Source organism: Streptomyces sp. LZ34, from assembly GCF_053890475.1.
Window position 1 is genome coordinate 8,211,885 of the sequence record NZ_CM132680.1, and the last position, 55,893, is coordinate 8,267,777.

Annotated in this window: 49 protein-coding genes and 1 pseudogene (1 of these 50 cut by a window edge); 31 read left to right on the top strand and 19 right to left on the bottom strand. The window is 72.1% G+C overall.

Annotated elements, in window-relative coordinates; all coding sequences use genetic code 11:
* The first annotated feature begins 112 nt into the window (after nt 1–112).
* Together ACWY4P_RS34620 and speB are read left to right on the top strand one after the other, a co-directional pair.
* A complete protein-coding gene (locus ACWY4P_RS34620; protein WP_456204482.1) occupies nt 113–430 on the top strand; it encodes an SCO5918 family protein in 318 nt (105 codons plus the stop codon).
* 211 nt (nt 431–641) lie between these two features.
* On the top strand, nt 642–1,625 hold the full coding sequence (gene speB, locus ACWY4P_RS34625; protein ID WP_456204483.1) for an agmatinase: 984 nt from the start codon (nt 642–644) through the stop codon (nt 1,623–1,625).
* 377 nt (nt 1,626–2,002) lie between these two features.
* On the opposite strand, the gene ACWY4P_RS34630 is transcribed toward speB, so the two are convergent.
* Nucleotides 2,003–2,470, bottom strand: coding sequence for an ATP-binding protein (locus ACWY4P_RS34630; RefSeq protein WP_456204484.1), 468 nt, complete (start codon nt 2,468–2,470; stop codon nt 2,003–2,005).
* Nucleotides 2,471–2,611: 141 nt separating this feature from the next.
* On the opposite strand from ACWY4P_RS34630, the gene ACWY4P_RS34635 reads away from it, so the two are divergent.
* The 3 genes from ACWY4P_RS34635 (at nt 2,612) to ACWY4P_RS34645 (ending at nt 4,753) form a co-directional block, all read left to right on the top strand.
* Nucleotides 2,612–3,466, top strand: coding sequence for a helix-turn-helix domain-containing protein (locus ACWY4P_RS34635; RefSeq protein WP_456213159.1), 855 nt, complete (start codon nt 2,612–2,614; stop codon nt 3,464–3,466).
* Nucleotides 3,467–3,477: 11 nt separating this feature from the next.
* Complete coding sequence (locus ACWY4P_RS34640) at nt 3,478–3,678, top strand: DUF397 domain-containing protein (protein WP_456204485.1); 201 nt, start codon at nt 3,478–3,480, stop codon at nt 3,676–3,678.
* A gap of 91 nt (nt 3,679–3,769) precedes the next feature.
* Nucleotides 3,770–4,753: an aldo/keto reductase gene (locus ACWY4P_RS34645; protein WP_456204486.1), complete on the top strand. Its 984-nt coding sequence runs from the start codon at nt 3,770–3,772 to the stop codon at nt 4,751–4,753.
* Nucleotides 4,754–4,762: 9 nt separating this feature from the next.
* Here the strand turns inward: ACWY4P_RS34645 and ACWY4P_RS34650 are convergent, their stop codons facing one another.
* Complete coding sequence (locus ACWY4P_RS34650) at nt 4,763–5,935, bottom strand: serine hydrolase domain-containing protein (protein ID WP_456204487.1); 1,173 nt, start codon at nt 5,933–5,935, stop codon at nt 4,763–4,765.
* 130 nt (nt 5,936–6,065) lie between these two features.
* Nucleotides 6,066–6,602, bottom strand: a complete 537-nt coding sequence (locus ACWY4P_RS34655) for a hypothetical protein (RefSeq protein ID WP_456204488.1) — start codon at nt 6,600–6,602, stop codon at nt 6,066–6,068.
* A gap of 281 nt (nt 6,603–6,883) precedes the next feature.
* On the opposite strand from ACWY4P_RS34655, the gene ACWY4P_RS34660 reads away from it, so the two are divergent.
* On the top strand, nt 6,884–7,732 hold the full coding sequence (locus tag ACWY4P_RS34660; protein WP_456204489.1) for a calcium-binding protein: 849 nt from the start codon (nt 6,884–6,886) through the stop codon (nt 7,730–7,732).
* A 367-nt stretch (nt 7,733–8,099) separates the two neighbouring features.
* On the opposite strand, the gene ACWY4P_RS34665 is transcribed toward ACWY4P_RS34660, so the two are convergent.
* Nucleotides 8,100–9,404, bottom strand: a complete 1,305-nt coding sequence (locus ACWY4P_RS34665; protein ID WP_456204490.1) for a M20 metallopeptidase family protein — start codon at nt 9,402–9,404, stop codon at nt 8,100–8,102.
* Between the two features lie 224 nt (nt 9,405–9,628).
* Complete coding sequence (locus ACWY4P_RS34670) at nt 9,629–10,633, bottom strand: EamA family transporter (protein ID WP_456204491.1); 1,005 nt, start codon at nt 10,631–10,633, stop codon at nt 9,629–9,631.
* A gap of 354 nt (nt 10,634–10,987) precedes the next feature.
* Between ACWY4P_RS34670 and ACWY4P_RS34675 the strand changes: the two genes are divergently transcribed.
* On the top strand, nt 10,988–13,699 hold the full coding sequence (locus ACWY4P_RS34675; protein WP_456204492.1) for a discoidin domain-containing protein: 2,712 nt from the start codon (nt 10,988–10,990) through the stop codon (nt 13,697–13,699).
* A gap of 108 nt (nt 13,700–13,807) precedes the next feature.
* Here ACWY4P_RS34675 and map read toward each other — a convergent pair whose 3' ends face one another.
* The gene (gene map / locus ACWY4P_RS34680; RefSeq protein ID WP_456204493.1) at nt 13,808–14,575 is read right to left on the bottom strand and encodes a type I methionyl aminopeptidase; all 768 of its coding nucleotides are present in this window, start codon (nt 14,573–14,575) and stop codon (nt 13,808–13,810) included.
* Between the two features lie 62 nt (nt 14,576–14,637).
* On the opposite strand from map, the gene ACWY4P_RS34685 reads away from it, so the two are divergent.
* The 3 genes from ACWY4P_RS34685 to ACWY4P_RS34695 all read left to right on the top strand — a co-directional run bounded on the left by ACWY4P_RS34685 (nt 14,638) and on the right by ACWY4P_RS34695 (nt 20,695).
* Nucleotides 14,638–14,928 carry a helix-turn-helix domain-containing protein gene (locus ACWY4P_RS34685; protein WP_456204494.1) on the top strand — a complete coding sequence of 97 codons (291 nt, stop codon included), beginning with the start codon at nt 14,638–14,640 and terminating at the stop codon, nt 14,926–14,928.
* Nucleotides 14,929–15,031: 103 nt separating this feature from the next.
* Nucleotides 15,032–16,141, top strand: coding sequence for an esterase-like activity of phytase family protein (locus ACWY4P_RS34690; protein WP_456204495.1), 1,110 nt, complete (start codon nt 15,032–15,034; stop codon nt 16,139–16,141).
* Nucleotides 16,142–16,288: 147 nt separating this feature from the next.
* The gene (locus ACWY4P_RS34695) at nt 16,289–20,695 is read left to right on the top strand and encodes an ABC transporter transmembrane domain-containing protein (RefSeq protein ID WP_456204496.1); all 4,407 of its coding nucleotides are present in this window, start codon (nt 16,289–16,291) and stop codon (nt 20,693–20,695) included.
* A gap of 63 nt (nt 20,696–20,758) precedes the next feature.
* Here the strand turns inward: ACWY4P_RS34695 and ACWY4P_RS34700 are convergent, their stop codons facing one another.
* The gene (locus ACWY4P_RS34700) at nt 20,759–21,202 is read right to left on the bottom strand and encodes a hypothetical protein (RefSeq protein ID WP_456204497.1); all 444 of its coding nucleotides are present in this window, start codon (nt 21,200–21,202) and stop codon (nt 20,759–20,761) included.
* Between the two features lie 146 nt (nt 21,203–21,348).
* Between ACWY4P_RS34700 and ACWY4P_RS34705 the strand changes: the two genes are divergently transcribed.
* The 4 genes from ACWY4P_RS34705 (at nt 21,349) to ACWY4P_RS34720 (ending at nt 27,699) form a co-directional block, all read left to right on the top strand.
* Nucleotides 21,349–22,779 carry a S28 family serine protease gene (locus tag ACWY4P_RS34705; protein WP_456204498.1) on the top strand — a complete coding sequence of 477 codons (1,431 nt, stop codon included), beginning with the start codon at nt 21,349–21,351 and terminating at the stop codon, nt 22,777–22,779.
* A gap of 144 nt (nt 22,780–22,923) precedes the next feature.
* On the top strand, nt 22,924–23,085 hold the full coding sequence (gene lanA, locus ACWY4P_RS34710) for an SCO0268 family class II lanthipeptide (protein WP_456204499.1): 162 nt from the start codon (nt 22,924–22,926) through the stop codon (nt 23,083–23,085).
* A gap of 79 nt (nt 23,086–23,164) precedes the next feature.
* Nucleotides 23,165–26,347, top strand: coding sequence for a lantibiotic dehydratase (locus ACWY4P_RS34715; RefSeq protein WP_456204500.1), 3,183 nt, complete (start codon nt 23,165–23,167; stop codon nt 26,345–26,347).
* On the top strand, nt 26,344–27,699 hold the full coding sequence (locus tag ACWY4P_RS34720) for a lanthionine synthetase C family protein (protein ID WP_456204501.1): 1,356 nt from the start codon (nt 26,344–26,346) through the stop codon (nt 27,697–27,699). Before ACWY4P_RS34715 ends, ACWY4P_RS34720 begins: the two co-directional genes overlap by 4 nt.
* A gap of 6 nt (nt 27,700–27,705) precedes the next feature.
* Here the strand turns inward: ACWY4P_RS34720 and ACWY4P_RS34725 are convergent, their stop codons facing one another.
* From ACWY4P_RS34725 to ACWY4P_RS34735, 3 genes are all read right to left on the bottom strand, one after another.
* A complete protein-coding gene (locus tag ACWY4P_RS34725; RefSeq protein WP_456204502.1) occupies nt 27,706–29,658 on the bottom strand; it encodes a glycoside hydrolase family 3 protein in 1,953 nt (650 codons plus the stop codon).
* 156 nt (nt 29,659–29,814) lie between these two features.
* A complete protein-coding gene (locus ACWY4P_RS34730) occupies nt 29,815–30,432 on the bottom strand; it encodes a hypothetical protein (protein WP_456204503.1) in 618 nt (205 codons plus the stop codon).
* Nucleotides 30,433–30,538: 106 nt separating this feature from the next.
* Complete coding sequence (locus ACWY4P_RS34735; protein ID WP_456204504.1) at nt 30,539–31,444, bottom strand: LysR family transcriptional regulator; 906 nt, start codon at nt 31,442–31,444, stop codon at nt 30,539–30,541.
* A gap of 106 nt (nt 31,445–31,550) precedes the next feature.
* On the opposite strand from ACWY4P_RS34735, the gene ACWY4P_RS34740 reads away from it, so the two are divergent.
* Nucleotides 31,551–32,549 (top strand): EamA family transporter, encoded by a 999-nt coding sequence (locus ACWY4P_RS34740; protein ID WP_456204505.1) that lies wholly within the window; start codon nt 31,551–31,553, stop codon nt 32,547–32,549.
* Here the strand turns inward: ACWY4P_RS34740 and ACWY4P_RS34745 are convergent.
* Both ACWY4P_RS34745 and ACWY4P_RS34750 read right to left on the bottom strand, forming a co-directional pair.
* Nucleotides 32,539–33,213: pseudogene (locus ACWY4P_RS34745) on the bottom strand (sugar phosphate isomerase/epimerase family protein); the annotation flags it as partial. The gene ACWY4P_RS34740 and the pseudogene ACWY4P_RS34745 sit on opposite strands and share 11 nt — an antisense overlap.
* Nucleotides 33,214–33,238: 25 nt before the next feature.
* Complete coding sequence (locus tag ACWY4P_RS34750) at nt 33,239–34,294, bottom strand: methyltransferase (protein WP_456204506.1); 1,056 nt, start codon at nt 34,292–34,294, stop codon at nt 33,239–33,241.
* Between the two features lie 328 nt (nt 34,295–34,622).
* Between ACWY4P_RS34750 and ACWY4P_RS34755 the strand changes: the two genes are divergently transcribed.
* The gene (locus ACWY4P_RS34755; RefSeq protein ID WP_456204507.1) at nt 34,623–35,333 is read left to right on the top strand and encodes a lytic polysaccharide monooxygenase auxiliary activity family 9 protein; all 711 of its coding nucleotides are present in this window, start codon (nt 34,623–34,625) and stop codon (nt 35,331–35,333) included.
* Here the strand turns inward: ACWY4P_RS34755 and ACWY4P_RS34760 are convergent.
* Nucleotides 35,314–36,246, bottom strand: a complete 933-nt coding sequence (locus ACWY4P_RS34760; protein WP_456204508.1) for a bifunctional helix-turn-helix transcriptional regulator/GNAT family N-acetyltransferase — start codon at nt 36,244–36,246, stop codon at nt 35,314–35,316. The two genes, ACWY4P_RS34755 and ACWY4P_RS34760, sit on opposite strands and share 20 nt — an antisense overlap.
* 463 nt (nt 36,247–36,709) lie before the next feature.
* Complete coding sequence (locus ACWY4P_RS34765; protein ID WP_456204509.1) at nt 36,710–37,768, bottom strand: LacI family DNA-binding transcriptional regulator; 1,059 nt, start codon at nt 37,766–37,768, stop codon at nt 36,710–36,712.
* 265 nt (nt 37,769–38,033) lie between these two features.
* On the opposite strand from ACWY4P_RS34765, the gene ACWY4P_RS34770 reads away from it, so the two are divergent.
* From ACWY4P_RS34770 to ACWY4P_RS34820, 11 genes are all read left to right on the top strand, one after another.
* Nucleotides 38,034–39,188, top strand: a complete 1,155-nt coding sequence (locus ACWY4P_RS34770; protein ID WP_456204510.1) for a Gfo/Idh/MocA family protein — start codon at nt 38,034–38,036, stop codon at nt 39,186–39,188.
* 2 nt (nt 39,189–39,190) lie between these two features.
* The gene (locus tag ACWY4P_RS34775) at nt 39,191–40,168 is read left to right on the top strand and encodes a DUF6807 domain-containing protein (protein ID WP_456204511.1); all 978 of its coding nucleotides are present in this window, start codon (nt 39,191–39,193) and stop codon (nt 40,166–40,168) included.
* A gap of 7 nt (nt 40,169–40,175) precedes the next feature.
* Nucleotides 40,176–40,925, top strand: a complete 750-nt coding sequence (locus ACWY4P_RS34780) for a cupin (RefSeq protein ID WP_456204512.1) — start codon at nt 40,176–40,178, stop codon at nt 40,923–40,925.
* An 88-nt stretch (nt 40,926–41,013) separates the two neighbouring features.
* Entirely contained in the window at nt 41,014–42,312 is a 1,299-nt protein-coding gene (locus tag ACWY4P_RS34785) for an ABC transporter substrate-binding protein (RefSeq protein ID WP_456204513.1), read from the top strand.
* Complete coding sequence (locus ACWY4P_RS34790) at nt 42,309–43,274, top strand: carbohydrate ABC transporter permease (protein ID WP_456204514.1); 966 nt, start codon at nt 42,309–42,311, stop codon at nt 43,272–43,274. The genes ACWY4P_RS34785 and ACWY4P_RS34790 overlap by 4 nt, the downstream gene beginning before the upstream one ends.
* Nucleotides 43,271–44,158 carry a carbohydrate ABC transporter permease gene (locus tag ACWY4P_RS34795; RefSeq protein WP_456204515.1) on the top strand — a complete coding sequence of 296 codons (888 nt, stop codon included), beginning with the start codon at nt 43,271–43,273 and terminating at the stop codon, nt 44,156–44,158. The genes ACWY4P_RS34790 and ACWY4P_RS34795 overlap by 4 nt, the downstream gene beginning before the upstream one ends.
* A gap of 6 nt (nt 44,159–44,164) precedes the next feature.
* Nucleotides 44,165–44,800, top strand: a complete 636-nt coding sequence (locus tag ACWY4P_RS34800) for a hypothetical protein (protein WP_456204516.1) — start codon at nt 44,165–44,167, stop codon at nt 44,798–44,800.
* The gene (locus tag ACWY4P_RS34805) at nt 44,797–46,596 is read left to right on the top strand and encodes a hypothetical protein (protein WP_456204517.1); all 1,800 of its coding nucleotides are present in this window, start codon (nt 44,797–44,799) and stop codon (nt 46,594–46,596) included. Before ACWY4P_RS34800 ends, ACWY4P_RS34805 begins: the two co-directional genes overlap by 4 nt.
* A gap of 126 nt (nt 46,597–46,722) precedes the next feature.
* Nucleotides 46,723–47,874: a Gfo/Idh/MocA family protein gene (locus tag ACWY4P_RS34810; RefSeq protein WP_456204518.1), complete on the top strand. Its 1,152-nt coding sequence runs from the start codon at nt 46,723–46,725 to the stop codon at nt 47,872–47,874.
* Nucleotides 47,871–49,043, top strand: coding sequence for a dihydrodipicolinate synthase family protein (locus ACWY4P_RS34815; protein WP_456204519.1), 1,173 nt, complete (start codon nt 47,871–47,873; stop codon nt 49,041–49,043). Before ACWY4P_RS34810 ends, ACWY4P_RS34815 begins: the two co-directional genes overlap by 4 nt.
* On the top strand, nt 49,040–49,882 hold the full coding sequence (locus ACWY4P_RS34820; protein ID WP_456204520.1) for a sugar phosphate isomerase/epimerase family protein: 843 nt from the start codon (nt 49,040–49,042) through the stop codon (nt 49,880–49,882). The genes ACWY4P_RS34815 and ACWY4P_RS34820 overlap by 4 nt, the downstream gene beginning before the upstream one ends.
* An 85-nt stretch (nt 49,883–49,967) precedes the next feature.
* Here ACWY4P_RS34820 and ACWY4P_RS34825 read toward each other — a convergent pair whose 3' ends face one another.
* Both ACWY4P_RS34825 and ACWY4P_RS34830 read right to left on the bottom strand, forming a co-directional pair.
* Nucleotides 49,968–50,360, bottom strand: coding sequence for a hypothetical protein (locus ACWY4P_RS34825; protein ID WP_456204521.1), 393 nt, complete (start codon nt 50,358–50,360; stop codon nt 49,968–49,970).
* 441 nt (nt 50,361–50,801) lie between these two features.
* A complete protein-coding gene (locus ACWY4P_RS34830; RefSeq protein ID WP_456204522.1) occupies nt 50,802–51,272 on the bottom strand; it encodes a hypothetical protein in 471 nt (156 codons plus the stop codon).
* A gap of 141 nt (nt 51,273–51,413) precedes the next feature.
* Here ACWY4P_RS34830 and ACWY4P_RS34835 point away from each other — a divergent pair, with 141 nt between their 5' ends.
* Nucleotides 51,414–51,584 (top strand): DUF6336 family protein, encoded by a 171-nt coding sequence (locus ACWY4P_RS34835; RefSeq protein WP_456204523.1) that lies wholly within the window; start codon nt 51,414–51,416, stop codon nt 51,582–51,584.
* A 7-nt stretch (nt 51,585–51,591) separates the two neighbouring features.
* On the opposite strand, the gene ACWY4P_RS34840 is transcribed toward ACWY4P_RS34835, so the two are convergent.
* Nucleotides 51,592–51,726, bottom strand: a complete 135-nt coding sequence (locus tag ACWY4P_RS34840; RefSeq protein WP_456204524.1) for a hypothetical protein — start codon at nt 51,724–51,726, stop codon at nt 51,592–51,594.
* Entirely contained in the window at nt 51,723–53,114 is a 1,392-nt protein-coding gene (locus tag ACWY4P_RS34845; protein WP_456204525.1) for a helix-turn-helix domain-containing protein, read from the bottom strand. The genes ACWY4P_RS34840 and ACWY4P_RS34845 overlap by 4 nt, the downstream gene beginning before the upstream one ends.
* Before the next feature lie 197 nt (nt 53,115–53,311).
* Between ACWY4P_RS34845 and ACWY4P_RS34850 the strand changes: the two genes are divergently transcribed.
* Nucleotides 53,312–53,557 carry a hypothetical protein gene (locus ACWY4P_RS34850; RefSeq protein WP_456204526.1) on the top strand — a complete coding sequence of 82 codons (246 nt, stop codon included), beginning with the start codon at nt 53,312–53,314 and terminating at the stop codon, nt 53,555–53,557.
* 32 nt (nt 53,558–53,589) lie between these two features.
* Nucleotides 53,590–54,678, top strand: coding sequence for an NAD-dependent epimerase/dehydratase family protein (locus ACWY4P_RS34855; RefSeq protein ID WP_456204527.1), 1,089 nt, complete (start codon nt 53,590–53,592; stop codon nt 54,676–54,678).
* Here ACWY4P_RS34855 and ACWY4P_RS34860 read toward each other — a convergent pair whose 3' ends face one another.
* A complete protein-coding gene (locus ACWY4P_RS34860) occupies nt 54,679–55,554 on the bottom strand; it encodes a glycosyltransferase family 2 protein (RefSeq protein WP_456204528.1) in 876 nt (291 codons plus the stop codon).
* An 84-nt stretch (nt 55,555–55,638) separates the two neighbouring features.
* Here ACWY4P_RS34860 and ACWY4P_RS34865 point away from each other — a divergent pair, with 84 nt between their 5' ends.
* A protein-coding gene (locus ACWY4P_RS34865; protein WP_456204529.1) for a transferase crosses the window boundary here: on the top strand, nt 55,639–55,893 show its 5' portion. It continues 471 nt past the right edge of the window; the window shows 255 of its 726 coding nt (coding positions 1–255); its start codon is at nt 55,639–55,641; its stop codon lies beyond the right edge, outside the window.

Below are 55,893 nucleotides of genomic sequence, written 5' to 3' on the forward strand. Positions count from 1 at the left end.
GCTGCGCCCGGCTGGGGGGAACCACGCCCGGTGAATCTGCGCTTCCCGCCGGGCACCCGGTGTGGGACCCTGCCTCTACCGGCTCCCTCCCTCCTTCTCCCCGTGAGGTCCTATGCGCTGCGTCATCGCCAACTACGCCTTCGATCTGACCGCGAGCGAGGTGAAGGAAGCGATGAGCGGCGTCAAGCCCGAACCGATCACCGGTCCCTCGGTCCGGATCGGCCGCCGCAGCTACCCCGCCATGCAGGTCGGAGCGGTGATCACCCGCCAGGACCGCCGCGACTTCACCTCGGGCGAGGTGGTCCGCGCCATGAAGCGCCTCGGCTTCACCTGCGAGCCGGCGCCCGCCGCCGCGCCCACGCCCCCGTCCACCGCCCTCGACCCCGTCGCGGCCGCGGCGGCGGCCCTCGGAAGCCCCACGGACAGCTGAGCGGGGTGGGGATGTGTCCCGGGTCACGTCCGGGACACATCCCGGTTGTGTCTTGACCCCTGTGTTTCGACCCCTGTGTCTTGACCGCGTCCGGGGCCGTCCGGCGAGGGTCCGGGCCCGGCGCCGACCTGGACGTGGTGTCCAAAACGCCGCACGCGGCCCTCGGGAACGTCCATGTGCCCGACCGGCCGCGCTGCCTACGCTCGGAGCCATGACCACAGCAGACCGCCGCCCCCTCGGTCCCGTCGACTCCTCCCGCATCCCCCGCTACGCGGGCCCCGCGACCTTCGCCCGGCTGCCGCGCGTCGACGAGGTCGGCGGCGCGGCGGACATCGCCGTGGTCGGCGTGCCCTTCGACAGCGGGGTCTCCTACCGCCCCGGCGCCCGTTTCGGCGGCAACGCCATCCGCGAGGCGTCCCGGCTGCTGCGCCCCTACAACCCGGCCCAGGACGCCTCCCCCTTCGCTCTCGCCCAGGTCGCCGACGCCGGTGACATCGCCGCGAACCCCTTCGACATCAACGAGGCCGTCGAGACCATCCAGGCCGCCGCCGACGACCTGCTCGCCACCGGCGCCCGCCTGATGACCCTCGGCGGCGACCACACCATCGCCCTCCCCCTGCTGCGCGCCGTCGCCCGCGAGCACGGCCCGGTCGCCCTGCTCCACTTCGACGCCCACCTCGACACCTGGGACACCTACTTCGGCGCCGAGTACACCCACGGCACGCCCTTCCGCCGGGCCGTCGAGGAAGGCATCCTCGACACCTCCGCCCTCTCGCACGTCGGCACGCGCGGCCCGCTGTACGGGAAGCGGGACCTGGACGACGACGCCAAGATGGGCTTCGGGATCGTCACCTCCGCCGACGTCATGCGGCGCGGCGTGGACGAGGTCGCCCAGCAGCTGCGCGAGCGCATCGGCGACCGCCCCCTGTACATCTCCATCGACATCGACGTCCTCGACCCCGCCCACGCCCCCGGCACCGGCACCCCCGAGGCGGGCGGCCTCACCTCCCGCGAACTCCTGGAGATCCTGCGCGGCCTGGCCTCCTGCCACCTGGTCTCCGCCGACGTCGTCGAGGTCGCCCCGGCGTACGACCACGCGGAGATCACCTCCGTGGCCGCCTCCCACACGGCGTACGAGCTCACCACGATCATGGCCCGCCAGATCGCGACGGGGCGTGCCTCCGACGGCGCTTGATCCGATCGCTGTGCCGAGCATGCCGACGGCCGGGCCGTCGGCTGCCGCGTGGGTGTGTGCCTCGGTGATGGCAGGCAATAGCGTCGGCCGTATGGTGATCGAAGACTTGCTCGACGGTTCGGGGCGCAACTGGCTGCAGACGACGCTGCCCCGCGTCCCGTCGCACCCCGTCCAGCCACCTACGCCACCTGCGCCACCTGCGCCGCCTCAGCCGCCCAGGTGACGGCGAGGTCGGTGCGGCGACGGTATCCGCTACGTCACGGCCGCCGCGTCGCGCGCGGTGAGGGCAGCCGGTCTGAGCTGTGCACTACCCTGAACATGCGATCGACCCCGGCAGTTCGGATGCCGGGGTCGATCACTTGGCGGAGCTGGTCACCCTACAGAGCTTTCAGTGCCGGAGCATCGGACACCGAGAACCACACGCTTTTGCCGGTGGGCTGGAGCCCACCGTGCCAGACCGTCCCCCAGGCGTCCGCGTACGCCTGCACCAGCAGCAGGCCACGCCCGTGTTCGGCGTCGGCCTCCGCCTCGGGGGAGCGGGGTTCGGCCGGCCAGGGGGCGCCGCCCGGGTCGTCGTCCCGTACGGATACGTGGAGTTGGCGGCCCCGGATCGTCGCTTCGAGCGAGAGCAGAGGCACCTTGGTGTGCAGGTGGACGTTCGCGACGACTTCGGTGACCAGGAGGCGGGCGGTCTCGACGAGGGCGGGGTGGCCGGTGGCGACGAGCAGGCCCGCGACCATGTCGCGGGCTACTTTGGCGGTCTCGGGGACGTTGGGGGCGCGGAGTCGGTAGCGGTGGGCCGTTTCGATTGCCTCGCTGAGGAGTTGGGGTGGCAGGTCGGTCATGGTGGTCCCTTCCGGCGCCGCGCGCGTGTTGGTTGGGTAGCGGTACGATCACAGACGGTATGGATAAACGCTGTACCGGTACAAGGTTTTTCTCCGTGTCTCACTCATGTGGGTGGCGGAGAAGGAAGGACTGTGACGGCAATGCCGCCAAGGGACACCCCGACCGTTCGACAGGTGCGCCTCGGGTCCGAGCTGCGGAGAATGCGCGAGCGGGCCGGGAGGACCGCTCGCGAGGCTGCTGCGCTGCTCGGGGTCGATCAGGCCAGGGTGAGCAACATCGAAGCGGGCCGGATTGGGATCAGCGGCGAGCGCATCCGTCGGCTCGCCACCTTCTACGCGTGCGCTGACGCCGTGCTGGTCGACGCGCTGTGCGCCATTGCCGAAGAGCGGCGCGGTCAGTTCTGGTGGGACGAGTACCGAGGAATCCTTGCACCGGGCTTTCTGGATGTCGCCGAGATGGAACACCATGCGGTGTACGTCCGGTCCATGCAGGCCATGCTGATCCCGGGCCTGTTGCAGACAGAGGGCTACGCGCGTGTTCTCTTCCAAGGCGTCGTCCATGCGCTGCCAACCGAGGAGATCGACGCGAGGGTTGAGTACCGAATGCGGCGGCAGATGATCCTTGAGCGTGATGAGCCCGTGCGGCTGACGGCGACGATCCATGAGGCGGCGTTGCGCATGCGGTTCGGCGGTCGCAAGGTGGCTCGCGCGCAGCTTGAGCACCTGATGACAGTGTCCGGCTCGGAAGCGGTCACCGTGCGCGTCGTCCCCTTCACGAATGAAGACTTCGTCGAGACCACTAACCCGATTTTGTACGCCGGTACGGCAGTTCCCCGACTGGACACAGTCCAGGTGGACAACGTCGTCGGGGGTCGCTTCCTGGATGCTGAGGCCGAGCTTCACAGGTATGGAAAGCTGCTCGACAGGGCTGAAAGCCTGGCGCTCGATGCGGAAGAATCGCGGCAGCTCATCCATCACATCGCGCGGGAACTGTGAGGGGCGTGGTCATGAGTGCATCGATCCAGTGGCGGAAGTCATCATTCTCGGGCGGCGACGGGCCGGAGTGTGTCGAGCTCGCCCGAAGCGCCGACATCATCCTCATACGGGAGAGCGACGACCCCCAGGTCGTACTGACCACGGCCCGCCCCGGCCTCGCCGCGTTCATAGCCGGGGTGAAGGCAGGCGACTTCGACCACCTCACCCCCTGAACCATCCCGCTCCGAAAAACAGTTGGCGCCCCGCCACACCCACGGCAAACTTGCCGCCCGTCGGCGCCGTGACACGAGGAGGACCCGCGGGATGAGGACCAATCGGCTCGGCCGCAGCACTGTAGAGGTCACGGAGCTGGGGTTCGGCGGCGGGCCGCTGGGTGGGCTGTTCGAGGCGCTGGACGACGAGACCGCCGCCGGCGCGCTGGCCGCGGGCTGGGATCTCGGCATCCGGTACTTCGACACCTCGCCGCACTACGGCATCGGCCACTCCGAGCGCCGGATCGGCGACCTCCTCCGCGACAAGCCGCGCGACGAGTTCACGCTGTCGACGAAGGTCGGCAGGGTGCTCGTCCCGCAGGACCCGGCGGGCCGCATGGACGAGGCGTTCCAGGTGCCCGCGACGCATCGCCGGGTGTGGGACTTCTCCCGCGACGGCATCCGGCGCAGCGTCGAGGACTCCGTCACCCGCATGGGCGTCGACCGCATCGACATGCTCTTCCTCCATGACGCGGAGAAGCACTTCGAGGACGCGCTGCGCACCGGCTACCCCGCCCTCGCCGAGCTGCGCTCCGAGGGCGTCGTAGGCGCCATCGGAGCGGGGATGTACCACACCGGCATGCTCACCAAGCTGGTCCAAGAGGCAGACGTGGACGCGGTGATGCTGTCCGGCCACTACACACTCCTCCAGCACGGCGCCCTCGACGACCTGCTGCCCGCCTGCGCCGAGCGCAGCGTCTCCGTACTCGCGGCGTCCATCTTCAACTCCGGCCTGCTCGCCACACCGCGCCCCGCCGAGGGGGCGCACTTCGAGTACGCGCCCGCCTCGCGGGAGCTGGTGCGGCGGACGCACCGCATCGCGGATGTCTGCGAGGCGCACGGCGTGACGCTTCCGCAGGTGGCCATGGCGTTTCCGCTGCGGCACCCGGTCGTCGCGGGCATCGTGGTCGGCATGCGCACCGTCGAGGAGGTGCGGAGCAACGTCGAGTCGTTCGGGGCCGAGATCCCGGACGGGGTGTGGGCAGATCTGCGCGGCGAGGGGCTGCTCGACGAGCGGGTGCCGGTGGCCGCGTAAGGCCTGGGTTCAGCCGGCGTCCTTGAAGGCGGCGTTGATGACGGCCATGACGTAAGGCCGTTCGGAGGCGGAGCCCGTGGGGTTGAGGGAGTAGACCACACGGCGTGTCAGATCGCGGGCCGTGAACACGCCGTTGGTCCACCCGGGCAGGGAGCCGGTTTTGCCCCACACGGTGACGCCGTTGTCGAGTGTGACCCGCATCAGGCCGGCGGCGCTGAAGCAACTCGTTTTGTTGATGCAGTTCGTGTTGGTCGGCGCGCTGGGCACGTCGGGCACGGTGAACGCCAGTTTCTGCTGGGCGGGCGGGAGGAGCCGGCCGCAGAACAGGGCGGTCATGAACCGGTCCAGATCGGCGGCGGTGGAGATCATTCCGCCCTCGGCCCAGGCCCAGGGGCTCTGCTCGGTCACCTCGTCCGCACCGACGTATACGCGAGCGTGCGGTGTGGCGATGGACAGGTCGTCCGCTGAGGGGAGGCTGGTGTCGCGCAGCCCCAGCGGCAGGATGATGCGGCGGGTGAGTTCGTCTTCGAAGGTGTGGCCGGTCACCTTTTCGACCAGTAGGCCGAGGACGAATGTGTTGACGCCGTTGTACTGCTGGACACTGCCGGGCTCGGTCGGCCGCCCCGTCCCTTGGCTCGCGGCGGCCGCGAACGTATTGCGCACCACGTCCCGCGGTGACACGCTCTTCTGCCACCAACCGGGACCGTCGGCGGGCCCGGGTATGCCGGCCGGGGCCGGCAGGCCGCTGGTGTGGTCCAGGAGTTCGCGCACGGTGACCGTGCCGTATGCGGCCGGGATGAGGTCGGGCAGGTAGCGCCGGACGGGCGCGTCGACGGCGATCCGGTGCTCGGCGGCCAGCTGGAGCACGACCGTGCTGGTGAAGATCTTCGTCACGCTGCCGATGCGGAAGTGAGCGTCGCGGGACACCTCCCCCGTGGTTCCGGCCCACGGCATCGCCGGGCTGTCCCCCGCCACCCTGACCAGTGCGCCGGCGACAACGGGGTCAGGGAGGTGAGCGAGCAGATCTTGCATCGGCGCGGGGTCGAACGAGGCGGTGACCGCCGCCCGTTGCGGCACCGCGGCAGACGCCATCGCGGCGGGAACGCACGTACCTGCGGTGATCGCGGCGAGAGCGACGCCAGTCATGGTCAGGCGGCGGAGGGCGGAAGGGCGGTGGTGCATCAGGCTGCTCCCCAGGGTGGTCGGCACAGAGCCGGGCACGGTGACCGCGGGCAACTCTGCCCGGCCTGACCTCAGGAGCCATCGGGGATCACCCTGAGCGGTCCCCCGGGGCCACCCTGAAAGCCCCCTGCTACCTGCCGGACACACCCTGGTGTGCCGCGTCGCGCCCGAGGTCGAGCACGCCGAGGGCGAATTCCTGGTTCGGCGGTTCCGCGCTCGCGAGGAGGACGAAGCGGGCGTCCGGGAGGGCGGCCAGGGCACCGCCGAGGTAGTGCTCCTCGTCGAACCGCTCTGTGACGATGTCCATCGGGCCGCCGAAGCCGAGCAGAAGCAGCGCGAGGAGGCGGCGCCGTGGCGAGACGATGTCGGCGAGCGGCGGCCCGTCGTCGTTCACCGGCCCGGCGTCGTCCAGCCGGTCGAGCAGCTCCTCCGCGGAGTCGCCGGTGGCCGCCACGACGTCGTCGACGAGCAGGTCCAGCGCGTCGTACACGGACCCGGCGCCGCCGCGGGCCGCGAACTCCTCCGCGCCTCGGGCCCGGAGGCGCGAGACGTCCAGTTCGAGGCCTTCGCCGTATGCGACCGCCAGGTAGCGGCCGCCGCACAAATCGGGCCGCCGCCGGTCCCCGTCCGCCTCCGCGAGGCAGCGCAGCGCTTCGTCGAGATCCATGCCGCGCAGTCTGCCGTATGCCTCGGACGGGCGTCTGGGACGAGGAGCCGGGTCCGGCCCCTGGTGTCCGTGCGAGGGTGAGTAGTTCGGCCACGGGGATCGCCCATGGGGTTGCCTTCCGGTGCCCTGCAAAAGAACGCCAGGAAGCCCCGGGATGACATGTTCGCCCCATGCAACTGAAGGCGTCTTTTGGGCACAACCCCCGCCCCCGGCGCCGTGTCTACGCGGGTGTTCGGAGACACCAACCGATTCACCCCCGTTCCGTGAAGGATCACTTCTGCATGCGTAAGCACGGAATCATCGCCGCCACCTCCACGCTCGCCCTCGCCCTGGGCGGAGCCTTGTTCGCGGCACCCGCCGCCCAGGCGGCCACACCGGTGGCCTCCGCCGTCCACGAGGACGGCGAGCTCTGGTACAAGGGCGCCCCCGGACAGACGAACAACCTCACGATCTCCGAAGAGGTCGAACAGCGGGGCGAGTTCGAGTGGTACTACGTGATCACCTTCCGCGACCGGGGTGACATCACCATCGATCCGAGCGCGGCGACCACCGACGAGTGCACGTACCCCTCGGAGGCCGACCACACCGTCGTCCGGTGCGCGACCATGGCCCCCCTGGGCTCCGACGACTCGGACAACTTCGACGTCAACCTCGGTGACGGCGACGACACCGCGACCGTCGACGGCGACAGCCACGCCTACTCCTCGATCTACGGCGGTCCCGGCGACGACGTCATCAAGGGCTCCGGGCGGGATGTGCTCTACGGCGACGACGGCGACGACCGCCTCGACGGGGGCGGCGGTGTCTGGAGCGTCGGCCCCTACGGCGGCCCAGGGAACGACACCATCACCAACTGCGCGACCGACTGTTACGGCGGGCCCGGTGACGACTCCATGACCGGAGGCACCGACCCCACCGACAACAACATGTACGGCGAGGACGGCAACGATGTGATCCACGGCCTGTCCGACGCCGACTCCGTCTACGGCGGCCGGGGCGACGACATCCTCTACGGCGAGGAGGGCAACGACACGATCTACGGCAACAGCGGAAACGACACGATCTACGGCGGCCAGGGCACGGACACGCTCTCGGGCGGCCCGGGCACCAACAAGGTCTACCAGGACTGAGCGGCCCGCTCGACGCCCTGGCTTTGTAGTGGATTTGGGACACCGACACGCCGTCGCCACGGCGTGTCGCGGTCTCAAATCCACTACAAACCAGCGTTGGGGGAGTGGCCCTGCAGGCCACGCCCCGGACTGGGAACCGGTCAATGAGCCCAAACGCAAGGCGCGCGCCGTCAACCCGGCCGACACGCTGCGCGGTGTGGTGATCCGCTACGGCGTCGGCTACCGGCTGACCGATGCCCTGCCCCAGGTGTTCTGTCCGGGGAGGTTGCGGACGGTGACAGGGTTCACGGCTGACCGATCTTGAAATGGGTGAGGGCCTTCTGGCCTGGTGGCCACCCCGCCGAGTCGAACGCCTCGAAGGCGACGGTCAAAGCCCCCGCGCCCTGTGGGTCCGCTCCGCGACCCAGCCCGCCATCGCTCGTACGCCCACGCCGATCGCGCGCTCGTCCGGGAGAAAGTCGGGGTAGTGCGGGTAGCAGGCGGTGATGGGTGCGCCGGGGGCGCGGACGCCGAGGAAGGTGTAGGTGCCCGGGACGCGGTCCAGGTAGAGGGCGAAGTCCTCGCCGTTGAAGGGGAAGGCGGCGTGGAGCTCGGTGACCGCGTTTCCGCCCAGTGTGCGGCGGAGGTGGCGGGCCAGCGTGCGGGCGTCCGGTTCGGGGCAGACCATGGCGGGGAACGGCTCGGCGGGGAAGCTCACCCCGGCCCCCGCGTACGACCTGGCCAGTCGGCGGATGTCCTCGCGGACCTCCACATACCGCTCCTGCGGCCAGCAGCGGTAGGACACGGCCACCTTGTTCTCCTGCGCTCTGGCCCGGACGGCCACGAACCGGGCCAGCGGCCCGCCGGGCGTCTGGACGTCGGCGACCATCCGCTCCAGGTCCGCGGGTGTCTGCGGTGGTGTCACCGTGGCGAGCGCGCCGATCTCGGCGGCCAGGCACCGTGCCGCGTCGGGCGCGGCAGGCCCTGAGAGGGTCACCTCCGCGCGGTCTTGGCCCGGCAGCCCGTAGCCCGGCGTCACGGCGAACCGCCCCACCGGGAACGGCCCGCAGTGCAGCGCGTGGATCTCCTCGACGCGGGTGTGCTCCAGCACGCCCGCGTCGATCAGCGCGCGGGCCCCGGCCAGGGCCTCCTCGGCGGGCTGGAAGAGGAACACCACCGTTCCGCTGAGGTGTCGCCGCAGCCGGGCCAGGACCTGTGCGACGCCGAGGGCCACCGTGGTGTGGATGTCGTGGCCGCAGAGGTGGGCCGCCGCCGGGCCGCCCCCGACGATGTCCCCGGGCGGCACCGCGTCCATGTCCGCCCGGTACGCGACGGTGCGGCCGGGCCGCGAGCCGCGCAGGACGCCGACGACGCCGTGGCCGCCCACGCCGGTGGTGACGGCCAGCCCGGCGGCCCGCAGCTCTCGGGCCACCACGCCCGCGGTCCGCTGCTCCTGCCCCGGCGCCTCGGGGTGTTGGTGGATGTCCCGCCGCAGCTCGATCAGCCCGGGCTCCAGGCGCGCCACCTCGGCGTCCACCGCCCCCTGCGCCACCGCCCCCTGCGCCACCGCCCCCTGCGCCACCGGCCGTCCCCGCCCGCCGGCGACGGCCGTCCCCGCGGTTCCCCATCCGATTCCCGCGGCGGCAGCCGTCGCGCCGGCGAGCAGCGTACGGCGTGCGAGGGCATGTCTCATGGGACGGTTCACTGTCTCCCCTACCTGATCCTTCATGCGGTCTTCCGGGGCGATCCCCGACGGACACACCATCGCCGCACTCGGCCGTCACCGCCCATCCGGCTGGCCACCACGTGGGGGTGGGGGTTAACCCCACCACGCGACGCCTGCGGTGGCTTTGCGCCGACGCCACGCCGACGCCACGGCGTGTCGCCGGACCAAAGCCACCGCAAACGCCGGCCGGGTCAGCGGGGACCGCGGCGGCCCGCCCGAGGGGGTACGGCCAGCAGCGCCAGGCCCAGGGCCAGGACCGCCAGGCCGCCCCAGGACACCATCGGCAGCCGCTCGCCCACGACCGTGACGCCCAGCACCGCCGCCACGGCGGGCTCGGCCAGGGTGAGGGTGGTGGCGACCGAGGCCGGGGTGTGGCGCAGGCCTCGGCCGAAGAGGCGGTAGGCGAGGAAGGTGGGGAACACCGCGAGGTGGAGGGCCACCGCGGCGCCGCGCACGGTGGCGAGCCAAGCGGTGCCGGTGGCGAGCAGGACGGGCAGCACCAGCAGCCCCGCCACGCCGAACATCGCGCCCATGACCGCGGCGGAGGGGTGTCCCCGGCCGATGAGGCGTCCGCCGATGAGCGAGTACACGGCGTACGACAGCCCCGCGAGCGCGGCCAGCGCGATCCCCACGGCGTCCATGGGGGCGGGGTCCCCGGTGAGCTGGGGGCCGAGGACCAGGACGGCGCAGCCGGTCACCGCGGCCAGGGTGGCGACGGTCCAGCGTATGGTCGGCCGGGCCTGCCCCGTGGCCCAGGCCAGCAGCCCGGTGAAGACCGGCGCGCTGCCCAGCGTGATCACGGTGGCCACGGCCACGCCCGTACGCGCCACGGCCGGGTAGAAGGTGAGCGGATACCCGGCCACCGCGAGCGCGCCGAGGGCGAGAAGCCGCCGCTCGGTGCCGGTGGACGCGGTGAACAGCGACCACGCGCCGCGCGTGGTGAGGAACAGCAGCAGGCCGCCCAGGGCCAGGCTCGCGGCGCCGATCGCGGCCGCGGGAGTGCCGGAGGGGGCCATGGAGCCGGCGGTTCCGGTGGTGCCCCAGAGCACCGCCGCCGCGAGGATGGGCAGCGGGCCGTCGGTGAGGCGGGTCCCGGGCGAAGGGGAGCCACCGGGGGCGGCGACGGAGGCGTCGGGGGCGTCGGGGGAAGCGGAGGCGTCGGAGGCGTCGGGGGAAGAAGAAGCGTGGTGTGCCACAGGTCGTGAACTTCCGTTGTCGAAAACCGTCTGGAATCGGATTCGCGAACGGGCGCACGACAGCGGCCCACGGCGGCCCGCGAGATCAGCAGGCGGCGGCCGGGAGCGGCGAGATCAAGCCTTCAGCGTGTGCGCCCGATCAGGCGCACGGCGGCGGCAGTACGACATGCCAGTGAGTGTTCACCGGGCGATCGTAACCGACAGGGCCGCCCCGGCCCTCGCCCCGGCCCTCGTGGCAGCGCGGGCCACTGGACGTGTGTTCTGTGGTTGAACTTCTGAAGTGCCCCTTTGATCCGTCTTGTTCGCCTCCTTATGGTCGCTGCGACCGTCACCGGCGAATCACGACGGAGAACCATGACGTACTCCCCCCGGCTGCCCCGCCCTGCCCGGCTGATCGCCCCGCTGCTCGCGGGCGCGCTGATCGCCGCGGTCCCCCCGACGCCCGCCGCACCCGCCGCACCCGCCGCCCCCAAGCACAGCGCACCCTGTCCGCAAGGCGACGGCTGGGCGCTGTCCGCCACCCGGATCGATCCGGACAGCGGCTTCGACGCCTTCGTCGGCAACGGCTACCTCGGCCAGCGCGTGGCCCCCCACGGCACCGGCTACGCCGCCACCGGCGCCAAGACCGGCTGGCCGCTGTTCACGCCCCGCTACGACGGCTCCTTCGTCGCGGGCCTGTACGCGCGGGGCGCCGGGACGACCGAGGGCAGGCAGGTCGCCGCCGCCATCCCGACCTGGACGGCCCTGGACGTGACGACCGGCGGACCCGGCGCGGAGACGTACTCCTCCGCCACCCCCACCGGCCGGATCTCCCACTACCGCCAGACGCTCCGCCTCCGCTGCGGCCTCGTCCGCACCTCCCTCACCTGGACCGCGTCCGACGGCCGCGCCACCGACCTCGTCTACGACGTGCTGGCCGACCGCGCCAACGCCCACGTCGGCGCCGTACGGCTGCGCATGACCCCGCACTGGAGCGGCGAGGCGACCGTGACCGACCGGATCGACGGGCGCGGCGCCCGCCGGATGCGCCAGACCGGCGGCAGCGGCTACAGCTACCGCGACCGCACGATGGACGTCGCGTTCCGTACGGACGGCACGGACACCGACGGCGCGGTCGCCTCCACGCTGCGGCCCGGCGCGGGCGTGCGCGACGTGCGGCCGCACCGGGCGGGCACCGTACGAGATCTGTCGGTCCGTCAGTACATCAGCTTCCCCGTCGAGCGCGGCCGCTCGTACGAACTCGCCAAGTACGTCGGCGTGGACACCGCGCTCACTTCCCGCATCCCCCGCGCCGCGGCCCGCGCCGCCGCGCACCGAGCGGCGGAACGGGGCTGGGCCGCGCTGTTCGCCGGCCATGCCGCCGCGTGGGAGAGGCTGTGGCGGGCGGACATCGAGGTGGCCGGGCACGGACAGGGCGGGCTACGGCAATGGGTGCGCTCGGCGCAGTACGGGCTGCTGTCCGCGACCCGTGCGGGCGCCCGTGACAGCATCTCCCCGACCGGCCTGAGCAGCGACAACTACGCCGGGCTGATCTTCTGGGACGCCGACACCTGGATGTATCCGAGCCTGCTCGCCACCCACCCCGAGCTCGCCAGGACCGTCGTCGAGTACCGCTACCGGACCCGCGCCGCCGCCCGCGCGAACGCGCGCGGGCTCGGCTATCCCGGCCTCTTCTACGGCTGGACCAGCGCGAGCGAGGGCGATCTGTGGTCCGAGTGCCACAGCTGGGACCCGCCGCACTGCCGCACCCAGAACCACCTCCAGAGCGATATCGCGCTCGCGGCCTGGCAGTACTACCTGGCCACGGGGGACACCGGCTGGCTGCGCGGGCGTGGCTGGCCGCTGCTCAAGGGGATCGCCGAGTTCTGGGCGGGCCGCGTCGCGCGCAACCGCGACGGCAGCTACTCCATCAAGGACGTCGCGGGCCCCGACGAGTACAGCAACGGCGTCGACGACGCCGTCTTCACCAACGCCGGCGCGGCCACCGCCCTGCGCGCCGCGACCCGCGCCGCGCACCTCCTCGGCGAGCCCGCGCCCGCCGAATGGGCCCGGATCGCGGGCGGGCTGCGCATCCCGTACGACGCGAAGCGGCAGGTCTTCCGGCAGTACGAGGGCTACGACGGCTCGCTGATCAAGCAGGCGGACACGGTGCTGCTCATGTATCCGCTGGAGTGGCCCATGTCCGCCCGCGCGGCCGCGGCCACCCTCGACTACTACGCCGCCCGCACCGACCCCGACGGCCCGGCCATGACCGACTCCGTGCACGCCATCGACGCGGCGGGCATCGGCGAGCCCGGCTGCGCGGCGTACACGTATCTGCTGCGCGCCATCAAGCCGTTCGTGCGCGGCCCCTTCGCGCAGTTCTCGGAGGCCCGCGGGCAGAAGGCGGGAGCGGCGGACCCGCTGGCCGGCTCCCCGGCGCAGGACTTCCTCACCGGCAAGGGCGGGTTCCTCCAGGTCTTCGCGTACGGCCTGGCCGGCGTGCGGATGCGCGAGGACCGGGTGCGGCTGGATCCGACGCTGCCGCCGCAGCTCGCCGCCGGGGTGACGCTGCGGGGGCTGCGCTGGCAGGGCCGTACGTACGACGTGGCGATCGGCGCGCACGAGACGGTGGTGCGGCTGACGGGCGGCGCGCCCTTCACCGTCGAGACGCCGGAGGGGGACCGGCTGGTGAGCGCGGGAGCCCCCGCCGTCCTCAAGACCCGCCGCTCGGACCTGGCGCCGACCGACAACCTGGCCCGGTGCCGCGCGGCGACCGCGAGCTCCGAGGAGCCGGGGATGTACGCGGGGGCGGCGCTGGACGGCAGCGCGGCGACGGCATGGGTGCCCGACGGCGCGGCGGGCACGCTCACCGCCGACCTCGGGCGGGCCGTACGGATCGCGAGGGTCACGCCCGAGTGGACGGCGACGCGCCCGGCCTCGTACGGGGTGGAGCGCTCGCTGGACGGGCGGCGCTGGCACGCGGGGGAGTCGGGGCTCGCGCGCTATGTGCGGGTGACCGTGCGGTCGGCGGACGAGGAGAAGCGGGCGGGTGTCGCGGAGCTGAGCGTGATCTCGGCCGGGTAGCGCCGGGTGTACTGGCTCTGTATTGGCTCTGTATTGGCTCCGCGCCGCAGGAGGCGGATGGTCCGCGCCCGCACCGACAGTCGCTGGTGGCGCCCGGCGCCGTACGGGTCACAGCGCCGTCAGCACGCGCGGCCCGTCCTCCGTGATGGCCACCGTGTGCTCGCTGTGGGCCGCGCGGCTGCCGTCCGGGGTGCGCAGCGTCCAGCCGTCGGCGTCGGTCGTGTACACGTCGCGGCCGCCCGCCATGAACATCGGCTCGATGGCCAGCACCAGGCCGTGCCGGAGCGGGAAGCCGCGGCCGGGGCGGCCCTCGTTGGGCACCGGCGGGTCCTCGTGCATACGGCGGCCGATGCCATGGCCGCCGAAGTCCGCGGGGATGCCGTAGCCCGCGGCGCGCCCGACCGCCCCGACGGCGTGCGAGATGTCCCCGATGCGGGCCCCGACGACGGCCGCCTCGATGCCCGCCGCCAGGGCCTGCCGGGTGGCCTCGATGAGGCGCTGGTCGGCGGGGCGCGGGGTGCCGACGGTGAAGCTGACGGCGGCGTCGCCGGCCCAGCCGTCGACGACCGCGCCGCAGTCGATGCTGACCAGGTCGCCGTCGCGCAGCCGGTAGCCGTCGGGGATGCCGTGGACGATCGCGTCGTTCACGGAGGCGCAGATGACGGCGGGGAAGGGGGTGGGCGCGAAGTGCGGGCGGTAGCCGAGGAAGGGCGATCCGGCCCCCGCCTCGGCAAGCACGGCGCGCGCCGCCTCGTCCAGCTCGCGCAGCGACACGCCGACCGCGGCGGCGCCCTGCACGGCGGCGAGCGCGGCGGCGACCACGCGCCCCGCCTCGCGCATGGCGTCCAGCGACGCGTCGGTCTTGATCTCTACCATGGCGGCCTCCCGGCGACGTGGTCCATCGACCCAATTCTTATACCGGTATTAGTATCACGGGCATGGTGCGCACCCCTCTCACCCCGCTGGAACGCGAACGCGGCCGGTACCTCGGCCTCCTCCTCCGCCAGGCCCGCGGCGAACGCAGCATGGCCGATGTCGCCGCCGAGGCCGGGATCTCCGCCGAGACCCTCCGCAAGATCGAGACCGGCCGGGCCCCGACCCCCGCCTTCTTCACCGTCGCCGCACTGGCCGGCGCCCTCGGGATCACGCTCGACGAGGTGGCCCAGCGGTGCGCCGCCGTCATGGTCGTACGGGAGGTCGCACCGGAGGCGGCCGGCGCGGCGGCGTAGCGCGGCGCTCAACTCGCGCTCCAGGTGGGCGAATTAGCGTCCCCGATCGCGTCGGCCAACCCGCCGCGCTGTTCGGGCCGCTTTCCGCCGAGGAGGAACGCCCATGCGCCGCCGTCTCCGCATCCCACTCGCCACCGCCACCGCCGCCCTCGCGCTCTGCGGCTCCCTGGGCGTCACGGGTGGCAGTGCCACCGCCCGTGACCAGAACGACGACCACAAATGCTCGGACTACGTGGACATCGACGGCTTCTCCGACTCCGTCGACGGGACCCTCTTCCAGAAGAGGTATGTCGGAAACCTCTCCGCCCTCGCCGTCGACCACGCCCACGATGACGCCATCGCCGCGCTCTCCGACCGGTCCTCGCTGTTCCGCCTGGACGTCAAGCAGGGCGCGGACGGGAAACCCGAGGCGAAGCCGCTCCAGGTGATCGACCTCGCCGACGAGAAGCACCAGGAGCTCGACTCCGAGGCGCTGGTGATCGACGGCGACAAGACCCGCCTCATCACTTCCGAGCTCGATGCGTCCATCCGGCGCTACGACGAGTCCGGCAAGCTCCTCGGCCGGCTGCCTGTGCCCAAAGCGCTGCTGGTCAAGCCCGCCGGGCGGGCCGACATCAACCGGAACTTCGAGGGGCTGACCCTCCAGCCCGACGGCAAGACCCTCATCGCCTCCGTGGAAGGGCTGCTGGACGGTGACGGTACGGACGCCGACGGCCGTCCGCTGCTGCGGCTCCAGACCTGGACGCGGGACGAGGGTCAGGGGTCGGAGAACTTCAAGATCGCCAAGCAGTACGGCTACCCGGCCGACAAGGACACCAAATACATCTCCGAGATCGCCGCGGCCGGCGACGGCCGCCTCCTCGTCCTCGAACGCGGCCACTCCTCCGGCGGCAACACCGTCCGCGTCTACCTCGCCGATCTGAGCCAGGCGAGCGACGTCACAGGCGTCGAGAAGCTGGTCGGCCCGCCGACCGGCGTACAGCTCGTGAAGAAGACCCAGCTCGTTGACATCGCCAAGTGCCCCTCCCTCGGTGCGATCTCCCACGAGACCCAGCCCAACCCGTTGCTCGACAACATCGAGGGCATGGCCGTCACCAGCCACATCTCCGAGGGGAAGCTGAAGCTCCTGCTCGTCAGCGACGACAACGCGAACGTGAAGCAGATCACCCGCCTGTACGCGCTGACCGCCGAGCTGCCGGGCAGCGGATCTTAGGGAGCAGCGGCCAGAGGTCACAGCGGGGTCCAGGGGCCGAGCCCCTGGGCCCTGTTCCGATGGGCCCCGATTTGTTGCGGCAGGATGAAATCCGCACTCCAGGGCGTTGACGCCTTCCGGTAGCAGAGGCAGATCGGGAGGTCACGGGTGGCGGACGCGAGGGCGGACGAGGCGGATATACGGCAGGACGGCTGGGCACGGCGGCTGATCCGCTACTGCTGGCGGTACCGCCGCGATGTACTGCTGGCCCTCGGCGCCTCGCTCGGCGGGATGGCGGTGACTGCGCTGGTCCCGCTCGTCACGAAGCTGATCATCGACGACGTGATCGTCAAGCACGACCGTTCGCTCACCCCGTGGGCCACCCTGCTGGTCGTCGGCGCGGTCGTCGTCTACGGGCTCACCTTCGTCAGGCGCTACTACGGCGGCCGGCTCGCGCTGGACGTGCAGCACGATCTGCGCACCGAGATGTTCGCGGCGATCTCCCGGTTCGACGGAAAGCGGCAGGACGAGCTGAGCACCGGGCAGGTCGTCGGCCGGGCCACCAGCGATCTTCAGCTCATCCAGGGCCTGCTGTTCATGGCGCCGATGATGATCGGCAATGTCCTGCTCTTCGTGATCTCGCTGGCCGTGATGGCGGTGCTCTCGCCGCTGCTCACCGTCGTCGCGCTGGCTGTCGCCCCCGCCCTGTGGATCATCGCCACGCGCAGCCGCACCCGCCTGTTCCCCGCCACCTGGTACGCCCAGGGGCAGGCGGCGGAGGTCGCCGGGGTCGTGGACGGGGCCGTCACCGGCGTCCGGGTGGTCAAGGGGTTCGGGCAGGAGGAGCAGGAGACCGGGAAGCTCCGCGAGGTCGGCCGCCGGCTGTTCGCCGCCCGGCTGCGGACCGTGCGCCTGAACTCCCGCTACACCCCCGCCCTCCAGGCCGTACCCGCCCTCGGCCAGGTCGCCATGCTGGCGCTGGGTGGCTGGATGGCCACCCGCGGCCAGGTCACGCTCGGCACCTTCGTCGCCTTCTCCACCTACCTCGCGCAGCTGGTCGGGCCGGTCCGGATGCTCACGATGGTCCTCACGGTCGGCCAGCAGGCGCGGGCCGGCGTGGAGCGGGTCTTCGAGCTGATCGACACCGAGCCCGCCATCGACGAGCGCGCCGACGCGCGGGAGCTGCCGGCCGACGCGCCCGCGACGGTCGAGTTCGACCACGTCACCTTCGGCTACGACCCCGCCCGCCCCGTCCTCGACGACCTGTCCCTGCGGATCGAGCCGGGCGAGACGCTCGCGGTCGTCGGCGCCTCCGGCAGCGGCAAATCGACGCTCTCGCTGCTGCTGCCCCGCTTCTACGACGTGTCGGCGGGCGCGGTGCGGGTCGGCGGCCACGATGTGCGCGAGCTGACGTACGAGTCGCTGCGCGCCGCGATCGGGCTGGTGCCGGAGGACAGCTTCCTCTTCTCCGACACGGTGCGCGCCAACATCGCGTACGGGGTGCCGGACGCCACCGACGAGCAGATCCGCGCCGCGGCCCGCGCCGCCCAGGCCGACGGCTTCATCTCCGCGCTGCCGGGCGGCTACGACACCGAAGTCGGCGAGCAGGGCCTGACCCTCTCCGGCGGCCAGCGCCAGCGCGTCGCCCTGGCCCGCGCCATCCTCACCGACCCGCGGCTGCTCGTCCTCGACGACGCCACATCGGCGGTGGACGCGCGCGTCGAGCACGAGATCCACGAGGCGCTGCGGGGCGTCATGGCGGGGCGTACGACCCTGCTCATCGCCCACCGCCTGTCGACCCTCGCCCTCGCCGACCGCATCGCCGTGCTCGACCGCGGCCGCCTCGCCGACATCGGCACGGACGAGGAGCTGCGCGAGCGCAGCGCCCTGTACCGGCGGCTGCTGACCGACCCGGACGAGCTGAGCGGCATCGCCCGCGACCCGGCGGGCGGCGGCGCGGCCGGCCTCGTCGGCGCGGCTGTCGACGGCCCGGCCGGCGGGGCCGCCGCCGTGCGCCTCGGCGACGGCACGGCTGCCGCCGCGGGGCCGCTCGGCGCGGGGCCCGCGTGGGTCCCGTCGCGCAACCACGGTGCCCCCGGCGGGGCGACCGCCCGGGCGGCGGACGGAGACGGCTACGCGGGCGGGGACGGCCACCCGGACGGGCACGCGCGCTCCGGTGCGGGCGCGCTCGCCGGGGCCTTCGGCGGGGAGGCTTCGGCCGCCGGGCTCGTTGTGCCGGGGCTGGACGGCGCGCCCGACGCGCCGCGCCCCGGCCGCGCGGACGACACACCGCACCCGGACGGCCACCGTCCGGCCACGGCCGAGACCTGGGCCGCCCGCGCGGACCGTGCCGCGGCCCGCGCGGTCATCAGCAGCAGTCTCGCGCGGAGGGACGGCCGCACCGGCGCGGAGGACGGGGCCGCCGCCGAGCCGGACGGGACGCGTCCGGCCACGGCCGACCCACGCGCCCTGGACGACCGCGCTCCCGACGGCGAGGCCCGGCCCGTCGGCGAGGCCCAGCCGGACGGTGACATGCCGCACGCTGACATGCCGCACGGCGGGAGGCCGCCGCGGCGCGTCATCGACGGTGTGACCCCCGAGCTATGGGTGCGGCGCGCCGACGCGGACAGCGGCAGGGACCTGCCCGGCAACGGCGCGGCCCCCGCCGCCGCGCCCGGCCCCGGGATGGCCGGGGCGCTGGCCGGGATGCCCGCCACCCCCGACCTGCTGGCCAAGGTCGCGGCGCTGCCGCCCGCCACCGACACCCCCGACGTCGACGAGGAGCGGGCCGCGCGCCCCGAGCGGGCCTACGGGCTGCGGCGGCTGCTGCGCGGGTTCGGGGCGCCGCTCGCGGTCAGCCTGCTGCTGGTCTCGATCGACGCGCTCGCCGGGCTGCTGCTGCCGGTGCTCATCCGGCACGGCATCGACCAGGGCGTGCAGCGGATGGCCCTGGGCGCGGTGTGGACCGCCTCCGTACTCGCGCTCGTGATCGTCCTCGCGCAGTGGGCGGCGCAGATCGGCGAGACGCGGATGACCGGGCGGACCGGCGAGCGCGTCCTGTACGCGCTGCGCGTGAAGATCTTCGCCCAGCTGCAGCGGCTCGGGCTCGACTACTACGAGCGCGAGCTGACCGGCAAGATCATGACCCGGATGACCACGGACGTGGACGCGCTGTCGACCTTCCTCCAGACCGGCCTGGTCACCGCCGTCGTCAGCGTGCTGACCTTCTTCGGCATCCTGGTCGCGCTGCTGATCATCGACGTCCAGCTGGCCCTCGTGGTCTTCGCCGCGCTGCCGCTGCTGATCGTCGGCACGTTCTTCTTCCGGCGCCAGAGCGTCCAGGCGTACGAGCTGGCGCGCGAGCGGGTCAGCGTGGTCAACGCCGATCTCCAGGAGAGCGTGGCCGGGCTGCGCATCGTGCAGGCCTTCCGGCGCGAGCGGGCGGGCCGGGAGCGGTTCGCGGGGCGCAGCGACGCGTACCGCCAGGCGCGGGTGCGCGGCCAGTGGCTGATCTCGGTGTACTTCCCCTTCGTCCAGCTGCTGTCCTCCGTCGCGGCCGCGCTGGTGCTGATCGTCGGCGCCGGGCGGGTCAACGAGAGCACGCTGACGGCGGGCGCGCTGGTCGCCTACCTCCTCTACATCGACCTGTTCTTCGCGCCCGTCCAGCAGCTCTCCCAGGTCTTCGACGGCTACCAGCAGGCGACCGTCTCGCTGCGCCGCATCCAGGAGCTGCTGCGCGAGCCGACGAGGACCCCGCTCGCCGAGGCGCCGCGCGAGGTGCGGGCGCTGTGTGGCGAGGTGGCCTTCGACGGGGTGCGCTTCGGGTACGGGGAAACCGGGGAAAACCGTGAGGACGCTGTGGAGGCGCTGGCGGGCGTCGATCTGACGATCCCCGCCGGGCAGACCGTGGCCTTCGTCGGCGAGACGGGCGCGGGCAAGTCCACGCTCGTCAAGCTGGTCGCGCGGTTCTACGACCCCACCTCGGGGGCCGTGCGGGTGGACGGCGCGGATCTGCGCGAGCTCGACCTCACCGCGTACCGCAACCGCCTGGGCGTGGTGCCGCAGGAGCCGTATCTGTTCCCTGGGACGGTGCGCGACGCCATCGCGTACGGGCGCCCGGGCGCGAGCGACGCCGAGGTGGAGGCGGCGGCCCGGGCGGTCGGCGCGCACGCCATGGTGGCCTCCCTCGACGGCGGCTATCTGCATCCGGTCACCGAGCGCGGGCGCAATCTGTCCGCCGGGCAGCGCCAGCTCATCGCGCTGGCCCGAGCCGAACTGGTCGACCCGGACATCCTGCTGCTCGACGAGGCCACGGCCGCGCTCGACCTGGCTACCGAGGCCCTGGTGAACCAGGCCACGGACCGCCTGGCGGGCCGGCGCACCACGCTGGTCGTCGCGCACCGGCTGACGACCGCGGCCCGCGCGGACCGGGTGGTGGTCCTGGACCACGGGCGGGTCGTCGAGGACGGTACGCATGAGGAGCTGGTGGCCCGCGAGGGGCGGTACGCCGAGCTGTGGCGCACCTTCACGGGGCACACCCGCACGGGGGAGACGGCGCCGACGGTCGTCGTCTGACGGCGGTTGCCCGCAACCCCCGTGGTGACTCTCGGCATTCAGCCGATGTTACGCATCGTTACATCACGGTTCCATGCCGCTGGCCCTGGCTATCCCCTCCACCTCGCGCCGGTCCGCTTCCCGCTGCTCCGCCTCCGCCGCGACCCGTTGCTTGTGGCGGAGCAGGAAGTCGGGGTCGTCCGCCCGGTCCTGCGGGACCAGGACCTTCATCCCCTTGGCGTGCGGGCTGTCGCCGAGATCGACGACCACCCGCTCGTCCTGGGAGGTGAGCAGGCCGAACAGCACCAGCAGTTCCGCCTGTAGAGCGGGGGTGAACAGCTCCTTCTCCTCCGGCCCCATGCCGAGTTCGTACGTCCCCCCGCGGACGGCCGGTGAGGTGCTCAGCTCGCGCAGCAGCCGCATGAGCAGCTCCAGCGAGCGCGGATCGATTCGTTCCTGCAATTCGGTCAGATACTGCGTCAGCCGCTCGGCCCGTTCGCTCCGGTCGTGCCGTTCGTCTCGGTCCATGTAGGCAGGATGAGCCATCACAGCCCGCTACGAAAGAGGGCGGAGCCCACAACTCTCCGTATTCAGGCTCCGGTTGGCGGGTCTGGTGGCCCCACCTGTGCCCCGATAGGTTCTCGGCGATCCGTGCGAACTGAAGGGGAGGGTGAATGGCCAGGACACTCAGATGGCTGCTGGCGCTCGTGATGCTCGTCGGGGCGGTCGGCGCGGGCGTCGGCAGCGCCACCGCGGCGCCGGTCGCGGGGGAGCCGACCGCGGCGGGACCGGCCGCCGCGGAGCCGGACATCAAGGACCGAATACTCGCGATACCGGGGATGAGCTTCGTCGAGGAGAAGCCCTATGAGGGCTACCGCTTCCTCGTGCTGACCTACACCCAGCCGATCGACCACCGGCACCCGTCCAAGGGGACCTTCGAGCAGCGGTTCACCCTGCTCCACAAGTCCACCGACCGGCCGACGGTGTTCTTCACCTCGGGCTACAACGTCAACACCAGCCCGCGGCGCAGCGAGCCGACCCAGATCGTCGACGGCAACCAGGTGTCGCTGGAGTACCGCTTCTTCACCCCGTCGCGGCCCCAGTCCGCCGACTGGTCCAAGCTCGACATCTGGCAGGCGGCCAGTGACCAGCACCGCCTCTACCGGGCCCTGAAGCCGGTCTACGGCAAGCGGTGGCTGGCCACGGGCGGCAGCAAGGGCGGCATGACGGCGACGTACTACCGCCGCTTCTACCCGAACGACATGGACGCCACCGTTGCCTACGTCGCGCCCAACGACGTGGTGAACACGGAGGATTCGGCCTACGACCGCTTCTTCGCCTCCGTCGGCACGGCCGAGTGCCGCACCAAGCTGAACGCCGTGCAGCGCGAGGCCCTGGTGCGGCGCGAGGAGATCGTCGCCCGCTACCAGAAGTGGGCGGACGACGAGGGCCAGACCTTCGCCGTCGTGGGCAGCGCGGACAAGGCGTACGAGAACGTCGCCCTCGACCTGGTGTGGGCCTTCTGGCAGTACCACGGGGTGAGCGAGTGCGCCGACGTGCCCGCGCCGACCGCCTCGACCGACGAGCTGTACGCCTTCATCGACGAGATCTCGGGCTTCTCCGCGTACACCGACCAGGGCCTGGAGACCTACACCCCGTACTACTACCAGGCGGGCACGGAACTGGGCTCGCCCGCCTTCGACACCCCGCACCTGGACGGGCTGCTGCGCTACCCGGGCAGCTACACCCCGCGCAGCTATGTGCCCCGCGAGATCCCCATGCGGTTCCGGCCGAACGCGATGCGGGACATCGACAGCTGGGTGCGGCACGACGCGCGGCGGATGCTGTTCGTGTACGGGCAGAACGACCCGTGGGGCGCTGAGCGGTTCCGGCTCGGCAAGGGCGCCAGGGACTCGTACGTGTACACCGTCGCGGGCGGCAACCACGGCTCGAACATCGCCCAGCTCGCGGCGGACGAGAAGGCCGGCGCCACGGCCGCGGTGCAGCGGTGGGCGGGCGTGAAGCCCGCGGCGAAGCCGCTGGCCCCGTACGACGCGCGGCTCGACCGCCGGGACGTCGAGCGCGAGTCGGCCCTGCGGCCGTAGTCGAGCAGACGCGTCAGCCCCGCAGATCATGGCTGAAAATCGACTCCCTGACGGGTGATTCGGGAGTGAACAGTAGTAGCTGCCGAGGAGAACAAGTGCTTCGGCGAGTTCCAGTCCGTGCACTTTGACCAACCAGGGAGAAGCATGCGCACTGAGATCGTTCTTCAGAACGACGACCTCGACCTTGACCTCGATTTCGACCTGCGCGTCTCCGACCTTCCGGAGGGGACGGAGCAGTTCGGGCAGGGCACGTACACCTCGCCGAGCAGCTACGCGATCGGTACCCGCTGTCCCATCTGCTGCTAGTAGGGGCCGGACGATCGAGCGGGGCAGGCAGTGCCTGCCCCGCTGTTCTGTATCCCAGGTGAGGCGAGGAAACAGGAACGTGCGACCGGAGTTCGAACTCTTCGAGGTACGTGAACCGGTGCTGGTACGGATCGCGAGCAGGCCCCGGGGCCGCGCCGAGGCCGTGATCAACGCCGATGACCCCGTGCCCGGCATCCGCAGCCTGGCCGCCGACCCCCTGCTCCAGCAGGCCGTCCATGTCGCCAGCGGCAGTCTGGCCCTCAGTCTCCGGCGCCTCGGCGACGACGAGGAGGCGGCGGCTCTCGGCCGCAAGCGCACCCTGAGCGCCGCACGGACCCTCACCCGGTACGCGCGGCGGTCCGGTGGACGCCCCACCCCCTTCGGGCTCTTCGCAGGAGTGGGCAGGGCCCGCTTCGGCCCCGCTGCCAAGGCGGGGCTCGGGGGCTCCGGCGAGGTGTCGGTTCGTCTTGACGGTGCCTGGCTGCACCGCCGCGTGATGGCCTGGCTGGCCGACCCCGGGGTGCGCCGCCGGGTGGATGTCGTCCTCAACGACCTGTGTGTCCTCCGGGACGGCCGACTGACGCTGCGCACCGGCGAGCGGCAGACCTCGGTCCGCGACAACGCGATGGTCGCCGCGGTGCGCGAACTCACCGTCGCCCCCGTCCCCTACACCGCCCTGTCCGACGAGCTGTCCCGCCGCTTCCCCGCACTCGGCCCGGAGCGCCTCGACGCCCAACTCGGCGGTCTCGTCCAGCATGGCCTCCTGCTCACCTCACTGACCCCGCATCGCATCGACGACGAGCTCCTCGACCGGATAGAGGCCGCTCTCCAGGACACCCTTCCCGACACGGCCGCGGGACTGCGCTCGATCCGCTCGGCCGCCGCCGTTCATGAACAGGACCCTCCCGGCGAGGGACTCGCCTCCTGGCAGGCACTTCTCGACCGGGTCCGTCGGCTCGACGAACCCGGGGAGAGCGGTGACGGGCACCAGCGGCCACCGGTCCACGTCGATCTGCGGATGCCCGCCGACTTCGTCGTACCGCACACGGTCGGTGAGGAAGCGCGCCGCTACGCCGCCGCGATCTGGGCGATGACGCCCGAGTGGACGACGCTCGAGTACATGCGGGACTACCGGGACCGTTTCATCGAGCGGTACGGAACCGCATCGGCCGTACCCCTCGCCGATCTCGTCGACCCGCACCGCGGGCTGGGGCTGCCGCCCGAGTACGCGGATCCGCCCGTCCATCCGCGCACGGGGCCGGGTGACGACGCCGACCGCCCGCGCCGTGGTGTGATCGCGGAGCTCGTCCAGCAGGCCGTCCTTGCCGGAACCGACATCGAGCTCACCGACGAAGACGTGGAACGTCTGGCCACCGCCGCAGGACACGACCCTGACACCAGGCCTCCGCGCACCCTTGAACTGTGCTTCCAGATTCTCGCGGACAGCCTGGACGCCCTGGACCGGGGAGACTTCCAGCTCCTCGGCAGCCCGCACATCGGCTCCTGGACGGTCGGCGCCACCGCGGGCCGATTCGCCGCCACCACCGGCCTCACCGAGGAACTCGCCCGGCTCGTCTCGCACTCCGGCGGCCCGGACAGCCTGCCGGCGCAGGTGGACGTCGCGCCCCACGACCCTCGTTCGCTCAACATCGTCCAGGTGCCGCGCCTGCTGGCGTACCGCATCCCCATCGGCGTCGCCGACGACCGCGGCGACCGCCACTGCCTGGACTGGCGCACGTTGCTGGTGGCGGCCGGCGCGGACGGACTGAGACTGCTGCACGAACCCACTGGTCGTCAGGTCATCCCGGTGTTCCCGCACATGCTGGCGCTCGACGCCCAGGCGCCCCCGGTGGCCCGCTTCCTGTCGGATCTGGCCGCGGCCCGTCCCCGCGTATGGTCCGGCTGGGACTGGGCCGGCTTGGACGTCCTTCCCTACCTGCCCCGGGTTCGCTACGGCCGGGTCCTGGCGGCCCCCCGCCGCTGGCTGCCGGGCCGACGGCTTCGCGACGCCGCCCGCGCGCAGGGCGGATCCGCGTGGCAGGAGGGGCTGCGCGAGTGGCGGCGGCGCCTGGTGGTACCCGACCGCGTGCAGATCGCCAGGAATGATCAGATGTACCCGATCGACTTGCGCGACCCATGGGACCAGGGCCTGCTGCGCTTCGAACTGACCGCATCGCAGCCCCGCTTCGTCCTGTACGAGGACATCACCGCCGACGGTGCGAACCTGGGCTGGAACGCGGGGCACAGCACTGAGATCGTGGTGCCTCTGGTACGCGCCTCCGAGACCCGCCGTTCCTCCGCGCTGTCCTCCGCGTCTTCTTCGGCGCGGCAGCCCGGTCCGCCGGCCGCGACGTCCGCCCCCACGCCGGTCCGGCGTTCACCGACCCGGGTCCACCTGCCCGGCGAGGACTGGCTGTTCGTCAAGCTGTACGCCGAACCGGCGTCCCACAACGCCCTGTTGACCAACCACCTGCCGAGTTTGCTGTCCGAAATCGAGAAGGACGTCGACCGGTGGTTCTTCCTGCGCTACCGGGATCCCGAGCCGCATCTGCGGGTGCGTTTCCATGGAGATCCGGACGTGTTGAACGGTCGTGTCCTGCCCGTCCTCAGCCGCCACATCCGGAATTCGGTCGGTGCCGGTGCGCTGCGCACCATGGCCCTGGACGTGTACCGGCCCGAGACCGACCGTTACGGCGGCGACTCCTCCCAGGAGGCGGCCGAGCGTTTTTTCCAGACCGACAGCCTCTCCGCACTGCTGCAGCTGCGTGCGCGCGGGGCGGGAGCGTCAGCCATGCCCGACGACGTGCTGGCCGCCCTGGGACACGCTGTCCTGCTGGACTCCCTGGGGGACTGGGACTGGTGCGCCTGGGTGGACCGTATGTTCACCAAAGGACCGGAACACGACGTGTACCAACGGCATCGGTCGTCGGCCCACCGCCTGATCCGCCCCGGCGAGACCGGTGAGACCGCCCGCCTGGCCGCCCAGGAACTGTCGTCCCCGGCGCTCGCGCGACTATGGACCGAGACACCGGAGCCGCGCGCCTACGGCCGCCTGATCCTGGCCACTTCACCCGCCGACCGTGACGAGGCGGTGCTCTCCCTCCTCCATATGCGGCACAACCGCCTGTTCGGCGTCGGTCCGGCGGCGGAGGCCCGCGGATACGCCGTACTTCGCGGCGTGGCCCGCGCCCACATCGGAAGGAGGGCTCACGCGACCCGCCCCGCCACCTCTTCCCAGCCGACCCCCGGGAGGGCCGGATGAGCGGCACAGCCCGCGGCGAGCGGGCCACTGCGAGTGAACGTGCCGCTGTACGTGAACGTGCGCTGGCCGTATCCGCCCAGATCCTCGACCAGCTGGCCGACCCCGCTGCCACCATGGCCGCCACACGCATCCCTGCCGAGGCCGCCGACGACGGTGTCCCCGAAGGCGTCTGGGCCGAACTGACCCTCGGCAGCGGAAGCCCCGGCCTGTCCATCGCGTTCAGCGGAGTGAGCCACCGCGCAGCTGAGCAGGCGCCCCGGGCGCATGCCTATCTTGGAGTGGCGACACGGGCAGTGGCCTCCGGGACCGTCGTCCCGAGCGGTGTCTTCAAGGGGCCGGGAGCACTGGCCTTCGCGGTGCTGCTCGCCCATCGCAGCACCGGCGGCTACCTCTCCGCGCTCCAGCGTCTCGACGCCTACCAGCGTGATCTGGTGCGCACCGTACTGCCTCCGGTCGAGGACGATGCCCCACTTCCCACCATCGGCCACTACGAGGTGGTCCGCGGTTTGACCGGAGTCGGCCGCTACCTTCTCGCCCGCGTCGAGAGCTGCGGTGAGGCGCTCGAAAGCGTCCTCGACTACTTGATACGCCTGGCGCGCGGGACCGTTGGGCACCGCGGGCACCGCGTGCCCCGGTGGTGGGCTCTGGACGCTCCACGCATCGGTTCGGAGGCCGCGTTTCCCGACGGCCACCTCAACCTCGGCATCTCACACGGCGTCGCGGGCCCTCTCGCGCTGATGTCCCTCGCCTGGCAGCAGGGCGTCAGGCTCCCGGATCAGCGGGAGGCCATCGAGTCCACGGCGGACCTCCTGGTGCGGTGGTCGGTCAAAGACAGGCACGGCGTCTTCTGGCCCGGTCATCTCAGCCTCACCCAGTGGCTCGCCGGCCCGGAGGGGTACGGCGATCCTGCCGGATGGCCGTCGTGGTGCTACGGCGCACCCGGCGTCTCTCGCGCCCTCCAACTGGCCGGACTGGCGCTGGGACGCCAAGACTGGGCGGCCCTGTCGCGAGCGTCGGCAGAGCGGCTGCTGACCCTGCCCATCCACGACTGGGGCATCCACGATCACGCCCTGTGCCACGGCTGGGCAGGCGCCCTGCACCAACTCGGCCGTCTCAACGAACACTTCGGTGACCCGCGGATCGAGGTTCTCCGGGACCGGCTGGCCACCGAGTTGACCAGTGCCTTCGACCCGGACCTGCCGTTCGGCCACCGCTTCACCATGACAGCGGTGCCCTACGGCTCCGACGTCTCGGGCTACCTGGACGGTGCCGCGGGCGTCGCCCTGGCCCTCGATTCCTACGCGGCGGGAACCACCTCATCCGGCTGGGACATGCCCTTGCTGCTGTCCTGACCGAGCTCAGTACGACAGGCCGTGGCCCACCGGATACAGCACCCCGTGCGGCGCGTGCGCGCGCCGCACGGGGACGGGCAGCCTGCCGCGCGGGTTGGCCCGGCCCGCGATGACCCGGGCGGCGGCGCGCAGTTCGACGTCCGTCCAGCAGTAGGTGGCCAGGGAGGCCGCGGGGCCCTGGCCCGAAGCGCCGGTCAGCTGCGCGATGTCGTAGGGGTTCCGGATGGCCACATGGACCAGCGGAACGCCCGTGGCGGCGAGCGCGGAGACCAGCGTGCGCTGGTGGGAGCCCGCGTCGACGTCGTACGTCGCCACGATCACCGCGTCCCGCCCCCGCGCCGCCGCGACCGCCGCCTTGATCCGCTCCGGCGCCGGGTCGGGCGCGGCGCCGGTGGACACGGCCTCGGCGGTGAAGCCGAGGGCGGTCAGGGCGCGGGCGAGGACGGCCGTCGGCGGGCCGCCGGTGCCGGAGGGGGCGGCCGGGTCCGGGCCCACGACCAGCAGCTTGCGGTGGCGGCGGCGGGACAGCGGCAGCAGGCGGCCGTCGTTGACGAGCAGGGTGGTGGTGCGCTCGGCGATCCGGTCGGCGGCGGCGCGGTGCTCGCGGGTGCCGACCGTGCGGGCGACCTGGCTGTCGTCGGTGTACGGGTGGTCCAACAGGCCCCGGCGCGCCTTGAGTTCCAGGATGCGGAGGACGGATTCCTCGATGCGCGCCTCGCTGAGCTCGCCGCCCCGTACGGCCCGGTGGACGCCCGTCCAGGCGGCCCGCAGGTCCGGCGGGTTGAGCAACTGGTCCGCGCCCGCCTTCAGGGCCAGGACGGGCACCCGGTCGTCGCCGTACTTCTTCCGCACGCCGGCCATGCCGAGCGAGTCCGTCACCACCACGCCGCGGAAGCCGAGTTCACCGCGCAGCACCCCGGTGAGGATGGGCTTGGAGAGCGTGGCCGGGTCGTCGACGGGGTCGAGCGCGGGGAACAGCAGATGCGCCGTCATGATCGCGTCGACGCCCGCCGCGATGGCGGCCCGGAACGGCGGCGCGTCCAGCCGTTCCCACTCCGCCCGGGAGTGCGTGATGACCGGGAGGCCGACATGGCTGTCCACGGACGTGTCGCCGTGCCCGGGGAAGTGCTTGGCGGTGGCCGCGACCCCGGCGCTCTGATAGCCCTCCACCTGGGCCGCGACCAGCCGGGCCACGGCCTTCGGGTCGGCGCCGAAGGAGCGTACGCCGATGACCGGGTTGGCCGGGTCGACGTTGACGTCCGCGACGGGCGCGTAGTCCTGCCGGATGCCGAGCGCGGCGAGCTCGGCCCCGGCGATCCGGGCGGCGGTGCGGGCGTCGCGGGCGCTGCGGCCCGCGCCGAGCGCCATCGCGCCGGGGAGGAGGGTGGCGGGCGCGCCGACGCGGGCGACGATGCCGTGCTCCTGGTCGACGGTCAGCAGCGCGGGGACGGGGGTGGGGCCCGCGAGCGCGGCCTTCTGGATGCCGTGGGAGAGGGCGGCGAGCTGGTGGGGGTCGCGGATGTTGTGCGCCCACCCGGCGTACATGATGCCGCCGACGTGGTACTTCGCGATCAGCTCGGCCGCGTTGGCGACGCCTGTCTCCTTGCGGTTCTGCGCGGCGTCGGCGGGGGTGGGGGCGGTGGCCGAATGGCCGTAGACCCGCATGACGAAGAGCTGGCCGATCTTCTCGTCGAGGGTCATCCGGCCCAGGAGCGCCTCGGCCCGCTCCCGGTCGCGGTCCCGGCGTTCGGCGCTGCCGGCCGCCGGGGCCGGGCCGGCGGCGCGGCGGGTCGACGGGGCCTCCCGGGCGGCGGAGGGCGGCTGGGGGGAACAGGCGGCGGCCGCGGTCGCGAGGGCGGCGGCCAGCAGGGCGCGGCGGGAGGCCGCCTTGGGGAATGCCGGGTCGAGCACCCGCACTCCTTCCGTCGAGGTCGAGGAGGGGGTGGCTGTGGTCCGCATGACACGAACATTCGGAAAATATGGGGGAAGTGACGTCACGTCAATCCGAGTGGCGCCAGGTCACCGAGGGAAACAGCATCGATACAGCCTCGGTCAATTGGCATATGACACCGATCGCGCGATGCTCGAACGATGTCCGGGAGTGACCCGGGACGGTCAGTCGGCGAAGCGCGGCCGCGCCGGCATCCGGTCCTTGGGCACCTCGAAGACGGCGATCACATGGAAGGGCACGAAGCACTCCGGCGGCGGCTCGGGGTGCGGGCCCGCGATCAGCTTCAGTGTGTCACCGGCGCGGTGGAGGGTGGCGGAAGGCCACTGGGCGCATCCGGTGGTCGTCGCCCAGCCGACCAGGGTGGTGCGGGTGAAGTCGGTGCCCTCGGCCTTGTCGGCGATCTCGCCCGACCGCTTGCCGAACTGCCGGGCGAAGGCGTCAACCCCCTCCGGCCCGCGCAGCACCGCACGCACCTGCCGGACCGCGCCGGGCGCGCCCGTGAAGTAGGCGAGCCCGGAGTCGACGCGGCCCTGGCGATACGGCGTGCCGGGCGGGGAGCTCGGGGTGCCGCCGTCGGCGCGGTTGATGGGGGGCACGCCGACGGCGGTGTGCTGCTGGCCGCAGGCGGCGGAGAGGGTGGTCAGCGACGCAGCCAGCAGCGAGGCCGATACCGCTCTGCGGAGACTCACCAGCAGCACACCGCTTGGACGGCCCGCGCCCCGGGCCGGTTCCGTGCGGGCCGCGGCCGCGGCCGCGGGGAACGGGAGCGGGGTGGGACGCATGCGGCCATGGTGGCAGCGGTCGCTGTGCGGTCGGTGGCGGGCGCGCCGCGGGGTGCGCCGAGTGGGTGGTGCGCCTGCTGCTCGTGGGGGGTGCCGCCGTGGCGCGTCAGCCCGCCCGCTGCGGCCAGTGGGCGCGCAGCAGCCGTACGGTCTCCGTGATGGCCGGGCGGCGGGCCGCGCCCGTGCGCCACAGGGCGTACAGGCGGCGTACCGGCACCGGTTCGAGGGGGACCGCCAGCACGCCGTCCGGCAGCGGGCCGCGGCCCAGGCGGGGCATCAGGGCGACGCCGAGGCCCGCCGCGATCAGGGCGATCTGGGTGTGGTTCTCCGCCGCCTGGTACGCGAGGTCCGGCTCGTGGCCCCAGGCGCGCAGCGTCCGCACCAGCCAGTCGTGGCACACCGACCCCGGCGGCTGGCAGATCCACCGCTGTCCCGGCAGGTCCTCGCGGCGCAGTCGGCCGAGACCGGCCAGCGGGTGCCCGGCCGGTACGAGGACATCGCACAGGTCGTCGCCGATGACCGCCCGCTCCAGGCCGTCGGGGGAGGGCAGTGGCGCGATGTCCCAGTCGTGGGCGACCGCGACGTCGATCACGCCTTGTGCCACGAGGTCGACGGAGAGATGCGGGTCGACCTCGATGAGCCGGGCGTCCAAGGACCGGTGCCGCTCGGCGAGTTCGGCGAGCACCTGGGGCAGCAGTCCGCGCGCCGCGGAGGCGAAGGCGCCGATCACCAGCCGCCCGGTGGGCAGCCCGCGCCGCTCCTCCAGCGTGGTCTCGGCCCGCTCCACGATCGCCAGCAGCTGCTGGGCGGTGGCGGCCAGGTGCTGGGCCGCGTCGGTCAGCGCGATGCCCCGGCCCTGGCGCTCCAGCAGGGTGGTGCGGGTCTCCCGCTCCAGCTTGGCGATCTGCTGGGAGACGGCGGACGGGGTGTAGCCGAGCGCGGTGGCCGCCGCGCTGACCGATCCGTGCACGGAGACCGCGTGCAGCGCCCGCAGCCGGGCCAGGTCGAGCATCGTGTCTCTTCCTTTCAGAAATGCTGCTTCCTTTCAGAGATGCTGCATCCAACCATGAAGGAATCCGCGCTGGTGCTACAAGGTCGGCTGCCGTGATCCTCTACCCATGCGACCAGCACACATTCTTTTGGCCGTCCTCGTCACCGCCGTGTGGGGCGTCAACTTCGTCGTCATCGACATCGGGCTCGACCACTTTCCGCCCCTGCTGTTCTGCGCGCTGCGCTTCCTCGTCGCGGCGCTGCCCGCCGTCTTCCTGGTCGGCCGGCCGAAGGTCGCGTGGAAGTGGGTCCTCGGGGTCGGCCTCGCGCTGGGCGTGGCGAAGTTCGGGCTGCTGTTCATCGGCATGCACGAGGGGATGCCCGCCGGGCTGTCCTCGCTGGTGTTGCAGGTCCAGGCCGTGTTCACGGCGCTGTTCGCGGCCGTGGTGCTCGGCGAGCGGCCGAACCGCACCCGGCTGGCGGGCATGGCCGTGGCCCTCGCCGGTATCGCGGTGGCCGCCGTGGACGAGGGCACGTCCGGGCCGCTTCTCGCCTTCCTGCTGGTGATCGCCGCCGCCGTGTTCTGGGGTGTGTCGAATGTCCTGACCCGCAAGGCCGCGCCGCCCGACCCGCTCAGCTTCATGGTCTGGGTGAGCCTGGTGCCGGTGGTGCCGCTGCTCGGGCTGTCGCTGATGTTCGAGGGCGCGGACCCCGGTCTGGAGGCGCTGCGCTCGCTCGACTGGACCGGGGCGGGCGTGATCGTCTACGTCGCCTGGATCGTGACCCTCGGCGGCTTCGGCGCCTGGAACTTCCTGCTGCGGACCTACGACGCCTCGGCGGTCGCGCCCTTCACCCTGCTGGTGCCGGTCTTCGGGATGTCCTCGGCCGCGCTGGTGCTGGGGGAGGGCATCAGCCCGCTGCGCTGGCTCGCGGCGGCGCTGCTGGTCGGCGGCGTGGCCCTGACGTCGCTGTCGTCGCTGAGCTCGCTCTCTCTCAGGCTGCCTCGGAGAGCAGCCGCAGCAGATGGTCCCGGGCCGCGGGAAGCAGCCCCGGAAGCTCCGCCGCTTGCGGGTACCACCGCTTCTCGTACTCCCAGCACAGCCAGCCGTCCCAGCCCGCGCGGCTGAGCAGCTCCACGCACTCGGCCAGCGGCAGCACCCCCGCGCCCAGCGGGAGCGGGGTGGTGTCGTCGGCCGAGGCGATGTCCTTGACCTGCATATAGCCCAGGTACGGCGCGAGCGCCGCATGGGTGACGGAGGGGTCCTCGCCCCCCAGCCAGGGGTGCATCACATCCCAGATCGCGCCCACGCTCAGGTGGCCGACCTGCCCCAGGACGCGGGCCACGTCGGCCCCGGTGCGGTGCGAGTCATGCGTCTCGAGGAGCAGCCGTACGCCCAGGTCGGCGGCGTACGGTGCGGCGGTCGCGAGGCGGCGGGCGGCGTTCGCGTCGGCTTCGGCGGTGTCGAGGTCACCGCCGCCGGGGAAGACCCGGACGTGGGCCGCGCCCAGGTCATGGGCGAGTCGCAGGAGCTCCCGCAGCTCGTGCAGCGCCGGCTCGTCCGGCCCGGGCGCGGCGGACCGTACGTACCCGGCGACCGTCAGCACCGCCACCCCGGCGGCCTGGAACTCCGCCACCACGCGCGCCCGTTCGGCTGCCCCGATCCCCGGGTGCACCGGCTCCTCGGGGTGCGCCCGCAGCTCGACGCCGTGGTAGCCGGTGTCGGCGGCGAGCCGCGCCACCTCCGGGACGGGCAGGCCGGGGACGCCGAGGGTCGAGAAGGCGAGCTGCATGCGGGCTCCGGTTCTCCGTGCGGGATCAGGCCTCCACTGTGCCACGCGCCGACCCGGCCGCCAGCCGCCACAGCGAGGTCACCTCCGCCGCGCGGGCCTCGTGCAGCGGGTCGTCCGGATCGGTGGCGCGGCGGTGGACGGGACGGATGTCCATCCGGTCCACGACCTTCAGCCCCGCCGCGTCGAACGCGGCCCGCAACTCGGCGCGCGGGCGCAGGCCGAGGTGTTCGGCGAGGTCGGAGAGAATCAGCCAGCCCTCGCCGCCCGGGGCGAGGTGGTCGGCCAGGCCGTCGAGGAAGCCGTGCAGCATCCGGCCGCCCGGGTCGTAGACCGCGTACTCGACCGGCGAGGTGGGGCGGGCGGGTACCCAGGGCGGGTTGCAGACGACGAGCGGGGCCCGGCCGGGCGGGAAGAGGTCCTCCCGCACGACGTCCACCTGTCCGGCCAGGCCGAGCCTGGTGACGTTCTCGCGCGCGCACGCCAGGGCGCGCGGGTCCTGGTCCGTGGCCACGACGCGCCGCACGCCCCGGCGGGCGAGCACGGCGGCCAGGACGCCCGTCCCCGTGCCGATGTCGTAGGCCAGGAGCGTGTCATCGGGCAGCGGCGCCTCGGCGACCAGGTCGACGTACTCGCCGCGCACCGGCGAGAAGACGCCGTAGTGCGGATGGATCCGGTCGCCGCCCAGGGCCGGCACCACGACGCCCTTCCTGCGCCACTCGTGCGCGCCGATCAGGCCCAGCAGTTCCCGCAGGGACGTCACCGAGGGCCCTTCGGCCGGTCCGTACGCCTCCGCGCACGCCTGCCGTACGTCGGGCGCGCGGCGCAGCGGTATGCCGTAGTCGCCGTCCAGCGGGACGAGCAGCATGCCCAGCACCCGGGCCCGCCGGGCCTGGGCCTGGCGGTGCTGGTGGAACGCCTCGGCGGGGGAGGCCGCGGGGGCGCGCCGCGGGCGCGGGCGGCGCGGGCCCCGGTCCGCGCGGCGGGCCATGGCGTTCAGCAGCTGGCGGGCGCCCTGGTAGTCACCGTGCCACAGCAGCGCGGTGCCCTCGCAGGCCAGGCGGTAGGCGGTGTCTGCCGTCATGCGGTCGTCGGCGGTCGCCACCCGCCGGGGCGGCGGCGCGCCGTTCTCGGAGCGCCATTGGGCGTCGCGGGCCCGCCCGGCTTCGGTCCATTCGATGACCTGATGCGTACGCAGGGGGTTACCTCGTGCTCTGGTTCAGTTGCGGCTGCTCACTCCTTATCCCGCGAAGGGCGCTTGGCGCGAGCGGTTTTCGGCCGGATGACGCCCCTACAGGTCTCTGGCCGCCTTCGGGCCCCGGTTCTACGATGGGAGCGCTCCCGCGCATTCGCGCACCGCATATCACGCGCACCCCGTATCAGAGGAGAACAAGGGACACCCTGGAGCCCCCATGATTTGTCATGAGCACAACCGGAGATGGTGGGTGGCGCGGGCCTCGGCCGCCGCGTCCGCCGCCGTCCTGATGATCGCCATCCCGCTGGCGGACACCGCCGCCGCCCACGGCTCGGCCATCGGCCCGGCCTCGCGCAACTACGGCTGCTGGAAGCGCTGGGGCAGCGACTTCCAGAACCCGGAGATGAAGACCAAGGACCCCATGTGCTGGCAGGCCTGGCAGGCCGACACCAACGCCATGTGGAACTGGAACGGCCTCTACCGGGAAGGCGTCGCGGGCAACCACCAGGCCGCCCTCCCCGACGGCCAGCTCTGCAGCGCCGGGCACACCTCCTCCGGCCGCTACAACGCGATGGACGTGCCGGGCAAGTGGGAGGCCACGTCCGTCAGCAACAGCTTCACCTTCAAGAACCACGACCAGGCCAAGCACGGCGCCGACTACTACCGCATCTACGTCACCAAGCAGGGGTACGACGCCACCACCCAGCCGCTGCGCTGGAGCAACCTCGAACTGGTCGCCCAGACAGGCAAGATCGCTCCCGGAGTGGGGGAGCCCTCCACCGACCCCGCGCTCAACGGGGTCACCGTCTCGATCCCGGTCAACGCCCCCGGGCGCACCGGCCGCCATGTCGTCTTCATGATCTGGCAGGCCAGCCACTTCGACCAGTCGTTCTACTCGTGCAGTGACGTCATCTTCCCCGGAGGGTGAGCCGCCAGTCCTGACCGACGAGATCGACCCCGTAGCTGTGGTGCCGCTTCTCGGCGATCAGCTCGAACCCCGCCCGCTGGTAGATCCGGCGGGCGGCGGTCAGGACGTCGTTGGTCCACAGCACCAGCTCGCGGTAGCCGGCCTCGCGGGCGAAGTCCACGCACGCCCCCACCAACCGGTCGCCGATCCCGAACCCCCGGGCGTCCGGCTCGACGAGCAGCAGCCGCAGCCGGGCCGTCTCGGGTGCCTCGTCCCGTACGCACAGCACCGACCCGACCGGACGCCCGCCGAGCTCCGCGATCCAAGCGCGTTCGTACGCCGTATCGCAATCCATACCGAAATCGCCGACGATCCGCGCCACCAGAGCCTCGAACTCGGCATTCCAGCCGTACTCCTTGGCGTACAGCGCGCCGTGCCGCTGCACGATCCAGCCGAGATCGCCGGGGCCCGGACCGCGCAGCCGCACTCGCTCCGGCGCGCCGGAGAACACGCCGCGCGCGGTCGCCAACGCCTCGCGCAGCCGACGCAGCTGCGGCCGGTCCAGCCGGGCCAGCAGCCGCCCGACCGACTCCCGTGACTTGCGGTCCAGTTCGGCCGCGGCGGCCCGCCCCTCGGCGGTGAGGGAGACCTGCTGGTGGCGGGCGTCGCGGGCGTTGCGCTCGCGGGTGATCAGGCCCTGCTCCTCGAAGCGGCCGAGCGTCCGGCTCATATGGGCAGCGGTCAGCCCCAGGCCATCACGGAGTGCCGAGACATGGACGAGCTCGCGCTGGGCGAGCTCGTACAGGATGCGGGCCTCGCTGAGGGTGTACGGGGTGTGCAGCCGGCCCGGATAGTCGAGGACGCCGATGAGGCGGGTGTACAGCCGGTTGAAGGCGCGCACCTCGTCGATGGCGGTGTCGAGGTCGTCGGACATGGGCCCCTCCCGAATATCGCTTGACCTGATACTTGCTCCAGATCAAGCACTTTCAAAACAGCAGGGGTGTCCCGGGGCTCTCGATCGGCTGGATCAGGAGAGCCCGCTCCCGGCCGCTGCCCGGCAACGCGCCCGAGCCCTCCCCCTCCTCACCCGTAGCCCGCCGCTGTGCGCCGAAGGCGCGAGACGAGAGGCGCGCCCGGCGTCCGGCCATGCCGCCCCGCGGCGCGAGGCCGCACCGGGCTGAGCCCAACCAGCCACACCAGCAGAACCCGGCATCAAAACCCGGCATCAAAACCCGGCATCAAAACCCGGCATCAAAACCCGGCATCAAAACCCGACAGCGAAACCCGACAGCGAAACCCGACAGCGAAACCCGACAGCGAAACCCGACAGCGAAACCCGACAGCGAAACCCGACAGCGGAAACCAACAGCGGAAACCGAGGGCGGCGCTTCGGACGCTTACCCGACAGCCCGCGGCGGGGCCGTGGACGCCCGGGCCATCAGCTCGGAGCGCACCATCGCCACCCCGCCCGGCGGCTGCGGCTCGCGGCCCAGCGCCAGGCGTCCGGCGCGGGCGCCCGCCTCATGGAGGGGGAGCCGGACCGTGGTGAGGGCCGGGACCGCGTCCGCGCTGAAGGGCAGGTCGTCGAAGCCGGCGACCGACACGTCCTCCGGGATCCGCAGCCCCTGGTCGCGCAGCGCCGCGCAGACACCGAGCGCGATGGTGTCGTTGGCGGCCACGATGGCGGTCAACGCGTCGTCGCGGCGCAGCAGTTCGAGCGTGGCGTCATAGCCGGAGGAGCGGTCGTACAGGCCGTGCACGGTCAGCCGGTGCGTTCCCTCGTCGAGGCCCGCCGCCGACATGGCCGCGCGATGCCCCTCGAGGCGGTCGCGGGTCGTGGTGCGCTCGGCGGGGCCCGCCACATAGCCGATCCGGCGGTGGCCGAGGGCCAGCAGGTGCTCGGTGAGCCGCCGGGCGCCGCCGCGGTTGTCGAAGGTGAGGGTGACCGCGTCCTCGATCTGGGGGCGGCCGCACAGCACCACGCGGGTGCCGGACGCGGCCAGGCGGGACGCCTTGGCGGCGACCGCGGCCATGTGGTCGGGGTGCTCGACCGCGCCGCCGGTGAGCACGACCGCGGCGGCGCGCTGCCGCTGAAGCAGGGTGAGATAGGTGAGTTCGCGCTCCGGGGAGCCGCCGGTGTTGCAGATCACGGCGAGCTTCTCGCCGTGGCGGCCGGACTCCGCGCCCGTGACCGCCCCCATCTCTGACTGCACGGCCCCGGCCATGATCCCGAAGAAGGGGTCCGCGATGTCGTTGACGAGCACGCCCACCAGATCCGAGGTGGCGGCGGCGAGCGCGCTCGCCGGGCCGTTGACCACGTACTCCAGGTCGTCCACCGCACGCAGCACCCGGGCCCGGGTCGACTCGGCGACCGGGTAGTTTCCGCTCAGGACGCGCGACACCGTGGCCGCCGAGACCCGCGCCCGTGCGGCCACATCGGCCAGGGTCACTGCCATGATTCCTCCGTTGGATGGTCACCTGGTGGCGCCGCGTGCGCTCCTTCGCGCACGGGCCATGCTCTCACTGGTCAGGGTGGGTGCCGGAGAGGGATGCCCGGGCGCATCGCCCGCGGAGGAGCCCGGCCCGCGCGCCTGTTCCTTCCCCCTGGTCCGAAAGTTTCAGCAGGGGCCCGATTGTGCTCTCCCAGGTCTTGTCCGGTCATCCGGACCATGTCTAGGGTCCTCCCCAGCAAGCGCTTTCCCTCGGCGAGGAGCCCTGTCCATGGCCGCAGCCACCACCCGTATCCGTGCCGCAGTCGTCGGCACCGGAGGCATTGTCTCCGGCAGCCATCTGCCCGCGCTGCGCGCGCACGCCGACCGCGTGGACCTCGTCGCGGCGGTCGACGTGGACGAGGGCCGCCTGGAGGCCTTCCGCACCCAGGCCGCCGAGCCCGGTGAGACGGGCCCCGGATTCACCGTGACCGGCTACACCGACCTGGCCGCCATGCTGGCGGCCGAGCACCCGGACCTGGTGCTCATCGGCACCCCGCCCTCCCTCCACCGCGAGCAGACCGTGGCGGCCCTGCGCTCCGGCGCCTGGGCGCTGTGCGAGAAGCCGCTGTGCCTCACGCTCGCCGAGTACGACGAGATCGCGGCGGCCGAGAAGCCCGACGGCGGCCCGTACGCGTCCGTGGTCTTCCAGCACCGCTACGGCTCGGGTGCCGTCCACGCCCGCGAGCTGCTCACCAGCGGCGAGCTCGGCAAGCCCCTGGTCGCCCACTGCCAGACCACCTGGTACCGCAACACCGACTACTACGCGGTGCCCTGGCGCGGCCGCTGGGACAGCGAGGGCGGCGGCCCCTCCATGGGCCACGGCATCCACCAGATGGACCTGCTGCTCCACCTCCTCGGCGACTGGACCGAGATACGGGCCATGGCCGGGCGGCTGGTCCACGACGTGGAGAGCGAGGACGTCTCCACCGCGCTCGTCCGCTTCGCGAACGGCACCATGGCCACCGTCGTCAACAGCGTGGTGTCGCCGGACGAGGTCAGCCGGATCCGCATCGACTGCGCCGACGCCACCGTGGAGCTCACCCACCTGTACGGGCACAGCAACGACGACTGGGTCTACACCCCCGCCCCGCACACCCGTGACGCCGCCGACCGCATCGCCCACTGGCGCACCCCCGCCGCGGACCTGCCCAGCTCGCACACGGCCCAGCTGACCGTGGTGCTGGACGCGATGCGGGACGGGGTACGCCCCCCGGGCAGCGGCGCGGACGCCCGCCGCACCCTCGAATTCCTCGCCGCGCTCTACAAGTCGGCCTTCACCGGACGGCCCGTCCACGCCGGCGAGATCGCCCCTGGGGACCCGTACTACGACGCCATGCACGGCGACCACCCCGACTGGGCCCCTGTCGCCACCAAGGAGAACTGAGCATGCCCGAGCCGATCACCGTCACCCACACCCACGGCGAGAGCGTCACGGTGGCCTCCGGGGGCGTCGAGCTGCTGGCCTACGTCTACAAGCCGGACGCCGACCCGTTCGAGTCGCTCAAGCCCTACACCCACCCGCTGCGCACCCTGGCCGGCAACGTGGTCTCCGGCTACCGGCCCAACGACCACCGCTGGCACAAGGGCCTGCAGATGACCGCGAGCCATCTGTCCGAGCAGAACTTCTGGGGCGGCAACAGCTATCTCGGCCCCGAGCAGGGCTACCGGCGGGTCGAGGAGCGCGTCGGCTCGATGCGCCACGACGGCTTCGAGGAGTTCACCGTCACCGCCGACCGGCTGCGCTTCGCCGAGAAGCTCACCTGGGTGGCCCATCCCTCCGAACAACACAGCGGTGGTGAGGAGTGGGCGGAGGAGCTGCGCACCGTCGAGGTGCACTCCGTGGAGCCCGCGGAGGGCACCTGGGCCATCGACTGGTCCATCCGCCTCACCAACATCCGCGGCGAGGAGCTGCGCTTCGGCTCCCCGACCACCGCGGGGCGCGAGATGGCCGGCTACACCGGGCTGAACTGGCGCGGCCCCCGCGACTTCACCGGCGGCGACGTGTTCGGCCCCGGCGGGCGCGGCGGCGAGGGCGAGACGGGCGCGTCCGACCTGATGGGCACCCCGGCCACCGAGGCGCCCTGGGTCGCCATCACGGCCGAGCACGACGACGTGGACGGGCACTCCACGCTGCTGTTCTCGCACGCCCCGGAGAACCTGTCACAGGATGGGGGAGCCATTCACGCCTCCCACTGGTTCGTGCGCTCCGAGCCCATCCCCTCGGTCGCCTTCTCCTGGGCGTTCTTCGAGGAGTTCGCGCTGGCCCCGGGCGAGAGCTTCGCGTACCGCTACCGCGTGGTGGTCGCGGACGGCGCCTGGGACCGGGACCGCGCCGAGACCTACCTCAAGTCCCACGGGTGGTGAGCGGAAGATGACCGGGATCACCGACCCGCTGCCGGGCGGGGTGGGGCTGTCCCACATCAGCGCGTACGAGTGGGAGGCCGCCGACGGCGTATGCGGCGGCAGCCCGCACCTCCACCTGGCCTGCACCGAGGCGTATGTGGTCACGGGCGGGCGCGGCGCCGTCCAGACCCTGACCGTCGAGGACGGCTATACCGAGACGCCGCTGGAGCCGGGCGCCGTGGTGTGGTTCTCGCCCGGCACGGTGCACCGCATGGTGCAGGGCGGCGGGCTGAAGGTGACCGTGCTGATGCAGAACAGCGGGCTGCCCGAGGCGGGCGACGCCGTGTTCACCTTCCCCTCCGAGGTCCTGGCCGACCCCGAGGCGTACGCCGCGGCCGCCGCCCTGCCCGCCAAGGAGGGGCCCGAGGCCGATGCCGCGGCCCGGCGCCGCCGCGACCTGGCCGTCACCGGCTATCTGGAGCTGAGGGCGGCCCTGGAGAAGGGCGACGACGGCCCGCTGCGCGCCTTCCACGAGGCCGCGGTGCGCCTGGTCGGGCCCAAGGTCGCGGCCTGGGAGCCCCGCTGGCGCGCGGGCGCCCTCGCCGCCGCCCAGCGCACCGGCGACCATCTGGCCGCCCTCGCGGCGGGCGACCCGGCCCATCTGGCCGGCGCCCGCGTCCGCGCGTCCGGGCCCACCCGGCAGGGCGGCTACGGCATGTGCGGCCGCCGCGACGAGTACGAACTCCCCGGCGTCACGCTGCCGTACTACGGCGAGTGACCCGAACCCGTATCCCACCACGGCAAACAGTCGCATAATCGCTGGCCAACCACATTTCGGAAAGATCAGAAGGGAGGCTGGCCACAGCATGCTTCGAATCAGGACAAAGGTGTCCTGCGCCCTGGCCCTCACCTTCACCCTCTGCGCGACCCTCACCGGGTGCGGCGGCGGTGAAGGCGGCGGCTCGGGCGGCAAGGTCACCCTGCGCTTCACCTGGTGGGGCAACCCGGACCGGGCGGCCCGCACGGAAGAGGCGGTCAAGCTCTTCGAGAAGAAGAACCCCGGCATCGACATCGTCACCTCGTTCGCGGGCTTCGACGCGTACAAGCAGAAGCTCGCCACGCAGGCGGCGGGCGGCGACGCCCCCGATGTGATGCAGCTCGACTACCGGATGATCAACCAGTACGCGGACGGCGGGGTGCTGCTCGACCTGGGCCCCCACAAGGAGCTGCGTACCTCCGAGATGGACAAGGGGCTGCTGGCCACCGGCGTCGTCAACGACAAGCAGTACGCGATCCCGGTGGCGCGCGGCTCGGAGACCGTGGTGTACGACTCGGTCCTGTGGCGCAAGGCGGGGGTGCCCGAGCCCAAGGTCGGCTGGACCTGGGACGACTGGGCGGACGCCATGCTCAAGCTGTCCCGCTCTAAGGCGGCTGAGGCCACCGGAGGCCGGGTGGGCAGCATCGACCCCGGCCAGAGCGAGGACGTCTTCGAGATCTGGCTGCGCGGCCAGGGCAAGGTCCTCTACACCGACGACTACAAGCTCGGCTTCACGGCGGACGACCTGGCGCGCTTCTGGGAGTGGTGCTCCAAGCTCCGCAAGCAGGGCGCGGTGAGCCCCGCCGAGCAGACCACCCAGATCGACGGCTCGGTGGAGAACACCCCGCTCGGCCGGCTGAAGGCCGTCTCGGACTTCAACTGGGACGCCCCCTCCAGCGGCTACGTGCCGATCGTCGGGGAGGGGGTGAAGCTCGCGCCGATGCCGGTGGGCGAGGACGGCACGCCCGGCCAGTACTTCAAGCCCTCGATGTTCTTCGGGGCGTCGTCGAAGACCGGCCACCCCAAGGAGGCCGCCCGGTTCATCGACTTCCTGCTGAACGACCCCGAGGCGGGCGCCATCCTCGGCAACTCCCGCGGCATCCCGGCCAACGACTCGATCCGCAAGGTCGTGGCGCCCAAGCTGGAGGGCTTCGACCTGGTGGTCTCCGCCTACCAGAAGCAGTTCGAGGGCAAGCTCAAGGATCCGCCGCCCGCGCCGCCCAAGGGTGACGCGTCCCTGCAGACCACCTTCACGCGCGACTACGACCAGGTGTCGTTCGAGCAGATGTCGCCGCGTGAGGCGGCCGAGAACTACATCACCGAGGCGAAGGCGGAGCTGAGGCAATGACCGCGACCGCAACCCGCCCCCAGCCGGCCGCGGCAGGCGCCGGCCGGGCCGGCAAGCGCCCCCCGAAGCGCGAACGCCAGGGCGCCGCCTGGGTGTTCCTGTCCCCGTGGGTGCTCGGCGCCAGTGTGCTGACGCTGCTGCCCATGGCGGTGTCGCTGTATCTGTCGTTCACCAACTACGACATGTTCAACGACCCCAGCTGGGTCGGCTTCCGCAACTACGTCCAGATGTTCACCGAGGACCCCCGCTACTGGCGGTCGGTCACCTCGACCCTCACCTATGTCGTGATCGCGGTGCCGCTACAGCTCGCGCTGGCCCTCGCGGTCGCGCTGGCGCTGAAGTCCGTCAAGCGCGGCAAGGGCTTCTACCGCTCCGCCTTCTACGCCCCCTCGCTCCTCGGCGCGTCCATGAGCATCGCCCTGGTCTGGCGGGCGGTCTTCAACGACGGCGGCACCGTGGACAACATGCTGTCCTGGTTCGGCCTGGACATCGGCGGCTGGATCAACAAGCCGGGCTGGGCGCTGCTGGCGGTGGCGCTGCTGACCGTCTGGCAGTTCGGCGCCCCCATGGTGATCTTCCTGGCCGGACTCCAGCAGATACCCGGCGAGCTGTACGAGGCGGCGGCCATGGACGGGGCCGGATGGTGGCGGCAGTTCCGCTCCATCACGCTGCCCATGCTCTCCCCGGTGCTCTTCTTCAACCTGGTGCTCCAGACCATCCAGGCGTTCCAGGTCTTCACCCCGGCCTTCGCGGTCAGCGGCGGCAAGGGCGGACCCGCGGACTCCACGCTCTTCTACACGCTCTACCTCTACGACCGCGGCTTCACCGCCTCCCACATGGGCTACGCCTCGGCCATGGCCTGGGTGCTGCTGGTGGCCATCGGCATCATCACCGCGGTGCTGTTCCGCACCTCCCGCTCCTGGGTCTTCTACGCCAACGACGACAACGAGGGGGCCCGATGACCACCGTGGACACCACCCACCCGGTGGCGACGGGCGCCACGGCCCGCCGCCGCCCGCGCCCCGCCCGGATCGCCCTGCACGCCGTCCTGATCGCCGTGCTGCTGGTGATGCTCTACCCGCTGGCCTGGCTGGTCGCGACCTCCTTCAAGCCGGCCAACGAGGTGATCGCCAGCCTCAAGCTGCTGCCCAGCCACCTGGAGTGGAGCAACTACTCCACCGCGCTGGACGGCGTGAACGAGGTCAGCGTCGGCCGACTGCTGTGGAACTCGCTGCTCATCGCGGGCGGCGCGGTGCTCGGCAACGTCATCAGCTGCTCGCTCGCCGCGTACGCCTTCGCGCGGCTGCGGTTCAAGATGCGCGGCCCGCTGTTCGCCTTCATGATCGCGACGATCATGCTGCCGCACCACGCGGTGCTGATCCCGCAGTACATCGTCTTCAACCAGCTCGGCATGGTGAACACCTACTGGCCGATGATCCTGCCGAAGTTCCTGGCCACCGACGCCTTCTTCGTCTTCCTTATCGTCCAGTTCATGCGCTCGCTGCCGCGCGAGCTGGACGAGGCGGCGCGGATCGACGGCTGCGGGCCGTTCCGCTCCTTCTTCAGCGTCATCCTGCCGCTGACCAGGCCCGCCCTGATCACCACCGCGATCTTCACCTTCATCTGGACCTGGAACGACTTCTTCACCCAGCTCATCTACCTCTTCGAGCCGGAGAAGTTCACCCTCACCCTGGCCCTGCGCTCCTTCGTGGACGCCTCCAGCCAGTCGGCCTTCGGCCCGATGTTCGCCATGTCGGTCTTCGCGCTGCTGCCGATCGTGCTGTTCTTCCTCGCCTTCCAGCGCTTCCTGGTGGACGGCATGGCCAACTCCGGACTGAAGGGCTGAGCCACCATGCCCCACGCCACCACCCGGGAGCCGGGCGAGCTGGTCGGCCCCCGCTTCGCCCTCTTCTCCGACGTGCTGCTGCTGGGCCTGATGACCACCGCCGCCGCTCTGCCGGTGCTCACCGCGCCCGCCGCGATGTCCACCGCCTGCGCCGTGCTCGACCGGCGGGTCCGCCACGACGAGACGGTCACCGTCGCGGGCTACTTCCGGGCCCTGCGCGCCCGGCTGCGCACCGGCGACCTGCTGGCCGGCGGGGCCGTCGTGGCGGGCGGCGCGCTGCTGCTGTTCAACGCGCTGCTGGCCGGGGCCGGCCTGCCGGGCGCGGCGGTCTTCCGCCCCGCCCTGCTGGCCGCGGGCGCCCTGCTGGCCGTGGTCCTGCTGCGCGCCTGCGCCCGCCCGGAGTCGGCCACCAGCTGGCGGGAGGCGGCGCGCGCGGCGGCGTACGAGACGGTGCGCGCGCCGCGCGGCAGCGTCGTCCTGCTGCTGGCCGTGGCCACCGCCGCCGTCTGCGCCTGGTCCTACCCGCCCCTGGCCCTCCTCGTCCCCGGCCCCCTCGCGCTCGCCGCCCGGGCCGTCGAGCACTCCGGGGCCGCCCCCGAGGTCCCCGAGCACTCCCGAACCACCACGGAGCACCACAGATGACCCTCCACCGCCGTCACTTCCTCGCCGGGACCGCCGCCGTCGGCGGACTGCTCGCCGCCGCGCCGGAGTCCGCCGCGGCACCGGCCTCCGGCGGCCGTCCGGACAAGGACTTCCTGGCCGTCCTCACCAAGGCGGCCGACGGCCGGGTGGCCGAGGTCCTGGACGGGCGCGCCGCCGCCATCGCCGAGCTGACCGACCAGGGCAAGGCCCGCTGGGCCGCCCGCAGCCTGCGCCTGCTGGCCTCGGTGCACGTATGGGCCGACGCCGCCCACCACCACGACGGCGCGCTGGTCGCGCCGATGACCGAGCTGGCCGACGCGCTGGCCGCCGCGCAGTTCGACGACGGCCTCTACGACCAGGGCGCGGTGCACTCCCCGCCGGACACCGCCTTCTCGATCGTCGACCTGGGCCTGACCTACGGCCTGCTGGACGACGACGACCACGCGGCCACACGGGGCATCCGGGCCACCCTCAAGAAGATCCTGCTGAAGGCCGGCAAGGGCCTGTCCGAGGGCGGCCTGCACACCCCCAACCACCGGTGGAAGATCTGCGCCGCGCTGGCCCGCGTCAACTCCTTCTGGCCGAACGGGAACTACACCCGGCGCATCGACGCCTGGCTCGCAGAGGGCATCGACCAGTACCCGGCCGGCCAGTACAGCGAGCGCAGCGCCACCTACGCCCCGATCGTCACCAACCCCTCGCTGCTCACGCTCGCGCGGCTGACCGACCGGCCGAAGCTGTACGCATGCGTGCGCCGCAACCTGGAGGCGACGCTCCACCTCATCGAGCCGAACGGCGAGGTGGAGACGGTGCACTCGCGCCGCCAGGACCAGAAGACGACGAAGCACGTGTCCGAGTACTGGCTCCAGTACCGGGCCCTGGCGCTCCGGGACAAGGACGGGCGCTTCGCGGCCGTCGCCGAGACCATCCAGCGGCGCGGGGCGGACCAGACCTTCGACGAGACCCCGCTCGGGGACTTCCTCGCCGAGGTGCTGGACCACCCGGAGCTGGCCGCGCCGCTCCCCAAGGCCACCGAGGCGCCGCAGAAGTTCACGTTCCACGACAAGGACAACGGCCTGGTCCGGATCGGCAGCTCCGCCACCCGCACCACGATCTTCGGCGGCACCGACTTCCCCGACGTCCACGCCATCTCCTCCGGCCTGTCCACCAACCCGACCTTCCTCAAGTGGCGCAAGGGCGCGGCGATCCTGGACTCGCTGCGGCTGTCCCCGCAGTTCTTCTCCACCGGCCACTTCCGGGCCGAGGACCTGGTACGCACGGCCGACGGCTGGCGGCTCTCGGCGGAGGTCCGGGCCGCGTTCCACCTGCCGCTGCCGCCGCAGCACCGGCGGTCCGACGGGCTGTACCCGCTGACCGACGACGGCCGGTTCTGGTCCGCGATGGACTTCCCGCACCGGCCCAAGCAGTGGCGCACCCTGCGCACGGAGGTGCGGCTGAAGGAGTCCGGCGGCGGCTGGGACCTGGACTTCTCGGTCGGCGACTCCGAGGTCCCGCTCGCCCTGGAACTCTGCTTCCGCCCGGGCGGCACGCTCAGCGGCGTGGAGCCGGTCTCCGGCCAGGCGGACACGTACCAGCTGGTGAAGGCGTACGGGACATACACCGTGGGCGATGACGTGATCAAGTTCGGGCCGGGCAACGGCAGCGGACCGCGTCAGCCGGCCACGGTGGACGCGGGGGAGCGCTACAGCTGGATGGCCGGCAGCCTCAATGTCTCCGGCATCCGTGTGCTGATCACCGGGCGCGCGCCGTTCAGTTACCGCCTGACCCTGCGCTGACGCGCCGACCGCCCCGTGTCCGCTCTCTGTACAGAGCCGGGCCGGGGCGGCTAGCGTAGGAGAAAGAAAGCGCTTGCTATGACTCTGGCGCCGTCTGATGAGGACCTCGGTGAGGAGAAGAGAACCGTGACACGCAAGACAGTGCGGATCGCTATGAACGGCGTGACGGGCCGCATGGGCTACCGCCAGCACCTCGTCCGCTCCCTCCTCGCCATCCGCGAACAAGGCGGCCTCGACCTCGGCGACGGCACCGTGCTGTGGCCCGAGCCGGTCCTGGTCGGCCGCCGGGACCACGCCCTCAAGGCCCTGGCCGAGCACCACGGCCTGGACCACTGGTCCACCGACGTCGACGCCGTCCTCGCCGACGACTCGATCGACATCTACTTCGACGCGCAGGTCACCGCCGCCCGCGAAGAGGCCATCGGAAAGGCCATCGCGGCGGGCAAGCACATCTACACCGAGAAGCCCACCGCCACCGGCCTGGCCGGCGCCCTGGAGCTGGCCAGGCTCGCCGACGCGGCCGGCGTCAAGCACGGCGTGGTCCAGGACAAGATCTTCCTCCCCGGCCTGCTCAAGCTGAAGCGGCTCATCGACGGCGGCTTCTTCGGCAAGATCCTGTCGGTGCGCGGCGAGTTCGGCTACTGGGTCTTCGAGGGCGACTGGCAGAGCGCCCAGCGGCCCTCCTGGAACTACCGCGCCCAGGACGGCGGCGGCATCGTCGTCGACATGTTCCCGCACTGGGAGTACGTTCTGCACGAGCTCTTCGGCGCCGTACGCACCGTCCAGGCGCACGTCACCACCCACATTCCCACCCGCTGGGACGAGCAGGGCAAGCCGTACGACGCCACCGCCGACGACGCGGCCTACGGCATCTTCCAGCTCGAAGGCGGCGCCGTCGCGCAGATCAACTCCTCCTGGGCGGTCCGCGTCAACCGCGACGAACTGGTCGAGTTCCAGGTCGACGGCACCGAGGGCTCGGCCGTCGCGGGGCTGCGCCGCTGCCGCGTCCAGCACCGCTCCGCCACCCCCAAGCCGGTCTGGAACCCCGACATCCCGCTCACCGAGAGCTTCCGCGACCAGTGGCAGGAGGTCCCGGACAACGAGGAGTTCGACAACGGCTTCAAGGCGCAGTGGGAGCTGTTCCTGCGCCATGTCGCCCTCGACGAGCCCTGGCACTGGGACCTGCTGGCCGGCGCGCGCGGCGTACAACTCGCCGAGCTGGGCCTGAAGTCGTCGGCGGAGGGTATCCGCCTGGACGTACCGGAGCTGAGCCTGTGACCATCCACCTCCCCGCCGCGGGTGGCTCCACTCGCCCGTACCGGCCCCGCACCGAGCCCGCGGCCTTCACCCCCGGCGGCGCGCCGCTCGCCTCCCGCACGGTCTTCTCCGCCGCCCACGTCGTCGCCGACCCGTACGCCGATGTGACCCCCGACAGTCCCGCCGCCGTCGACTGGGACGCCACCCTCGCCTTCCGCCGCCACCTGTGGTCGCATGGCCTCGGCGTCGCCGAGGCCATGGACACCGCCCAGCGCGGCATGGGCCTCGACTGGTCCGGCGCCGCCGAGCTGATCCGCCGCTCGGCGGCCGAGGCCAAGGCGGTCGGCGGCCGCATCGCCTGCGGTGTCGGCACCGACCAGCTGGCCGTCACCGAGGTCGGCTACCCGTACAGCCTCGACGAGGTCAGGGCCGCGTACGAGGAGCAGCTCGAGGTCGTCGAGACGGCGGGCGCCCAGGCCATCCTCATGGCCTCCCGGGCCCTGACCGCCGTGGCCAAGGGACCCGAGGACTACCTGGAGGTCTACGGCCACCTGCTGCGCCAGTCCGCCGAGCCGGTCGTCCTGCACTGGCTGGGCCCCATGTTCGACCCGGCGCTCGAGGGCTACTGGGGCGCCACCGACCTGGACGCCGCCACCCGCACCTTCCTCGATGTCATCGCCGCCCACCCCGACAAGGTCGACGGCATCAAGGTCTCCCTCCTCGACGCCCAGCGCGAGGTCGAGCTGCGCCGCCTCCTTCCGGACGGCGTGCGCTGCTACACGGGCGACGACTTCAACTACCCCGAGCTGATCGCGGGCGACGACCGCGGCTTCAGCCACGCCCTGCTCGGCATCTTCGACCCGCTGGGCCCGCTGGCCGCCGAGGCGGTGCGCAGGCTGGACACCGGCGATCTGGCGGCCTTCCGCGGCCTGCTCGACCCGACGGTCGAACTGTCCCGCCACCTCTTCCAGGCCCCGACCCGCTTCTACAAGACGGGCGTCGTCTTCCTGGCCTGGCTGGCCGGCCACCAGTCGCACTTCACGATGGTCGGCGGCCAGCAGTCGTCCCGCTCCCTGCCGCACCTGGCGCGCGCGTACGAACTCGCCGACGGGCTCGGCCTGTTCCCGGACCCGGGGCTGGCGGAGTCGAGGATGAAGAGCCTGCTGACTGTGTACGGAGTGAAGCAATGACCGGTGTGAGCGGCGACCTGGCCCGGCTGAGCCTCAACCAGGAAACGATCAAGCAGTGGTCGCTGCCCGAGCTGGCGGAGGGCTGCGTCAAGGCGGGCGTCCCGGGCGTGGGCCTGTGGCGGGCGCCGGTGCAGGAGTACGGCGTGGAGGCGGCCGTGAGGCTGATCCGCGACGCGGGCCTGACCGTCACCTCCCTGTGCCGGGGCGGCTTCTTCACCGCCATCGACCCCGCCGAACGGGCCGCCGCCCTCGCCGACAACCGCGCCGCCATCGACGAGGCCGCCACCCTCGGCACCGACACCCTCGTCCTGGTCTCCGGCGGCCTCCCACCCGGCAGCCGCGACCTCTTCGCCGCCCGCGAGCGCATCGCCGACGCCCTCGCCGAACTCGGCCCGTACGCCGCCGAACACGGCGTCCGCCTGGCCATCGAGCCCCTGCACCCCATGTACGCCTCCGACCGCTGCGTCGTCTCCACCCTCGCCCAGGCCCTCGACCTGGCCGAGCGCTTCCCTGCGGAGCAGGTGGGCGTCGTCGTTGACACCTACCACCTGTGGTGGGACGACACGGTGGCCGCCCAGATCGAGCGGGCCGGCGCCGGGGGCCGCATCGCCTCCTTCCAGCTCGCCGACTGGATCACCCCCCTGCCCGAGGGCGTCCTCCTGGGCCGCGGCCAGCTCGGCGACGGCTCGGTCGACTTCCGCTGGTTCCGCGAGCGGGTCGACGCGACGGGCTTCGACGGGCCGATCGAGGTGGAGATCTTCAACCCGGCGCTGTGGGCGCGGGACGGGGCGGAGGTGCTGGCGGAGGTGGCCGACCGCTACCGGACGCTGGTGTTGTAGCGGCTGCGTGGCGAACGGCGAAGGTCCCCCGGGCATCTGGCGCGGGGTGCCCTCGCCGTTTCGGTTCACCGGAGCGGAATGCCGCTCAGTAGCCCCGCCGGTCGCCGTGCCGGTCGTTGTGGCCGGCACGGTTGTCGAGAGCCACGTTGAAGCACCGGGTGCCGGCCCTTCTGTCGGCCTGGGGCGTGATGAGCGCATTGGCGGGATCCGTCCGGCACTCGAGGCGCTGCTTCGCGTCGGTTCGGGTCGCCAGATTGTCGCAATCGGTGCTGTGGGTGTCCTCGCCGGTTGCGTCAGTGACGACGCCGCGGTTGCCGACGCCGATGGCCGGGCTCGTTCTGCACTGGGCCGCCTGATCGATGTCGTAAAGGCCGGGTACCTCGCCGAAGCCCTCGGCGCCGGCGCTCGGCGCCGGAAGCCAGAGGAGGGCCATCGCGCCGAGTGCCGGAGCCACCAGTCGTCGGAGGGTCGTGCGCATAGCAGTTCTCCAATCCGCTGTCTCGTCGGATACAGCAGGGAGTATCTGCCGATGAGCGTGTCCGGAGCGGCGCTCCAACGGTTCGTGGCCGGGGTTGGTATTCGGCCGGGTGACGGGAATTGCTCCACACGGTCGGTCCGGTGGCCGCCTGCTCAGGGCCAGACGGCCCAGCGGGTCTCGGCCGGACCGAGCCGGATGTCGTGCGGGCATGGACTCCGGGGAGAGCGGCATCATCCAGCCACGGCTGCGGCTGCGCGATGTGCTGCTGCGTGGAGCTCCCCGGTGCTGTGGGCGCGGGACGGGGCGGAGGTCCTCGCCGAGGTGGCCGACCGCTACCGGACGCTGGGGTTGTAGCGGCCGGGTGGCCGACGGTGAAGGTCCCCCGGGCATCGGGCTCGGGGGACCTTCACCGTTTTCTGTCGGTCGGGTCGGGCCTGCCGGTCAGTAGCCGCGCCGGTCGCTGTATCGGTCACCGCGGCGGTCTTCGTGCTGATGGTCGTCGCGGTTGCCGCCGTCGAGGGCGGTGTTGGAGCAGCCGGTGTTGAACTTTCTGTCGGCCTTGGGCGACACCAACACGTTGGCGGGGTCCGTCCGGCACTCGAGACGCTGCTTCACCCTGTCGCGGTTCGCCACATTGCCGCACGCGGTGCTGTAGGTGTCCTCACCGGTCGCGCTGATGAGATCGAGGCCGCTGGTGCCGATGGCGGGGCTCGTCCTGCACCGGGCCGCCTGATCGACTCCGTAGAGCCCGGGGATCTCGCCCAAGCCCTCGGCGCCAGCGCTCGGTGCCGGGAGCCCGAGGAGGGCCACCGAACCGAGAGCCAGAGCCGACAGTCGTCGCAGGGTCATGCGCATCGCGGATCTCCATTTCGTCGTCTCATCGAGCAGCAGGGAGTATCCACTGGTGAGCATGTCCGAAACGGCGCTCCAACGCCTCGTGGCCGGGCTCGCATTCGGCCGGGTGACGGGAATTGCTCCACACGGTCGGGGCCGGTGGTCTCCTGCCCAGGGCCAGACGGCCCAGCGGGTCTCGGCCGGACCGAGCCGGATATCGTGAGGCCATGGACTCGGCGTACGGTCACCGGGCAGACGGAAAGCGTCACGGTCGCGGCACCGGTCCTGGTGCGCTGCGGTGTCGTGGGCCTCGTTCTGGCGCCCGTCGCGCTCTGGCTGTACGGGGTGGTCGACGAGGCGGCGTACGACAGCTGGCTGTACGGGAGTTGAGCGCGGGTCACGCCGCCAGGGCCGCCAGGGCCGCCGCGAGCGCCTGCTCGGCGTAGCCGCGGCCGGTCTCCCGGTGTCCGCCGTGCGCGGCCGGGTCCTGAAACCCGCTGAAACCGGGCCCGGCGGCGCTCGGCGGCGTCATGCGAGGGCGCCGACGCGCTGAGCGAACGCACGAACGCCGGGAAGAGTGCGATCGTGCCGCATCAGCCCGGCGGCCATCGTCCGTACGGAGCCGCGGCGGACTTCCTGCGGTGCGCCGTGCTCCGCGGCCAGCAACGCCCGGTAGCAGCGGTCAGGCTTGCCCCATTGGTCGAAGGCGCGAGCGACGTCGATCCAGTAGCGGGCCTGGCGTTCGGTAGTGGGCAGGGTGGCGGTGTCGATACGGCGGGCGTGCTCGATGGCTTGTCCGGCGTCGCCGAGCAGGTAGCTGATCGAAATCTGGTGCAGGACCACCTGGCTGGGGCCGAAGACGGTGCCGCGCAGCAGTTCGTCGTGGCCGAGTCGGCTGGCTGTGGACTGTGCCTCGGCGATGAGCGTCTGTGCGGTGTGCCGGTCGCCTTGCTTCGCCGCGGTGTAGGCGGCGGTGGCGTACAGGTTGCCTTGGACGGACAGCCGTTCGGTCATGTCCGTGGTGCGGTCGGCGGCCAGCTGCTGGGCCGCGGTGACGGCCACGTCGGTGGCGCGGGCGTAGTGGCCCTGGCGGCGCCAGGCGCTGGAGACCATGCGGTGGGCCTCGGCGACGGTCAGCGCGTCCGCGCCGCCCAGGGCCGCGGTCAGGGCCCGGTCGGCGGTGACCGCCGCGAGGCCGTCCTCGCCGAGCTTGATACACAGCCGGGTCGCGACGGTGTAGAGGTCGGCGACCGCGGTCGCCGCCTGCCAGGCATGCCCCTCGGCGCCCAGGGCCTGCGCGAGCGCGATCCGGGACGGCAGGCTGCGGGCAAGGGCGTCATAGCGGCAGGCGCTGAAGTCGCGGCGGGAGGTATCGACCACCGCGAGGACCGTGGACGGAGTGGGGTCCGGGCCGAGCAGCGGGCTGTTCTGCTGGTGCAGCAGCAGGTCCTCCAGACCCGACAGCATCGGTCGCGCCGGAGACTGGGCGGCGGCCGGGGTGGGTCCGAAGACCGCACCGGCGGTCGCCCCGGCCAGACCGGTCAGGAGTTCGCGGCGTCGCACTGGGTCGTCCCCCTCTTCGCCGAACAGGGCCTGCGCGCCCACCCTAGTGGTGCCGGAGAGGCGCTGATCGACGTATCGGCGGGATGTCGCCTGCTCGTGTCGGGGTGCGAGTCCCAGCAGGTCGGGCGGGATGCCCAGATACTCGGCGACCTGCCGCAGCAGCTGTACGTCGCGCATGGGCTGTTTGCCGCGCTCCATTCGGGACAGCGAGGCGGCGGTGTAGCCGACGGCCGCTCCGAGTTGGGCGAGCGTGATGTCGGCCGCGCGACGGGCTAAGCGGACGATCGCCCCGGCGTCACGGCGGGCGTGGGCATCGCGCATGGCGACTGAGCGCCAGATCGGATGTGCGCCGTCCATGACGAATCACCTCCCATGGGGACCTATTGTCCCGTCAAACTGTCGCCGATACAGGTAGTTGCAAGATGTTTACGCAGCGTGCAAACCGTGTGCACGCCAAGGGGATGCACCTCCCGCCGCCGACCGGTCTGCGGTGTCCTCGGTGACCAGGACGGCCCGCAGTGAGCGGGTCGCGGTGACCCCCTGGAGTGAGTGCGATGAAGCAGAAGACACCAACGGCTGAGGGCGTGTGGGCGTCGGTCACGCACGCGACTCCGCTGAAGCGGGACGCGATGTACGACCACCGTGCCCAGCAGGCTGCCCTCGGCATCGAGCTGCACCACACCGACGGCCGGATCACGGAATCGGTGCTGGTCTTCACCCCCGACCAGATGGAGCTGTACGCCATCCAGTTCGCGCAGCTCATCGCCAAGCGCGAGCAGGCCCGTCAGGAGGGCAAGTGACGCCGCACACCTCACCGCGATGTGGGAATGTATTGAAGGAACTCGTCGGCCGGACGGTGCTGGTCACCGGCGGAGCCGGGCTGATCGGCAGCCGTATCACGGCCTGCCTGCGCCGGCTCGGGGCCCGACCGGTCTCGTTGTGCATGCTGGACGCCTATCCCAGGCACGTCTACCGCGACCTGTTCGGTGTCGATGCTGCCGATCCGGACATCGTCGTCGGCGACATCCAGGACTCGGGCGTGGTCAAGAAGGCGGTCGCTGAGGCGGATTACGTGATCCACGCCGCCGCCCTGGCGGATGTCGCGGCCTGCACCCGTAGGCCCATGGCCGCGATCCACACCAACATCACCGGCACTCAGGTACTTCTCGACGCCGTGGCCGCCTGCGAACGGATCCGCCGGTTCGCCCTCGTCTCCTCGGCCAGCGTCTACGGCAACGGCAACCCGGAGGACTGGGCACGACCGTGCGATGAGTACCGGTCGGTGCGGCAGCTGCTGGAAGCCGCCTACGGCCGGGTTCCGCCGCAGTTCCACGAGCACGGCCCCCTGCGGCCGATGTCCGTCTACGGCAACACCAAGGCGTGGGGCGAGACGCAGACCGCGCTGACCTTGGGCGCTGTGCACACCTCGTTCACGATCGTGCGGTATTTCTCGGTTTACGGGGAGCCGCAGGTGGTCAAAGAGAACAGCCACTCGTGGGTGGTGGCCTGGTTCGCCACCCGCGCGGCCCTCGGCCTGCCGTTGCAGCTGAACGGTGGCGGCCGTCAGGTCCGCGACCTGGTGCACGTCGAGGACGTCGCCACCGCCACGGTACGGGCGCTGGTCGCGCCGCGGGCCCATAACGAGACGATCAACGTTGGCACGGGGATTCCGACCAGCATCCGCACGGTGGCCGAGCTGGTCGCCGAGCGGTATCCGGGCACTCGGTTCGTGGAGACGCCGATGCCGCCCGGCGACCCGCTCGGCGGCTATGCGGCCACCCACCACATGGAGGCGGTGCTCGGCTGGCGGCCGACGATCACGGTCAAGGAGGGGGTGGCCCGCTACGCGGCCTGGCTGGACAAGACTCCCGAGGCGATCCCCGCGTGGCTGCGGGCGGAGAGCGAGGCCGCGACCGCCTGATCAGATGACCGGAGGTCGGCCCAGCCGGGTCATCCGCCATACGGTGGCCCACCGCATCGGTCGACGCGGTGGGCACGGGGTGCGCAGGCCCTCGACGAAGCCGCCGAACCATGCCCGCAAACCGGCCGCCGACCTGGTGCGGGCCAGGGTCAGCGTGGTCCAGATCCCCAGGTAGACGGGGACGAGGAGGGCGGGAAGGTGCCGTTTGGCCAGCCAGACCCGGTTGCGGGCGACCATGCGGTAGAAGACCGCGTGCCGGGTCGGCGATGTCCACGGATGCTGGAGCACCAAGTCCGGTTCGTAGAGCACCTTCCAACCCGCGTCCAGGGCGCGCCAGGACAGGTCGGTCTCCTCATGGGCGTAGAAGAACGGCTCGGGCCAGCCGCCGATTTCCTCCAGCATCCGCATGGACAGACCGTGGCCGCCGCCGAGGAACGTCGTCACCAACCCGCCGCGCATCGGATCCGAGGTGCGCAGGCGGGGAACATGGCGGCGCTGGGTGCGGCCCCGCTCGTCGGCGATGCGGAAGCTGACGATGCCCAACCGCGGGTCGGACTCGTACAGCTCCACCAGCTGGGTGAAGACGTCCGTGCTGATCAGCAGCCCGTCGTCGTCCAGGTCCACCACCACATCGACATCCCCGAACTCCTTCAGCCGGGCCAGGGCGGCGTTCCGGCCGCCGGAGATGCCCAGGTTATCCGGCAGTTCCACACCGGTTACCCCGTCGGGGAGGGGCGGCAGCGGCGAGCCGTTGCCGACGACCACCACTCGCGCGGCAGGCGTGTCCTGCTTGGCGACTGAAGCGAGCAGGTCGGCCAGCTCGGCGGGCCGAGTGCCCATGGTCAAGATGGCGACGCCAACGCGCGGGTGACGCACGGATGAACTCCGTTCCTCGGATACGTGTCGGTGATGCTAGCCGCCCGGGGACCGGCCACCGACCACACACCGGAAAGGCCCTTCATGCCCACCATCCGCCTCGGCGACTACCTCACCGCCCCCACCGACGGGATGCTGGATGGCACCCCCTACGAGCATTTGGAGGAGACGGATCTCGCGGACTTCCTCGCAGTCTGGGAGGACTGGCACCGCCAGGCCCTCGGCCGGCTTCCGCACCGAATCCACCCCACGGCCCGGATTCACTCGACCGCGATCATCGGCGACGACGTGATCGTCGGTCCTCACGTACGCGTGTGGGAGTTCTCCACGGTCCGATCC

What these genes read in the sequence shown, in the direction of transcription:
- ACWY4P_RS34620 (WP_456204482.1), top strand. Translation starts at nt 113, where the DNA reads ATGCGCTGCGTCATCGCCAACTACGCCTTCGATCTGACCGCGAGCGAG.
- speB (WP_456204483.1), top strand. Translation starts at nt 642, where the DNA reads ATGACCACAGCAGACCGCCGCCCCCTCGGTCCCGTCGACTCCTCCCGC.
- ACWY4P_RS34630 (WP_456204484.1), bottom strand. Translation starts at nt 2,470, where the DNA reads ATGACCGACCTGCCACCCCAACTCCTCAGCGAGGCAATCGAAACGGCC.
- ACWY4P_RS34635 (WP_456213159.1), top strand. Translation starts at nt 2,612, where the DNA reads ATGCCGCCAAGGGACACCCCGACCGTTCGACAGGTGCGCCTCGGGTCC.
- ACWY4P_RS34640 (WP_456204485.1), top strand. Translation starts at nt 3,478, where the DNA reads ATGAGTGCATCGATCCAGTGGCGGAAGTCATCATTCTCGGGCGGCGAC.
- ACWY4P_RS34645 (WP_456204486.1), top strand. Translation starts at nt 3,770, where the DNA reads ATGAGGACCAATCGGCTCGGCCGCAGCACTGTAGAGGTCACGGAGCTG.
- ACWY4P_RS34650 (WP_456204487.1), bottom strand. Translation starts at nt 5,935, where the DNA reads ATGCACCACCGCCCTTCCGCCCTCCGCCGCCTGACCATGACTGGCGTC.
- ACWY4P_RS34655 (WP_456204488.1), bottom strand. Translation starts at nt 6,602, where the DNA reads ATGGATCTCGACGAAGCGCTGCGCTGCCTCGCGGAGGCGGACGGGGAC.
- ACWY4P_RS34660 (WP_456204489.1), top strand. Translation starts at nt 6,884, where the DNA reads ATGCGTAAGCACGGAATCATCGCCGCCACCTCCACGCTCGCCCTCGCC.
- ACWY4P_RS34665 (WP_456204490.1), bottom strand. Translation starts at nt 9,404, where the DNA reads ATGAGACATGCCCTCGCACGCCGTACGCTGCTCGCCGGCGCGACGGCT.
- ACWY4P_RS34675 (WP_456204492.1), top strand. Translation starts at nt 10,988, where the DNA reads ATGACGTACTCCCCCCGGCTGCCCCGCCCTGCCCGGCTGATCGCCCCG.
- map (WP_456204493.1), bottom strand. Translation starts at nt 14,575, where the DNA reads ATGGTAGAGATCAAGACCGACGCGTCGCTGGACGCCATGCGCGAGGCG.
- ACWY4P_RS34685 (WP_456204494.1), top strand. Translation starts at nt 14,638, where the DNA reads ATGGTGCGCACCCCTCTCACCCCGCTGGAACGCGAACGCGGCCGGTAC.
- ACWY4P_RS34690 (WP_456204495.1), top strand. Translation starts at nt 15,032, where the DNA reads ATGCGCCGCCGTCTCCGCATCCCACTCGCCACCGCCACCGCCGCCCTC.
- ACWY4P_RS34700 (WP_456204497.1), bottom strand. Translation starts at nt 21,202, where the DNA reads ATGGACCGAGACGAACGGCACGACCGGAGCGAACGGGCCGAGCGGCTG.
- ACWY4P_RS34705 (WP_456204498.1), top strand. Translation starts at nt 21,349, where the DNA reads ATGGCCAGGACACTCAGATGGCTGCTGGCGCTCGTGATGCTCGTCGGG.
- lanA (WP_456204499.1), top strand. Translation starts at nt 22,924, where the DNA reads ATGCGCACTGAGATCGTTCTTCAGAACGACGACCTCGACCTTGACCTC.
- ACWY4P_RS34720 (WP_456204501.1), top strand. Translation starts at nt 26,344, where the DNA reads ATGAGCGGCACAGCCCGCGGCGAGCGGGCCACTGCGAGTGAACGTGCC.
- ACWY4P_RS34725 (WP_456204502.1), bottom strand. Translation starts at nt 29,658, where the DNA reads ATGCGGACCACAGCCACCCCCTCCTCGACCTCGACGGAAGGAGTGCGG.
- ACWY4P_RS34730 (WP_456204503.1), bottom strand. Translation starts at nt 30,432, where the DNA reads ATGCGTCCCACCCCGCTCCCGTTCCCCGCGGCCGCGGCCGCGGCCCGC.
- ACWY4P_RS34735 (WP_456204504.1), bottom strand. Translation starts at nt 31,444, where the DNA reads ATGCTCGACCTGGCCCGGCTGCGGGCGCTGCACGCGGTCTCCGTGCAC.
- ACWY4P_RS34740 (WP_456204505.1), top strand. Translation starts at nt 31,551, where the DNA reads ATGCGACCAGCACACATTCTTTTGGCCGTCCTCGTCACCGCCGTGTGG.
- ACWY4P_RS34750 (WP_456204506.1), bottom strand. Translation starts at nt 34,294, where the DNA reads ATGACGGCAGACACCGCCTACCGCCTGGCCTGCGAGGGCACCGCGCTG.
- ACWY4P_RS34755 (WP_456204507.1), top strand. Translation starts at nt 34,623, where the DNA reads ATGATTTGTCATGAGCACAACCGGAGATGGTGGGTGGCGCGGGCCTCG.
- ACWY4P_RS34760 (WP_456204508.1), bottom strand. Translation starts at nt 36,246, where the DNA reads ATGTCCGACGACCTCGACACCGCCATCGACGAGGTGCGCGCCTTCAAC.
- ACWY4P_RS34765 (WP_456204509.1), bottom strand. Translation starts at nt 37,768, where the DNA reads ATGGCAGTGACCCTGGCCGATGTGGCCGCACGGGCGCGGGTCTCGGCG.
- ACWY4P_RS34770 (WP_456204510.1), top strand. Translation starts at nt 38,034, where the DNA reads ATGGCCGCAGCCACCACCCGTATCCGTGCCGCAGTCGTCGGCACCGGA.
- ACWY4P_RS34775 (WP_456204511.1), top strand. Translation starts at nt 39,191, where the DNA reads ATGCCCGAGCCGATCACCGTCACCCACACCCACGGCGAGAGCGTCACG.
- ACWY4P_RS34780 (WP_456204512.1), top strand. Translation starts at nt 40,176, where the DNA reads ATGACCGGGATCACCGACCCGCTGCCGGGCGGGGTGGGGCTGTCCCAC.
- ACWY4P_RS34785 (WP_456204513.1), top strand. Translation starts at nt 41,014, where the DNA reads ATGCTTCGAATCAGGACAAAGGTGTCCTGCGCCCTGGCCCTCACCTTC.
- ACWY4P_RS34790 (WP_456204514.1), top strand. Translation starts at nt 42,309, where the DNA reads ATGACCGCGACCGCAACCCGCCCCCAGCCGGCCGCGGCAGGCGCCGGC.
- ACWY4P_RS34795 (WP_456204515.1), top strand. Translation starts at nt 43,271, where the DNA reads ATGACCACCGTGGACACCACCCACCCGGTGGCGACGGGCGCCACGGCC.
- ACWY4P_RS34800 (WP_456204516.1), top strand. Translation starts at nt 44,165, where the DNA reads ATGCCCCACGCCACCACCCGGGAGCCGGGCGAGCTGGTCGGCCCCCGC.
- ACWY4P_RS34805 (WP_456204517.1), top strand. Translation starts at nt 44,797, where the DNA reads ATGACCCTCCACCGCCGTCACTTCCTCGCCGGGACCGCCGCCGTCGGC.
- ACWY4P_RS34820 (WP_456204520.1), top strand. Translation starts at nt 49,040, where the DNA reads ATGACCGGTGTGAGCGGCGACCTGGCCCGGCTGAGCCTCAACCAGGAA.
- ACWY4P_RS34825 (WP_456204521.1), bottom strand. Translation starts at nt 50,360, where the DNA reads ATGCGCACGACCCTCCGACGACTGGTGGCTCCGGCACTCGGCGCGATG.
- ACWY4P_RS34830 (WP_456204522.1), bottom strand. Translation starts at nt 51,272, where the DNA reads ATGCTCACCAGTGGATACTCCCTGCTGCTCGATGAGACGACGAAATGG.
- ACWY4P_RS34840 (WP_456204524.1), bottom strand. Translation starts at nt 51,726, where the DNA reads ATGACGCCGCCGAGCGCCGCCGGGCCCGGTTTCAGCGGGTTTCAGGAC.
- ACWY4P_RS34845 (WP_456204525.1), bottom strand. Translation starts at nt 53,114, where the DNA reads ATGGACGGCGCACATCCGATCTGGCGCTCAGTCGCCATGCGCGATGCC.
- ACWY4P_RS34850 (WP_456204526.1), top strand. Translation starts at nt 53,312, where the DNA reads ATGAAGCAGAAGACACCAACGGCTGAGGGCGTGTGGGCGTCGGTCACG.